Below are 55,727 nucleotides of genomic sequence, written 5' to 3' on the forward strand. Positions count from 1 at the left end.
GGCCTCCAGTCTCGAGCCAGACTGGCCACCGCAGGCTCATTGGTGTCAGGCATTGCCTTTGTGGCACTCGGCGTGCAAGTGGTTCCTTGGATGGCTGGGCTGGCACGCTTCATCTCCCAATTGCAGAAACAGGCAATGTTGCTGTTCAGGCCACTCCTCCAACGGTTGCCTGGCACCGGGAAATCGAAAGCTTCGCCTGAAGCCGCTGCCAAGGCAGCCAAAGCCAGAGCCGAGTCTGCGCGACGCATCCATGCCAAGCGCGCGGCAGCGGCGAGCAATCAACGCCGCTGGCAAAAGGCCTGGGCTCAACTTCAATCCAACCTGGCCAAGCTCCGTCCCGGTGGCGGCACGAAGCGATCACCGAAGTCTTCTCGCCGCCGCCGTTCGTGAACGAACGCCTGACCAAGATCTTCCGGCGCTGGCGCAACCAACCGCCGCCCTTTCGCTTCGACTGGGTCTTACAACAAGAGCTCGCCGTCGGTCCTGCACCACGCACGATCGACGACTGGGCCGCACTCCAGCGTGCTGGATTTCGCTCAAGGTTCAGCTGCTGTTACCCAGAGGAGGAACGGCGATGCGCCAAGCCACCTCCCGGCATGTGCCATCGAGGGCATTCCCTGCCCGATCACAGGGAGCAAGAACCCTTGCGGCAAGAGCAACTGAGCAAAGCGATCAGCGAAGCGCAGCACCTACTGGAGGCCAGTCCTCCCCTGTATTTGCATTGCTGGGCGGGCCAGGAAAGATCCTCCTTGCTCGCTGTCGCGCTGGTGAGCAAGCGGCGGCACCTCTCGCTGCTCGATGCCCTGCTATGGGTGCGCCGCACCCATCCCAACGCCGCCCCCCTCTACCCACACCTTGAGGCGCTGGAAAGTCTGTTGTCTTCAGAGCAAGGCATAGAGATCAACTGATTGGTTGGCGCTCTGAACCAGTGGCCTTCCGCACCATTCTTACGCAGAGGAGTATTGCTCAAAGAAGATATTGATGAGAGTAGATTTGCACTGGTCATCAACGGCCGCTCCGGTCAAACGGATTCATGCGAGCTGTAGCGGATCGCAACCAGCTGCCGTTTGAAGTTTGCCTGTTTGAATCATCGCTAGCATCCCCACCATCTCCAGATGCGGTTTGTGAACCACTGGCCTGATCGGGAGCAGATGCGGAATCCGATGGCGAAGACGCTCTTGCCTTGCCATAGGTGTCCCTGTAACCAGATGAATAGGCGTAGTTATAATGGTAGCCGTATTGGTAGCCATAATCATTGAGCCGGGTTGGATACGCCACTTGGTTACAAATAAGCCCAAGGATGTCCACCCCTGTGGCGCGAATCCGTTGCAGGGCTTGCGGCACAATTTCTCGATCCACCTTGCCAAGGCCGATGAGATAGAGGATGCCATCCACCTTTTCACCAAGCAGCACTGGATCCGAAAGGAGCAAGCTGGGAGGTGTATCAAAGAGAATGATGTCGTAGTCGGGCAGGTTTCGAATCTGGCCAATCAACTCCACCATCCGCTGAGAGTTCAGCAACTTGCCGGGGTCAGGAGGCCTTGGGCCAGCTGTAAGAATCGAAAGATTCGAGGCTGGATCAACAGTTCTGATCATGTCAGCCAATTGCAAGGAGCTGTCGCTGAGCAGGTTTGAGAGACCCGCAGGATTGTCAATGCCAAAGTGTTCATGCTGCTTTGGAATGCGCAAGTCAGCGTCAATCAGCAGGATTTTCTGGCCAAGATCAGCAAGGGTGCTGGCAAAGATGGTTGCCGCAGTGGATTTCCCCTCTCCTTGGGTGGCGGAAGAAAGCACGATCAGGCGAATCTCACGATCCGCACGTAACAGACGGAAGGTGGTGAACAAGCTGCGGAGCGACTCCTTAACCGCAAACCGCTCAGAACTGGAGAGATCGCGCAGGTTTTGCAGAACAGGTCGGCTGGGATCAAGCGGGAGGTATGGAATCAGGCCAAGAACGGGCAGATTGAGATCCTGTTCCACTTCCTTGGGCGTATGAAACACGTTATCGGTGCGCTCCCTCAGCAGCACCACACCCACGCCCACACCGGCTCCAATCAACAGCGCCCGCATAAATTCATTGAATAGATTTGGGCGTACGGGGATATCGCCAAAGGCTGGAGGCGTAAGGATCTTCCATGGAACAGTTTCCTTGGCAACTTCCAGCCTGAATGTTTCACGGGCTTCGATATAAGACAGAAAGTTTTGGCGAGCAACATTTAGGCGTTGCTCAAGGTCGTCAAACTGTCGAATCTTGTCTGGATTTCGCCTGAAGTTTTCATTCAAAAGCAGGATCTGTCTGCTGATTTCATCCTGCTGCGCTCGATTGACAAACAATTGACTGGTCAAGGCGTCGCTGGCTTGTTGCTGAACCAGCGGCCGGAGCCTGTCGCGCTGAGCTTCCAACGCCTGAACTTGAGGAGAATCGGCGCGGAACGTGGACTTGGCCGATGCAATGGAGAGCTCCAGCTGATTCAACCGGTCTTGGGGGGTTTCCGTGGTTCCCGAAGCGGGCATCTGCTGCTCGGCCCGAGGCGCCGTGGAGAGGCCAAGATTGTTGGGCGCTTGGCCCTGGGACAACGGGCCGCGCTGAAGCCCTGAACCAGCGCCGGCAGATTGGGCAGAGGACCCACTCAGACCACTGTTCGCCGGGGTGGTGCGGATGGGAACGGAGATCGAGGCCACACCGAGATCCACCAAGCGTCCGGATCGAACCGAAGCCAGCTGGGTTTCAAGGGTGGACTGCTGAACCTGAAGAGAGCGCAGTGAACTGAGCAGGCCGTCGCGTTCACCGATGATTGCGGCCCCCTGCACGCTGGGTTCAAGAAAGCCGTTGGATTCACGAAATCTTTTGAGGGAATCCTGCAATGTGGCGACCCGCTGCTGCAGGGCGGGAGCCTGCTGGTCCAAGAAGGCCAAACCCTGGCCCAGCTTTTCTTGGCGCTGCTCCAGTGCGTAATTAGGGTAGTTTTCAGCAAGGGCCGTTAGGATCCGTCTGCCCTCTACGGGGTCGTTCCAGAACAGGCTGACGTTGAGCACACCGGTGCTCGATTGCGGCCCGCCGGAGGCCGTGATGCTGAGGCCGCCGATCAGAGAAGAGAGTGGGACTTTCTGCTGTTTGGCAATCGGCTCAAGCAACAGGGGGCTACCAAGAAGTTCAATAAGGCTGGGAATATTGGCGTTGATTGTGCTACGCGCCACGCTCTCCACGGTGCTCGGCAACCCCCCCGGACTGTTTCCACTGGGATTCAGCGGATCGGTAACCAGCAAACGGAATCCGCCGACATAAACAGGATTGAGGATCCGCTGACGAAGCGTGTTCGCTGCCAGCACAACGGTGGTGACCCCGAAGACAAAAAGGAAAAGGCTCTGGCGACGCCTGAGCGTACGCAGCAATTTCTGGAGCCCGGAGGGTTCCTGATTGCCCCCGTTGCCGGGTGTGTTAAACTGACTGGAAATGGGGGTGCCATTGGCGGAGGAAGGGGGCCCTGCGGATGTGGGTGGAATCGCAGGGTCCGAAAGCATTGTGATCGTGAATGGGGGAGAGTTCTGGAGGCTACCGAACGGGTCAAGGGCCAAGGGTGAGCAGCCACACCTCGGGACCGCAGAGGACTAAGTATCCTTTGGGCCAAAGGTTAGTCTGCACCATGCCTTCCTGGGATAGAGGTTCCTTGCAGCGTCCTTTTCTGGTGGGTGTTGCCGCCTCTCTGCTGCTGGCTCACCCAGGGGCTGTCGCAGCTTCAGCCGCAGCCGCAGCTGCCCCACCCACACAGATCCAGCAGCGGCCCTCCGCTGAGCCACTGCAGCTGGATGCCTACATCCTCGGCCCCGGGGATGTGCTGGAGCTGCAGCTGCTCGATCCCTCCGCCCAGGCGCTCGGCGGCAGCCTGGAGATCCTCAACGACGGCACCGCCTCCCTCGCCCTGATCGGCTCGGCCCAGCTCAGTGGCCTCACCCTCAGCCAGGCCACCCAGTGGCTCACCCTCCTCTACCGGCGGGTGTTGCTGCGGCCGGAGCTCACGCTGCGTGTGGCACGGCTGCGGCCGATGCAGGTGTCGGTGCTGGGCGAGGTACAGAACCCAGGGCTTTACAGCCTCTCTCCGAGCGGCGAAGGATCCGCAGTGCAAGGAGCACCAACCACATCTCCCGGTCTGCCCACGGTTGTGTCAGCGATTCAGAAAGCCGGTGGCATCACCCTCAACGCAGATCTTCGCCAGGTGGTGTTGCGTCGACGCCTGCCTGGCAATGAAGCAGAGCAGAAGCAACTCGACCTCAACTTGGTGGAGCTGGTGCGCAACGGCAATCAGCGCCAGAACCCGTTTCTGTTCGACGGAGACACCATCTTGATCGCGCGGGCCGCCACGCCCCCGCCCGATGAGGTTCTCGAACTCGGCGCTGGCAACCTTTCGCCCCAGACGATCACCGTGAATGTGATCGGTGAGGTGCGCTCCCCGGGCCGCATTCCTTTGCGCGCCAACACCCCTTTGATGGACGCCCTCCTCACCGCTGGCGGGCCTGACGACTGGCGTGCCGATGAGCGTGGCATTCAGTTGATCCGCGTCAACCGCAACGGCACCGTTGAGCGACGCACCTTTGCTGTCGACTACAGCCAGGGCGTGTCCACGGAGAAAAACCCACCGTTACGGGAGGGCGACACTGTGCTGGTGAGCCGGAGCCTTTACGGAAAGTCGGTGGACATCCTCAACCAGGTGATCCTGCCGATCGGGCAGCTGCTCAATATCTATGTTCTTTATGACAACATCAACAACAGGTTCTGAGCATCAAGTTCTGAACGGCACTTGCCAAGCAGCCGGTGCCGGTGCCTAAGGTTGAACGCCAGCATGAGGTCGTGATGGAAAACGATACAAAAGCTGTCTTGCGGGTGATCGGGGTCACGGCTCTCCTGCAGCTGGTCTGGGTGCCAGTGGCCGTCATCGATCGAATGGAGCGCCACCGCGTCAGTCAACTGGTGGTTCCATCCGTCAACCAACCATTCGCCTCGGGGCGCAACCCACCCCCATCGCCACAAGCAGCATTTGACAATCCGGTGCTGTCAGCACTGCTGCTGGATTCCTCAGCGTCCCAATCGGCCACGTCCGATCGCCTAAAGCGCATGGACGCTGCCGCGGCCGCGGCTCTCTCCTCGCCGGAACAGGCAGGTTCTGCCGCGCAGCAGTTCAGTGCTCTTGGCAGCACCCCTTTGCTCGGCAGCGGCACCCCGTCCACCCACTCTCCCTTGGGAAGCGTGGAGGTCTTCCGTGACGCGCTGGGAATTCTTCGGCCGGGCACACCCGCCGGCTTCAGCAAGGCTGATCTGCTGGGCGGGCCGCTCACCCTCGCCTCATCCGGGGAAGCGGCCATGCCGGTTCTCGCCAGGGCTGAGCGGGCCCGCTGGGCCAGCAGCGGCGATCAGCTGGCACCGCTCCCCGCCCATTGGCGCCAGCCCATGCGCCAAGCGGTGCAGCAACTGGTGTCGCCTGGTCACGAAACGCCTGCCGAGCTCTCCGCGCGGGTAATTCACATTCCTTCAAGTCGCCTCCGGGCCATGGAGCAGGTCCCCGTTGCGATCCGCGACGACGGGACCGCCACCGTGCTGCGCGCTCCCATCGACAACGCGGCGCTCCAGGAGATTGAGGGCTGGGCCGCGCGTCAGCCGCTGCCGAAACAAGGGGTCGTGGACACGGCGCTCCTCACCCTGCATCCGATGCCGCACGAACCAGGACCGAGCCCCACCCATCCTGCGCACGCCGTGCCCTTGCCCTTGGCCTCAACCCCAGCCCCGGCCCCAGGGCCAAGCGCACCTGCTCCGAGATCGGCAGGGGGATCGGCTGGCCTGCCTGCCCGCCTGGACAACCCCAGCCCCCCAAGCGATCACCAAGCCGGTCCCCTGCAATGAGGCAACAGGGAGGCAACAGGCAGCCCCACATGAGGCACCCCTTCAGGTGGGGGCCAGCTCATGTTGACAACACCCCCTTGATGCACTAATTTGGACAGATACGGATTTTTTAAGGCCTGATGGCAATCCAATCTCAGCGCGCAGCTCTCGCTGCCGTCGTCGCCATCGCAGCTGGCGCCATTTTCACAGGAGGGGCAAAGGCCGCTCCTGTGTCTGTGACCTTCACAACCACCACCTTTCCTGAAAAAGCATCATCTGGCTTGCCTGCAACCCAGGATCTCCCCATCGACCTTGATGCGGTATCGTCCCCGGCTTTTTCTGGATATATTTCACGCCTGAATCCCAACAACCTTCCTGGGGGATTCACCAATACCGGTTTTGCTCCGATGTCAGCTTTTGACGGAGCTACTGGACAAATCTTCAGGCAAGTAAACGGCCAAAACACATTCCGCTTTCAGTATTCTCAAGTCGGCATCGCCGAAAACGTTACCCCTATTTCTTTCAACAAGACTCTCTCCTCATTCTTCGACAGTTTCTACCTCACGGGTACCTGCACAGTTTGCGGACCAGGAGCACTGATCCAATCTCAAACCACGACCGCTTTCGGTTCTGCCACTGTGGATAGCAGTACATCTCCCGCTGAAGGCAGCTACAGCTTCTCTTCCATCACCATTCCAATCACCTATGGAGACACCGGTTTTATCGGAACTCTTCAATATACAGGTATCAATTCCTTTGAAACAGTGGACAACGAGAGCGAACAATCCGTGATCGCTCCCATTTCCGCCACGGGTACTTTCACCTTGACGGCTGAGCCCATTCCTGCTCCCCTGCCCCTTGCAGGCGCAGCACTAGCTTTTGGTTGGAGCCGCAAGCTTCGTCGTCGGATCGCCGATCAAACGCTCGCTTGAGCCAATCTGTTTCTACTGATGGGCTCCCAAGGGAGCCCTTTTTTTATGTTTGATGTGAGGAACAACCTCTAGGCATGTGCTCTATGCACCTTCCCAATCCACTGCTTGCACGAACACCTTGAATCTTGAGCCCTTGATGCTGCTGCTTCAAGGCAGGCGGCTTGTCTTGCACACAGGCACCACGAAAACAGGCAGCACCAGCCTGCAGCAATATCTATTCACCAATCATGCTGCGCTCAAAGCGCAAGGTATTTTATATCCCACAAGCATTTCGACGTCCGATCAACCTAAGCACCAGTGGCTGATCGAATGCCTAGCACGTAGAAACCAGGCGGCACTCACATCCGCATGCGAGGAACTCGGCACGGAGCTGGATGAGCAAGTCCACACCGTAGTCCTATCAACTGAAGGACTTTACAATCACTTCTACGACTATATTCATACTGCCAAAGAAGGATTGGCTCAACTATGCGCCAGCATAGATGTTGAAGTTGTCGTTGTATTTCGCAATCCCTTTGACTTCTCCCTTTCTTCTTTCAAGCAGGGTCTGATCAATCCTCCAAACAGCTGGTCACCCTACTACGGGCATACACGCAGTTTGGAACAGCTCTGCAGTGATCCAAAGTGGTTGCAACGGCTTAATTTCCAAGACTTCGTAGAAACCTGGCGCCAACTTGTCGGCAAAGAGGGCATGCGTTGCTTCCCATATTCCAAAGCAATTCTGAAAACACTATGCAAGCATATTCTTGATTTCGATGTGTCTTCAGAGCATCAATTGCCCAACGCCAACAGGTCGGTTGGCTTGCTGGGCGTGGATCTTCTGCATGTGCTGAATCGCCATCAGCTACCAAGCGATCCACGTGCCCTGGCCATTGAGCACGTTCGTTCAATTGATGCTCTAAAAAAAACGCCATTCACTCACAGCAAGATCTCCCATGCAATTGTCGACAGGCACTGCACGGCAAGTCTGCTGAAGCTCTGTGCCACGACGCCCGAGCTCACCAGCATGGTGGGGAGCCATCTGCAAGCACTGTCAGCATGGGCAGGTGGCATGCCGATTGGATTCAAGCGAGATAGAACGGACACAGCATTTCTTCTTTGCCTCGAAGCAGGCTTCATTGAGGAGCAGACGATCCTGCTGGTTCAGAGCCTACGTCTGTTCGGAGGTTGTTATTCAGCCTGCCCAATCTATCTTGTCTGTCCTCGGCCGCACAGAGCCCCATCGAAAAGAACGATCCAAACACTTGAGTTGATGGGTACCAATGTGATCATTGAAAACCTAAACCACTCATTAGATCACTTTCCATATGCCAACAAAGCCTATGCGCTGGCCCACCTTGAGGAGCACAGCAATGAGCAACAGATCGTATTTCTAGACTCCGACACTTTGGTGCTGGATGAACCTCGGTCTTTGGCAATCTCTCATCAGCATGATTTCGCCGCCAGGCCTGTTGATGTGCGGGGAATCTGCAGCAGCCCACTCGACAACCACTATCACAGCTATTGGGAACAGCTGTGTGCACTCGCTGGTGTTTCGATCGAGGCGTTACCTTGCATCCTCACCGGCGTGAGCAAGGAAGCCATTCATGCCAACTACAACGGGGGACTGCTGGTGGTGCGCCGGTCATTGGGGTTCGGCAGCCGCTGGCAGAATCTGATCGAGCAGGCGTGGGAAAAAGAGATCACTCCAAAGCCTGGCAATTTCTGGGGCTCAGGGCAATCCACGTTCGCGGTGGCGGCCCATTCAATCAGTTCACGGGTTCATCTACTCCCAGAGGGTTACAACATCCCTCTCCATTCCCCAGCACCCGGCCTGGATCTGCCACCACCAGAACATCCAAAGCACGCTCACTATCACTGGTTACTGGAAACAGAGCATTTCTCACAAGGTCTCCAACAACTCCTGCGCCTGGAACTTTCCAGCCACTGCCGAACCTTCCTCCAGGCCATGAAACCATTCCAGCATCGCCGTGGCGGTTCGCACACCGGCTTTCCCGAGAGCCCACAATCGGCGGCTTGACCAACACAGGGCGGGGACGCGGCCTGTAGCACCATCCCCGTCGGAGCACTGGAATCGGCGCTCTGTCCAGGCCGCTGGCGATCGCGCCCGATGGCCAATGGCCACTGCCCTAAGGCCAGAAGGTTTCCGTCCCCAGGAAAGCTGGTAAGATCCGTCAAGAAAATGGCTTGTTGTGAAAGGATCCTGCTTGTTGCGGAATGTTCCTTTCACCGATGGGCTACGTAGCACTTTTTTTTCGAGGGATGCTCGGTTGAGAGATCGCCTGCTCAACATCTCTCTGTTGCACAGTCGACGGGCCCGGGCCCAGGCGTTAGCTCTCGCTATTGCTCCGGCCATTGTTCTGCCCGGTGTTGCCCACGCTTCAGCGCAGCCTTCCTGGAGCGGGGGTGCCGCACCAGGCCTCTCCACCCCCCAATGGCGCCCGGTCGCCGTGGAAAGCGCCCCAGCAGCTTGGAAGGTAGTCAACACCGACGGCCCGGCAAACGCCGCGTCCAAGCCATGGACCAACAGCGGCGACGTTGGGAGCGCAGAGTCAACCCCCGCCACTCCCGCGCCTGGCTGGCAGACCACGGCGGAGTCGGAGCCGCTCCCCACCGGCAGCAGCGCGCCCACGTTGTTCACCCCGGCAGAAACGGCGGCCGCCGCCATTCCCCAGCCCGTGCAGGTGATGGCCCTCTCGCGGGGAATCACAGTGAACCGGGAGCTCTATCCCGATGTTGCGCTCACGATCCCGAGTGGGTTCAAACGGGATCCACAGCGCTTCCTCACGGTGTCCATTGATGGCGCTGAGCGGGTCAGAAAGGAGTTTTTCCCTGCCGATTGTGACCGCAACGATTGCGCCGATATTGAGCTCAATTTTGAGCTCGCCCTGTTGCAGTCTGGTCCGGTAAGCCTAGAACTGCTTTACAACATCGGTGATGTCACCAGCCGCAACGGCTCCGGTTTATCCGCGCAAAGCCTAGGGTTTCGATTGGCTGGAAATCTCTCAAAAACCGTTGGCATCGCAGTTGGCGGCGAATCACTGGTGAACCTGAATCCAAGCAGCCCCTGCCTGGACATCAACCAAGCCTGCGGTCAACTCAAAGGCCGCACCTTGTTCGCCGTGGCCTCTGCAGCCTTCCCCCTCTCCAGCCGCCCAAATCCCCCGGTGATCACAGTCACTGCTGGGGCGGGCAACGGCTACTACGGCTACAACGGCAGCGCCAGCGATAACCAGTGGGGGCCGATCGGCAGCGTGTCCTATGCATTTAACAACCGCGTGTCTGTCGGGGTTGAATACAGCGGCTATGCAATCAGCGCGGGTGTATCAGTACGCCCGCTGGAATCCTTCCCACTCACCGCATCACTGTTTGCCACTGACTTCCTCGGCAATCTGCCCAACAACATTGAAGGGTCCTGCGGCAATCAGTCGTGCTCGCTGCGCGTCCTAGGACGCGTGACCTATTCGTTCTGAGGGCCTCAGGCGGGCTCTGCCACCTGCTCGATCGCCGCCGCGATTGCGACGCGCTGCTCGGTGTCGTAGCCCCAACGATCCAGGAAGGCCACGTCGTCACCGCGGCCGGCCGTGGCCTCCAACAGGGTTTCCAGCCGTTCCTTCACCGCCTGGGGCTCCAGCAGGCGCAGCAGCTCCAGGCAGCGCTGGTGCACCCGTTCGGAACTGGCCTGCATGGCCCCATCCTCCTGGCGCTGATGGTGCAACGCCATCGCCGTGCTCATCGCCAGGTTGCAGGCCGTGAGATCGACAACCCCGGCTCCCGCCTGGCGCAACTGCCACACCAGGCCATCGGGCAGGCGGTCCATCAGGGGGGAATCGCCGGCCAGTGCCACCACGAAGAACCCGCGGGCGCCGTCGCGGCTCTGCACCAGCTCCCCCACCCGATCAGCCAGCACTTCGTCGCTCAGCTCGCCGTTCTCCCACAACCCCAGCCACTGGGCCGTGATCTCCATGGCCTGCGGAAAACTGGGAACAGCGGCGGGGCTTCCGGCCCCTGCAACGAATGAAGCCGGGGTGGAGGCAGACATCGACGGCCCGTGGGGTGACACTGTTGAAGTTATGCATTCTCCGCTCCTACCGGCGACCCATCCGCCCGACTTCCGCTCCGGGTTCGTGGCCCTGGTGGGGCGGCCCAACGTCGGCAAATCAACGCTGCTCAACCAGCTGGTGGGGGAGAAGGTGGCGATCACCTCCCCCGTGGCCCAGACCACCCGCAACCGTCTGCGGGCGATCCTCACCACCCCTGCCGCCCAGCTGGTGCTGCTCGACACCCCCGGCATTCACAAGCCCCATCACCTGCTGGGGGAGCGGCTGGTGCGCAGCGCCCGCTCCGCCATCGGCGACGTGGACGTGGTGCTGCTGCTGGTGGATGGCAGCGAGCTGGCCGGACGCGGCGATGGCTTCATTGTGGAGCTGCTGCGCCAGAGCCGCAGGCCGGTGCTGGTGGCCTTGAACAAATGGGACCTGGTGGACCCAGCCGACGCCACCGCCCTGCAGCGCAGCTATGACGCCTTGCTGAACGACCGTGGAACCACCGGCTTCCGCGGCGACGAGCCCGGCGGCGCCCCTGCTGATGCCGCCAACGGCGCAGGTGCCATGGCAGCCCTGGCCCCCTTCGCCGAACTGTTCCCTTGCAGCGCCACCACCGGCGAGGGCTGCGAGGCGTTGGTGGCGGCCCTCACGGCACGGCTGCCGGTGGGTCCGGCGCTCTACCCGGCCGACACCATCAGCGACCAGCCGGAGCAGCTGCTGATCGCCGAACTGATCCGCGAGCAGGTGCTCACCCTCACCCGCGAGGAGATGCCCCACTCGGTGGCGGTGCAGGTGGAGCGGATCGTGGAAGACGGCAAACGCACGGCCGTGCTCGCCACGGTGGTGGTGGAGCGCTCCAGCCAGAAGGGCATCCTGATCGGCAAGGGCGGCTCCATGCTGCGCGACATCGGCAGCGGCGCCCGCGCCCAGATGCAGAAGGTGTTCGAGGGGCCCGTGTACCTCGAACTGTTCGTGAAAGTGGTGCCGAACTGGCGCCGCAACCCGGCGCGGCTGGCGGAGCTGGGCTACCGGGAGGAGTGAAGCCAGCCGACGGGCCACGCATGCTGCGCAGTGGCGTGCTCGGCCTTGCCGCATGGCGGCCCTGAGCCGTGCTTCGGCCGCGCCTCCCTGAGCCGTGCTTCAGGATGGGCGCACCGCCCGCCCGCCGCCATGACCGGCTCCAGCCCCGCTTTTCCGCCGGCGGACCTGCCCGCCTTTCTGCAGCTCTGCGCCGGCCGCTGGATGGGTCTGCGCAGCACATTGGCGGGCAGCGCCAGCAGCGACCCTGACGACGGCGCCGCTCCCTTGAGCGAGCGGGGGGAGGTGGAGGTGACGCTGCTGGCGGCAGGCGCGGCAGGCGACCTGGGCGGCCTGCAGGTGAACGCCCCCGAGGGCATCCACAGCACACTTGGTTTTGACGGCGACGGTGGCCTGCGCGGCGCAGCCGGGCCGATCGGCCGCTGGCAGCTCTGGCCCGACGGCAGCCTGGAACTGGAGCTGCAGCGCCATGAAGGGCTTGTGCGGGAACGCATCTGGTTCACCAAGCCGAACCTGCGGCTGCGCAGCAGCGTGGAGCACCGCGCCGATGGCAGCGCCGCTGTGGCCAGCTTCTGCAGCGAGATCCGCCGCGTGAGCGCCTCCTGAGCACCGTGAACGGCCTGCGGATCGATGTGGTGACGCTGGTGCCGGAGGCCTTCGAGCCCCTGCGCGGGCTCGGGGTGATCGGCCGCTCGTTCGCCGCCGGACGGGCCAGCCTGCACACCCACAACCCCCGCGATTTCGCCACCGACCGCTACCGCAAGGTGGACGATGTGCCCTACGGCGGAGGTGCGGGCATGGTGCTCAAACCCGAGCCCGTGTTCGCCGCCTTCGAGGCCATCCCGCAACTGGAGCGGCGCACGGTCTTGCTGATGAGCCCGCAGGGCCAGCCTCTGCAGCAGGCCCACCTGCGCCACTGGGCCACCAGCTGCGACCAGCTAGTGCTGCTCTGCGGCCACTACGAGGGCTTCGACGAACGCATCCGCAGCCTGGCCGATGCGGAGGTGTCGATTGGCGACTTCGTGCTCACCGGCGGAGAGCTGCCGGCGATGACCGTGATCAACGGGGTGGTGCGGCTGCTGCCCGGCACGGTGGGCACCGCCGCCTCGCTCGACGACGAAAGCCACAGCGCCCTGCTGCTGGAGCATCCCCAATACACCCGCCCGGCCAGCTTTCGCGGCCTGGAGGTGCCCCAGGTGCTGCGCAACGGCAACCACGCCGTGATCGCCCGCTGGCGCCACGATCAGCAGCTGGAACGCACCCGCGAGCGCCGCCCCGATCTCTACCAGCGCTGGCTGGAGCAGGGGGAGGCCACGGGCGACGCGTCCGGGCGGGGAGAATGCCCATGATGGCTCCGCTTCGCCCCACGGCTTCGGCATGCAGCTGCGCATCGGCAACGGCTACGACATCCACCGGCTGGTGAGCGGGCGCCCCCTGATCCTCGGGGGCATCCGGCTCGACCATCCGCTCGGCCTCGACGGCCACAGCGACGCCGACGTGCTGGTGCATGCGCTGATGGATGCCCTCCTGGGCGCCCTCAGCCTCGGCGACATCGGCCGCCATTTTCCGCCGGAGGACCCGCGCTGGAAAGGCGCCGACAGCCTGCAACTGCTGGAGCGGGTGATGGAGCTGGTGCGCGCGCGGGGCTGGCAGGTGGTGAACGTGGATGCGGTGGTGGTGGCGGAGCAGCCCAAGCTCAAGCCCCACATCGAGGCCATGCGTGCCGCCATCGCCGCCCGGCTGGCGGTGGAGCCCGACCAGGTGGGGGTGAAAGCCACCACCAACGAAGGTCTGGGGCCCACCGGCCGGCAGGAGGGCATCGCCTGCCACGCCGTCGCCCTGCTGCAAAAACCATGAAGGCCTGGTGGCTGGCGCTCTGCCTGGGGCTGGCCCTGCTGGTGGCCCCTGGGCTGCAACCGTCCATGGCTTTCGCCGCGCCGAGCATTGCCGGCGCAGGCGAAGGCGTGGGAGCAGGCGCAGACGTGGCCACCCCGGCTGGAGCTGCAGCCATTGAGCTGTTGCGGCTGCGGGTGCCGGCGGCGCAGCGCAGCTGCTGGTTGCAGGCGGAAGCGGCGGGTTGGGGGCCCTGGTTGCAGCGGCAGCAGGGTTTCGCGGGCCGGGAGCTGTTCTGGAATGCCCGCGACGCCGAAGGGGTGCTGCTGATTCGCTGGCGGCGCCCGGGCGATTGGCATGGCATTGCGGCAGCCAGCCTGGCGGAGCCCCAGCAACGCTTTGAGGCGGAGGCACGCCGCTGCCTGGCGCTCGCCGCCACCGCAGACAACCCCTTTGTGCTGCTGGGCAGCGCCGAACTGCTGCCGCAACCATGAACGACTCCGGCACCGGGCCGATCCCCCCCCAGAACGCCCCCCAGAACACCCCCGAGAACACTCCCCCGCACGCCCCGGTGGATGGCCTGATCGATGGGGTGGCCGAGCTTGATCTGGAGCGTCCGCTGCGGCTGGGGATGGCGGAAGCGATCTGGGGCCAGGACAAGAACGCCGCGCAGATCGCCGCCATCCTGCAGCGAGTGGCCCAGACCGCCCAGACCGCCCTGGTGACGCGGGTGAGCGAAGAAAAGGCCGCCGCCGTGGCTGGCCTTTGCCGTGTGTCGCTGCCGCGGTTACCGGCAGGGCGGGCTCTGGCCTATCACCCGATCGCCCGCTGCCTCACCCTGGGCCTGCAGGAGGGCAGCAGCGAAACGCCCTTGGGGGCCACGGCGGCGGCGGCGGTGGCGGTGGTGTGCGCCGGCAGCAGCGATCTGGCGGTGGCCCAGGAGGCAGGGCTGGCCCTGCGCTGCCATGGCATCGCCCACGACCTGGTGGTGGATGTGGGCGTGGCGGGTCTGCAGCGGCTGCTCGGCAAGCTGGAGCGGCTGCGGCGGGCCCGCGTGTTGATCGTGTGCGCCGGCATGGAGGGGGCCCTGCCCACCGTGGTGGCCGGGCTGTTGCCCCAGCCGGTGATCGCGGTGCCGGTGTCGGTGGGCTATGGGGTGAGTGCCGGCGGCATGGCGGCGCTGCACGGCATGCTCGCCAGCTGCGCGCCGGGGCTGGCCGTGGTGAACATCGACAACGGCTACGGCGCCGCCATGGCCGCTCTGCGCATCCTCAACGCTCAGAGGTGCTGAAGCTGCGGGTAGGCGGTGAGCAGTTCCTCGGTGCTGAGCACCTCGCCCTCGCCTTCGGGCTGCCAGATCACTTCCAGCGCCAGCAGATCGCTGGAGCTCACCGCGCCCAGCACGCTGAGGGCGTTGCGCAGGTCGTCGGCGCTGCTGGCGGATTTGATCGGGATGCGGCCGCGGCTGGCCACCAGCAGGGTGATGGCGATGAAGTCGCTGGTGGCATCGGCGTTGCCCACCGGCGCGGCGGCATCTTGAAAGCGCTTGCCGCCCACATTGGAGGTGACCTCTCGGCGCAGCTTGCTGCGCTCGGTCATCGAGAGGCGGTTGAAGGTTGTTTCAGCGCTGGGGAACGGCACCTGGCCCACTTCCACGTTGGCGTACACCCATAGATCGGGGTTGCGCAGCAACGAAAGGGTGGTTTCCTGCAGCACCCGCTGCAGGCCGGCGCTGTTGCCGGTGTCTGCTGAGGCCGCCAAACGGCGCAGGTCGGTCTGCAGATCGCGGGCCGTGGCGAGCAGGCCCATCTGCAGCTGGGCAACCGCCACGGGGCCATCGGCGCGGGGAGCGGCCATCGCCCCGCCGCCATTGCCGCCGGGGAGCCCACCGCCACCCCGCAGGGAGTTGGCGATCACGCCCACGATCGACATCAGCACCAGGAAGCCGAACAGGCCGCCGCCGCCGAAGCCGAAGATCGGAATCAGGAAGGGAAAGCCGATGCCGCCGCCAAAGCCGCCGCCCCCCCGGTAGCCACCACCGCCGAAACCACCACCACCCCCGCCGCTGAAGTTGCGCGGCATGGAGGGGGCGGAGCGGAAACTGCCGCCGCCGATGCGGCCACCGCTGGCGGCCTGGCTGGGCTGCGGCGCAGCGAACATCACCAGGGCGCTGAGCAGGAACGGCAGCACCAGCCAGGCCGAGAGGCGCCGGCGACCTGCGCTGGCACGGCCAGTGGCTTGGGAAGAGAACACGTCAGTTGCCGCTGCGAATGCAACGAATCTAGGAACCACCCCCCACGATGGTGACAACTTCCAGCACGTCGCCCTCGCCGAGAGGCTGCTCCGGCCACTGCCGCCGGGCGAGCACCTCGTCGTTGAACTCGACCACCACCAGGCGGGGTTCATAGCCGAAATGCAGAAGCGCCTCCTGCAGGCTGAGGCCTGCGGGGCACTGGCGGGCTTCACCGTTGAGTTGCAGGGAGAGGGTCACGGCAGCGGAAGGGCGAAGAGGTGGTGGAGCCGACGGCTGGGGGGCAGGGGTGAAGGGGGACAGGCCGAGGGTGTCAGAGGTGACGGCAGGGGCGTGAAGGGAGCGGTGGTCAGGAAAGTGGTGGCAGGGCGGCCAGCAGCTCCCGGCTGGCCGCCGCCGGATCGGGGGCCTCCATGATCGCGCGCACCACCGCCACCCCATGCGCGCCGGCCGCCAGCACCGGAGCGAGCGTGCCGGCCTCGATGCCGCCGATCGCGAAGAAGGGAAGCGGGCTCTCCGCCGCGGCCTCGCTGAGATAGCTGAACCCCACCGGCGCGCGGCCGGGCTTGGTGGGCGTGGCATGCACCGGCCCCACGCCCACGTAGTCACAGCCGTCGGTCACGGCCTGGCGCAGCTGCTCGATGCAGTGGGTGCTGCGGCCGATCAGCCGCTCCGGGCCGAGCAGGCGGCGGGCGATTGCCGGCGGCAGATCCCCCTGGCCCAGGTGCACGCCATCGGCCTCCACCGCCAGGGCCAGATCCACCCGGTCGTTCACCAGGAACAGGGCGCCATGGCGAGCGCAGAGCCGGCGCAGGGCGGTGGCTTCGGCGAAGCGCTGGCCGTCATCGGCCTGCTTGGCCCGGTACTGCACCAGGCGGACCCCCGCCTCAAGAGCCGCCGTCACCGTGGTTTCGAGAGCTTCGAGGGTCTGACAGGGGCTGGTGATCAGATACAGCCGGCAGGAGGCCAGCTGCTGACGCCGGTGGCCCAGGCCCGCCGTGGCCTGCAGCACGGCCACTTCCAGGTCGTAGGCGAGGTAGCGCAGCGCCGAGGCCTCCGCCGCCAGCTCGGGATCGCTGCTGCGGCCGAATTCTTCGAGCACCCTCAGGGCTTCCTGCACCCGGGCGGCATTGGCCCCCAGCACCGCAGCGGAGCCAAGCCGCTGCTGCTGGGCCGGATGGGCCATGCCCGCCGCCGGATCGGTGGCGCTGTGGCGCGCCTGTTTATAGATGTTCTGATGGCGCCGGCCGAGCCGCTGGCGCATGTCCTTGCAGCGGGCCACCAGGTCGTCGCGGCCGAGGCCGAAGCGGCACCAGTCTTCGATCACGCGCAGGCCCTCCCGGGCGCGGTCGAGATTGGCATCCAGCAGGCGCAGCACCGCCGGCTCCGCAAGCGGTTCCACGGGTTCTGGAGCAGGGGCAGAGGAAGGGTCGTCCATCGGAGCAGGGGAAGGGTTGAGGCGGGCAACGCCGCGACGGCGCGGCGGGAATGTTGGGACGCGGCGGGACACCCTCGTTAGGGTGAGGGGCCATTCCCAGAGCCCATGAATTCCGGCGGCGGCGACAGTCCGATGTGGGTGCTGGTTTCAGGGATTCTGCTGCTGGGTGGCATCGCCGCCTTCATCAGCTGGGGCCTCACGAACGCCTATCCCGCCAGCTGAGCTGGCCAGCGCCGCCGCCAGCACGCTGTCGGTGATCAGGGTGCGGGCCTGTTCGGCATCTTGGCCGATCTGGGCCTTGAGCGCATCGAGGCTCTCGAAGCGCTGCTGGGACCGGAGCAGCGCCAACGGTTGCACCTCCAGCTCGCGTCCTTCCAGCTCAATCTGGCGATCCAGCAGGTGCACCTCCACCGCCGAGGGCGCCAGGGGGTCCACCGTGGGTTGTGGCCCCAGGTTCATCACCGCCGCCATCGGGCCACTGCCGTGGCTCCAGGCCAGGGCGGCATAGACCCCCTCCTGCGGCAGGAATTTGCGCCCGTCCACCTCCAGGTTGGCGGTGGGCCAGCCGAGCGTGCGCCCCAGCCGGCGCCCGCGCACCACGGTGCCGCTGAACCGGTAGGGCCGCTCCAACAGGCGGCCGGCCTCAGCGATGCGGCCAGCGGCCAGGGCCCGGCGGATGCGGCTGCTGCTCACCCGTTCGCTGCCATCCCACAGCATCGGCAGCACCGACACCTTGAGGCCATGCAAAGCGCCGATCGCGGCCAGGGCCGTGGCATCGCCGCAGCGGTTCACGCCGAAGCGGAAGTTCTCGCCCACCGCCACCTCGCGGCACTGCAGGGCCCCCACCAGCACCCGTTCGACGAACTCCTGCGGTGTGAGGCAGGACAGCTCCCGGGTGAAGGGCACCAGCACCAACTGGCGGATGCCGAAAGGTTCCAGGAGGGAGAGTTTCTCATTGGGCAGATCGAGCCGCAGGCGGGGTTCGCCGTGCAGCAGTTCGCGGGGATGGGGCCAGAAGCTCACCACCGTGGGCACCAGGCCCGGCGTGGGGGCGGCAGCGATTGAGGCGATCACCCGTTGGTGCCCCTGGTGCAGGCCGTCGAAACTCCCGAGAGCGACGGCGGTGGGGGTCAGGGCATCCTGGGGAGATCGCAGCGGTATCAACTGTCCAGACGGTTTCCGCAGGGGTCCATCCTTCCACGCGGCGCCAGGTGCTGGGGATTGGTGGTCAGGGCCTCGCAGCACGGGTGGCCGGCCATGCCAAGTTTGTTGCCATTCGCCCTTCCACCGCAAGCGCCGCCGATGGCCGATCGCCTCGATCTCCAGCAGGTTTCCGCGGCGGTGCGTCGCCTGGCCTGGATCCGTTTCTGGACCCAGGTGGTGCTGGCCGTGGTGGTGGTGGGGGTGCTGATCTTCAACAACATCGGCTCCCGCTTGATGGCCAACACCCAGCGAGCCCTGGGGTTGGGTCCCGGGTTGTCGCTCACGACGCTGTCATTTTTCGTGCTGCTCTGGAGCCTCTGGCAGGGCTGGTTGATGGTGCGCTGCGGCCGCGCCCTGGCCAGCCCGGTGCGGCCCAGCCGCGGCGAAACGGGGCGGCTGATCAAACGCAGCGTGATCGGCGATCTGCTGGGCCTCACCCTGGCGGCGGTGGGCTATCAAGCCCTGGCCGGCAGCCTGTTCGTGCAGGCCTCCATGCAGGTGCCCGGTTTCTTCGGCGCCCAGATCACCACGCCCGGCGGCACCGGCAGCAGGGTGATGGGCCTGCCGATCACCTCGATCGAGATGCTCTCGGTGTTGAGCAACACCCAGGTGCTGTTCGCCCACCTGGTGGGCCTGCTGCTCAGCCTGTGGCTGCTGCAGCGGGTGTACCGGCCGCTGCCGTCAGAGCGGCCCGGCTGAGCGAGGCCCTGCTCAGCCGGACCCTGTCGCCGGCAGCGCCAGCAGCGGATCGAGCCCCGCCAGCTGCGTGAGCGCCCCGCGCCAGAACAGCTCCGGCTGCAGCGGTGTGAGCGCCGCGCCGCCGCTGTGCACCTGCTCCACATCCGTGGGCCAGTCGCGCGGACCGGCTGTGGCCGCCTCCAGATCGTTGACCACCTCACCGGCCAGCCAGTAATAGGTGCGGCCGCGGGGATCGGTGCGGCAATCGAACTGATCCACATAGCGGCGCACCGCCGGGCGGCACCAGCGCACCGGGCCGATCGCGGCAGCGGGCTGGGCGGGCACATTGAGGTTCAACAGCAGGCCTTCGGGCCAGCCACCGGCGAGCATCTGCTCCGCCACCTCCAGCGCCAGGCTGGCCGCCGGGGCGAATTCGCGCCAGTCGAAGCAGGCGCTGCTCACCGCCAGCGCCTTGAGCCCCTCCAGGGTGCCCTCCATCGCCGCCGACACCGTGCCGGAATAAAAGACATCACTGCCCAGGTTCGGGCCGTGGTTGATGCCAGAGAGCACCAGATCGGGCGGTTCCGCCAGCAGCCGGCCCAGGGCCAGCTTCACGCAATCGGAAGGGGTGCCGCTGCAGGCCCAGGCCATCACCCCTTCGTCGAACAGGGCATCGGCCCGTTCCGCCCGCAGCGGGGTCTGCAGGGTGAGGCCATGGCCGGTGGCGGAGCGTTCCTGGTCGGGGCACACCACCGTGACCCGATGGCCCCGGGCGGCGGCGGCATTGGCCAGGGTGCGGATGCCCTCGGCGAAGACCCCATCGTCGTTGCTGATCAGGATGCGGAGGCGATGCATCGGTGCGAGCACAGCGGCGGCAAAGGTGGAGGAATCCAGCCTGGCGGCAACCTAGGCGGCCCGGATCCGTACAGTCGAGCCGCTACGCCACCCCTCCGTGAGCGCCACGATCAGCCTCCAGCAGCTCACCGATCAGCTCGATGCCCTTGAGGCCGAAGCGGCCGCCGAGCTGCGCGCGGCTCCAGCCGCCGCCGACCTGGAGCAACTGCGGGTGGCGCTGCTGGGCAAGAAGGGGCGGCTGTCGGTGGTGCTCGGCGCCATGGGCAAGCTCTCGGCCGAGGAGCGGCCGCTGGTGGGGCAACGGGCCAACCGGCTCAAGGAGCAGCTGCAGGCGCTGCTGAACGAACGGCTGGAGGCCCTGCGCGAGGCCGCCATGGCCGAGAAGCTGCGGGGCGAAAGCCTCGACGTGACCGCGCCGAGCCGCTATGTGCCCGCCGGCCACCGCCATCCGCTGATCACCACCACCGAGGAGATCGTCGACATCTTCGCCGGCCTCGGCTACCGGGTGGAGGAAGGCCCGGAGGTGGAGACCGATCACTACAACTTCACCGCCCTCAACATCCCGCCCCACCACCCGGCGCGGGACATGCAGGACACCTTTTATCTGACGGCCAACACCCTGCTGCGCACCCACACCTCGCCGGTGCAGATCCGCCATCTGGAGCAGAACCCTCCGCCGGTGCGGATCGTGGCACCGGGGCGCGTGTACCGGCGCGATGCGGTGGATGCCACCCATTCGCCGGTGTTCCACCAGGTGGAGGTGCTGGCGATCGACGAAGGGCTGGATTTCAGCCACCTGCGCGGCACGGTCACCACCTTTCTGCAGGCCTTCTTCGGCGACCTGCCGGTGCGGTTCCGGGCCAGCTACTTCCCCTTCACCGAACCCTCCGCCGAGGTGGACGTGCAGTGGCGCGGCCGCTGGCTGGAGGTGATGGGCTGCGGCATGGTGGATCCGGCGGTGCTCGAAGGGCTGGGGCTGGATCCCGAGCGCTGGAGCGGCTTCGCCGCCGGGCTGGGGGTGGAGCGCTTCTGCATGGTGCGCCACGGCATCGACGACATCCGCCGCCTGTACACCAGCGATCTGCGCTTCCTCGAACAGTTCTGAGCCTGCGGCACGCCCGCCAGGATCCCCTCACCGCCAGCACCCCCTGAGACCCCGAGCCCCCTCATAAACTCTCGAAATCTCTGCGCGCGATCGGTGCCCTGCGTCGGACTGATCGTCAACGACGGCAAGGCTGTGGCCGTCCGCACCGCCGATGCGATCGAGGCGCGCTTCACCGCCGCCGGTTCCACGGTGGTGCGGGTGAGCAGTTCCGGCGGCATGGTGGGCTTCGCCAACCCGGACACCCACCTGCGCAGCCTCGGCTACACCGCCTGCGTGCCGGCCAGCTTTCACCCCCAGATGCAGCTGGCGGTGGTGCTTGGCGGGGATGGCACCGTGCTTTCGGCCGCCCGCCAGACCGCCCCGATCGGGGTGCCGATCCTGACGATCAACACCGGCCACATGGGCTTCCTCGCCGAGGCCTACCTCAACGAGCTCGATGGAGCCCTCGACCAGTTGCTGGAGGGCAAGTGGACGGTGGAGGAGCGCACCATGCTGGTGGTGAGCGTGATGCGGGGGGAGCACCGCCGCTGGGAGGTGCTCTGCCTCAACGAGATGGCCCTGCACCGGGAACCACTCACCAGCATGTGTCACTTCGAGATCGCCATCGGCCGCCACGTGCCGGTGGACATCTCCGCCGACGGGGTGATCCTCTCGACGCCCACGGGCTCCACCGCCTACGCCCTCTCCGCCGGTGGGCCGGTGATCACCCCCGACTGCCCGGTGCTGCAGCTCACGCCGATCGCGCCCCATTCGCTGGCCTCCCGCGCCCTGGTCTTCAGCGACCGGGAGCCGGTGACCGTGTTCCCCGCCACGCCCGAGCGGCTGATGATGGTGGTGGATGGCAGCGCCGGCTGCTACGTGTGGCCGGAAGACCGGGTGCTGATCCGCCGCAGTGAACACACGGCCCGCTTCGTGCGGCTTCAAGACCACGAGTTCTTCCAGGTGCTGCGCAACAAGCTGGGCTGGGGCCTGCCGCACGTGGCCAAACCCGACAGCCATGAGCACGGCGGCGGCCCGCGCCCGGAGACCGGGACTGAGCGGGCGTGAGCCAGCCGTTGATCCTGCTGATCGGCCCGGAGGCCGAAGCGATGGCGCCGCGGCTGGAAGCCTCCGGTTACCGCACTGCCCTGGCAGGCTCCCTGCCCGAGCCCGCCGCCGTGGTGCTGCTGTCGGGGGAGATCGGCACCCTCAGCATTCCCGCCCTGCGGCTCACGATGGAGCGCGTGCCCCTGCTGCTCGACATCGTGGACGACAGCGTGGAGGGCCGCTCCGAGTGCCTCAGCGCCGGCGCCAATGATTTCTGGCTGTCATCGGCCGGCGCCAGCGATCTGCTGATGCGGCTGAGGCTGATCCTGCAGCGGCGCGCGCAGCCCCTACCAATCAAAGGCGTGCTGGAGGTGGCCGATCTGCGGCTTGACCCCACCCTCAAACGCGCCCAGCGCGGCAACCGCGTGCTCACGCTCACGGGCCGCGAATACCGGCTGCTGGTGCTGCTGGTGCGCCAGGCGGGCGAGGTGCTTAGCCGCGAGCAGATCCTGCGCGAGGCCTGGGACGACCCGAGCGAAGCCGCCAGCAACGTGGTGGAGGTGTATGTGCGCTACCTGCGCCAGAAGCTGGAGGAAGGGGGTGAGCGCCGCTTGATCCACACGGTGCGGGGCCGGGGCTACTGCCTCTGTGATCGCCAGCTCCCCAACGGCAAGCCGGCGCCATGACAGCCATGGCCATGCGCCCCAGCGCGCAGCTGCCCGCAGTCCTGGCGGCCATCTGGAGGCTGATGGGGCTGGGTGGGCTGATGGGGCTGGCGGGGGTTGTGCTTCAAGCCGGGCCGGCCGGGGCCATTGGAGCCGGTCCGGCGCGCACTGCGCAGGGCCCTCCGCAGTTTCTGCCGTTGGAGGCCGAGTGGTGCCTGGAGCAGCCCGCGCTGGCCCCCCGCCCACCGGCCGGCTGCATTCAGCTGGAGGTGCCGCGCAGCGCGCGCCAGATGGCCCTGGGGTTGATGGAGCGCCCCCCGCTCGGTCCATTGCGGGGCATGTGGTTTCGCTTTGATCCGCCCACCCCGGTGAGCTTCTGGATGCACCGTGTTCGCCAGCCGCTCGACCTGATCTACCTGCGCCAGGGGCGGGTGATCGCGATCGATGCCGCCGTGCCGCCCTGTTCGCGCCTGCCGTGCCCCAGCTACGGGCCAGCGGAACCCGCCGATGGGGTGGTGGAGCTGCAGGCCCACGAAGCCCAGCGGCTCGGGATCGTGGTGGGCAGCCCGGCGCCCTTGCGCTGGCTGCAGGGCCGGGGCGCGGGAAGCTGAGCGCAGATCGACGCCACACAGGGAAGCTGAGGCAAACTGCGCAGCGGATGCGCAAGATTGGATGGGGGGCGTGGGGACGGCACAGGGGGGCGCGGCCGATGGGGCGCCGCGCACCGGCCAAGGCCCCGAACGGCGCCCCCGCCTGTGGCGCTGGGCTCTGCCACTGCTGCTCGGAGCCCTGCCGCTGCTGGAGGCGGGCGCCAGCCGCGCGCTCACCTTCACGTTCAGCTGCGGCGCCATGGATCTGAACTGCGCCAGCTTTCAGAGCACCAACGGGGCCGCCTACAGCGGCTTTCTCACCGCCGCCGCCACCTGGAGCAATCTGTTCAGCGATCCCTTCAATGTGACGCTCTCGATCAGCCAGGCACCGCTCGGCAACGGCATTCTCGGCGGGGCCCGCCCCACCATCCTCACCGGCACTTACTTCGAGATTGGCAATGGCCTGATCCGCGATGCCAGCTCAGACTTCGATCGCCTCGCCATCGCCCATCTGCCGGGGGCACGCACAACGGGGCCGTTGGTCAACGGCGTGAACACCTTCGCGGCGGGCGCAGGCGTGGGCATGATCACCAACCGCACCACCCAGGCCCAAATGGCCAACCCTTCAAACCCCGACATCCCTTACTTCGACAACGACTTCACAGCCGAAGCCTTTCCGGTCAATGGAGGGGAGATCATGCGCATCAACAACACACTTCTCAGCCTGACCTCCGCCAACGCCAAAGCGCTGGGCTTTGACATCTCCAGCTTGAACATCACCACCGACGCGCAGATTGATTTCACCGACTTCAGTGATTTTAATCCAGATCAGTTTGGCAGCCTCGATTGGGACTACGACCGGAGCGATGGCATCGCCGCCAACAGCATTGATTTCATCGGCGTGGCCATCCACGAGATCGGCCACGCCCTGGGCTTTCTGAGCGCGGTGGACGTGCTCGATGAAGCCTCCACCACCAGTGCAGGGGCGCTGTTTGCCCGTAGCGAAAACGTCTACAACCCTTATCTGCTGGATCTCTACCGCTACTCCACCTTGAGCCGAAGCCAGGGCCAGGGGGTGATCGATTTCAGCGTCGACGACCGCGAGAAGTTCTTTTCCCTTGATGGCGGCAACAGTGCCGTAGCCCTGGCCAATGGGGTGGTGACGGCCGCCACCTTCGCCAACGGCCGCCTCAACGGCGATGGACGCCAGGCCAGCCACTGGAAAGACGACCGCGGGCTCGGGATCATGGATCCCACCTTCGCGCGCGGCGAACTCGGCCAAATCACCGCTCTCGATCTGTTGACGTTCGATGTGATCGGCTACAACCTGATCACCCCCATTCCCGTGCCGGGCCCGTTGCCGTTGGCCGTGCTGCCGGCCGTCTTCGCCTGGGGCCGCCGCCTGCGCCAGCGCCTGCAGGCCGCACCACCGCGCTCAGGCCCCAGCCGCTGAACGCCGCCCTTTCAGCACCAGCACCGGGTTGAGCGGCGCCAGGCGGGTGCCATCGGCCAGGGGCGCACCGCGCCAGGCCTGGTGCTGGCTCACGCTCACCTCCAGCTGGCCCCGCTCCAGCTCCGGCCGCAGCTCCGCCAGCGCCTCCACGGTGGCCAGGGGGATCACCACCACGCCGCCGGGCCGGAGGCGCTGCAGCACGGCCGCCAGCAGCGCGGCGCGGCCACGGCCGCCGCCGCCGATCAGCACCCGGTCGGGGTCGGGCAAGGGGGACGGGCGCTCCTCCCCAGCGGCGCAGGCCTCCAGCGCCTCCTGCTCCAGCACGCCGGCGGGCCGCACCCCCAGCCGCTCGGCATTGGCCTCGATCAGGGCCGCCGAGCCGCCGCGCCGCTCCACCGCCCACAGCTGGAGCTGGGGCCGCAGGCGCAGGGCCTCCAGGCCGATCGAGCCCACCCCGGCCCCCAGATCCCAGAGCACGCCGGCGACAGGCAGCTCCAGGTCGGCCAGCAGCTGGATCCGCACCTCCCGTTTGGTCATCAGGCCGGGCCGATCGGGATGCTGCAGCCAGAGGCCGTCGTCGAGGCCGAACAGGGGCAGGCCGGCCGGATCGGGAGCGGCCGGGGGCTCGGCGATCAGCAGCACCAGGTGCAGGGGATCGAGATCGCTGGGCAGGGGTGCGGTGGGGGCCAGCCGCAACAACCGCTCCTGCGGATGCCCCAGCCGCTCGGCCAGCCACAGGCCGTAGGCCGCCTCCAGGCCGCTGGCCCGCAGGAGGCGGCGCACCTCCTCGGCACCGCCACGGGAGGGATCGGTGAGCACCGCCAGCGCCGCCGGGCGCTGCTGCAGCCGCTGGGCCAGGGGCTCCGTGTCGCGGCCATGCAGGCTCACCCAGCCGGCGTCCTGCCAGGGGCGGCCGAGGCGCGCAAAGGCCAGCTGCAGGCTGGTGGGAGCCGAATGGAAGTGCAGGCGCTCCGGCGGGATGTGCTGCAACAGCAGCCGGCCGATGCCGAACCAGAGCGGATCGCCACTGGCCAGCAGCACCACCGACTCGCCAGCGACGAGGGCCTGCTGAAGGGCCGCGAGCAGCGGCTCGGGCTTGTCGCTGGCCAGCAGGCGCGGTGGCTTCCAGGCGGGGGCGGGGGGGTTGGTGGCCTCAGCGGCCTGAGTGGCCCAGGCGGCCAGCTGGGCTTCGAGGCCAGGCTGCAGCCGGGACGGGGCCGCCAGCAGGGACGCCCCCCGTACCAGCTCCAGCGCCGCCGCGGACAGGGAGGCGAGGCCGCCCGCGTCGGTGCCGATCACTTGCACCGGGGGGCCTAGCTGCCGCCGGCCGGCCTGCGGGTCGCTGCTCATGCCGGCAGGGCGGCGAGGGAATCCGGCCATGATGGCCGCCCCCCCGTTCCGCCATGGCCGAGCAGCCCGACGCCTCGATCCGCAGCCGCCGCCAGCGGATCCATGAGCTGGTGCTGGCCCTGCTGGCGCAGCAGGGGGATCTGGAGCTGCTCGACGGCGATGGGGCCGCCCTCAGCGGCAACCCGGGCGAAGCCGGCCAGTGGCTGGAGCGCAACCGGCGGGTGGTGGCCCGCTACCAGGCCCTGGTGCGCTCGGCCGTCACCCTCGACGCCCTGATCGACCAGGACAGCAACGGCCAGCTCTGACAAGCTGGCCCCACCTTGTGCAGCACCATGGCGCGCTTCGGCTTCTCCGCTCTCCAGAGGCTGCTGGGACGCGGGGGCGGCAAGGGGGGGTGGCAGGCGCCGCCGGCCAGCTGGCAGCGGCCCTTCGGCCTGGGCTGGGACACGCCCTATACGGTGCGCTACGCCAGCAACCTGGACGATGGCCCCTGGCATGGCATGCCGCTGGGCGGCTTCGGCGCCGGCTGCATCGGCCGCAGCTCCGCCGGCCATGTGAATCTCTGGCACCTCGATGGTGGTGAGCACTGGTTCGGCACCCTGCCCGACTGCCAGTTCGCCCTGTTCGAAAGCGACGGCACCACCCCGCTGGCCATGGCGCTGGCCACGGCGCCGGAGCAGGACGACTCCCGGCCGGGCTCCGGAGAAAACCCCCTGCCGGCCTGGCAGTGGTACCCGGCCAGCAGTGCCGAGGAGCAGACCGGCACCTACGCCGCCCGCTACCCGCTCAGCTGGTTCCAGCACAGCGGCATGTTCCGCGCCGGCATCTGCTGCGAAGCCTTCAGCCCGATCCTGCCGGGCGACTACCAGCGCAGCAGCTACCCGGTGGCCGTGTTTCGCTGGCAGCTCAGCAATCCCACCGAAGCGGCGCTGGACCTCTCGCTGCTGGTGAGCTGGCGCAACACCACCGGCTGGTTCACCAACACCGATCCCAGCGCCGCCGTCACCTTCCGTGATGACGGCAGCCCCGAGCACAGCTACGTGCCGGCGATCGGCCATGGCGCCGGCCAGCGCAACCGCCAGGTCAACCCGCCCGGCCTCAAGGGCGTGCTGCTGGAGGGGCCGATCAGCGCGCCGATCGCCGAAGGGGAAGGCCAGTGGTGCGTGGCGGTGCCCGACGACCTGCCCGGCGTGGAGGTGCTGCGCTGCAGCCGCTGGGATCCCACCGGCAGCGGCGCCGAGCTCTGGGCCCCCTTCGCCCGCGACGGCTCCATTCCCGCCAGTGACAACGACCGCCGCAGCAGCGCCGGTGAGCAGACCAGTGCCGCGATCGCCCTGCGGCTGCGGCTGGAGCCCGGGGCCACGATCGAGCTGCCGGTGGTGATCAGCTGGGACCTGCCAGTGACCGCCTTCGCCAGCGGCCAGCAGGCGCTGCGGCGCTACACCGATGTGTTCGGCGCGAGTGGCACCAACGCCACAGCGATCGCCGCCGAGGCCCTGCGCGACTGGCGCCAGTGGCGCGAGGCGATCGACGCCTGGCAGCAGCCGGTGCTGGAGCGCAGCGACCTGCCCGAGCCGATCCGCATGGCGCTGTTCAACGAGCTCTACGACCTCGCCAGCGGCGGCAGCCTCTGGACCGCCGCCACCCCCGCCGACCCTGTGGGCCGCTTCGGGGTGCTCGAGTGCCTGGATTACGCCTGGTACGAAAGCCTCGATGTGCGCCTCTACGGCTCCCTCGCCCTGTTGCAGCTCTGGCCCGAGCTCGACAAGGCGGTGCTGCGCAGCTTCGCGAGGGCCATCCCCGCCGCCGACGCCACGCCACGGCCGATCGGCTGGTATTTCACCCAGGGCAAGGGGCGGGTGGAGGCGGCCCGCAAGCTGGCAGGGGCCACGCCCCACGATCTGGGCGCTCCGAACGAGCGGCCCTTTGATGCCACCAACTACACCGCTTACCAGGACTGCAACCTCTGGAAAGACCTGGCCAGTGATTTCGTGCTGCAGGTGTGGCGCACCTTCCAGCTGGCCCCCACCGGCAGCGACCTGCGCTTCCTGGCCGACTGCTGGCCCGCCGCGGTGCAGGCCCTGCAGTACCTCAAGACCTTCGACATCAACGACGACGGCCTGCCCGACAACGGCGGCGCCCCCGACCAGACCTTCGACGACTGGGCCCTGCAGGGGGTGAGCACCTATTGCGGCGCTCTCTGGATCGCGGCCCTCGAGGCGGCCCTGGCAATGGGGCAGCGGCTGCAGCTGGATCTGGGCCTCGATACCAGCGCGGAGCAGCGGCAGTTCAGCGACTGGCTGGAGCAGTCGCGGGCGAATTTCGACCGGCTGCTCTGGAACGGCGAGTACTACCGCATCGATGCGGGCAGCGGCACGCCGGTGGTGATGGCCGATCAGCTCTGCGGCGACTTCTACGCCCGCCTGCTGAACCTGCCGCCGGTGGTGAGCGAGGCCAACGCGCGCTCCTCGCTCAAGGCAATCCGTGAAGCCTGCTTCGAGCGCTTCGAGGGCGGCACGCTCGGGGTGGCCAACGGCCTGCGCCGCGACGGCACACCGCTCGACCCCAACGGCACCCACCCGCTGGAGGTGTGGACCGGCATCAACTTCGGCCTGGCCGCTTACTACCGGCTGATGGGCCAGACCGGCACCGCCCTGGCGATCACCGGCGCCGTGGTGCAACAGGTCTACGACGGGGGCCTGCAGTTCCGCACCCCCGAGGCCCTCACCGCCGCAGGCACCTTCCGCGCCTGCCACTATCTACGGGCGATGGCGATCTGGGCTCTGTGGGCCACACACACCCAGTGGCAACCGATTCCGGGCAGTGCCCGTCAGCCATGAGGGCTCGCCTGCAAGCCGAGGCGCTCTCCTTGGCGCTCACCCTGCTGTTGGCGGTCAGCACCCTGGGCGGCCTGATCGGCCTGGCCCCACCGGCCTTCGCCCAGCTGCACAGCCACCCCGACGAAAACGGCGCGCCGGTGGTGCGCAGCCTCGAGAGCCTGCGGGATCTCGACGACCAGAGCTGGCAGCTGGTGGGCTACCGGCAGGGTCCACCCGGCGGCCCGCTGCGCCTGCGCATCGTGGGCTATCCGGGCAGATTGCGCCTGGATCACCCCACTCCGCTGGCGGTGCGCTCCGGGGTGTTCCAGTGGGAACTCGCCGATCTCACCCTCACCAATCCCCAGCTCACGGCCGATGCCCGGGCGGCGGCGGCCGAATTCGATCTGGCGCCGCTGCTGGCCGATCTCGACCGCGACCGGCCGCTGCGGTTGCGGTTGCGCGGCGCGTTCTCCGATCTGTTGGTGCCGCCTTATGTGGTGGCTCAATGGCGGCAACTGCCGGATGCACCCCTTTGAGCCCTGCGGCGGCGCCCGCTGACCACCGGCCCTGGCTGGCCTGGATGGACCGGGCGCTTCAGCTGGCCGCCCTCGGCCGGGGCCGCACCAGCCCGAATCCGCTGGTGGGCGCGGTGGCGCTCAGCGCCGACGGCACGTTGGTGGGGGAGGGCTTCCATGCCGCCGCCGGGCAGCCGCACGCGGAAGTGGGGGCGCTGGCCCAGGCCGGTGCGCGCGCCCGCGGGGGCACCTTGCTGGTGACCCTGGAGCCGTGCTGCCACCACGGCCGCACGCCGCCCTGCAGCGAGGCCGTGATCGCCGCCGGCATCCGCCGGGTGGTGGTGGCGATGGAGGATCCCGATCCGCGCGTGGCCGGCGGTGGCCTCACGCAGCTGCGGCAGGCGGGGGTGGAGGTGATCGGCGGGGTGCGTCAGACGCAGGCGCTGGAGCTCAATCGCGCCTTCGTGCACAGGGTGCTCAGCGGCCGGCCGCTGGGCCTGCTGAAGTGGGGCATGAGCCTCGATGGGCGCACCGCCCTGCCCAGCGGGCAGAGCCAGTGGATCACCGGCCCCGCCTCGCGCCACTGGGTGCACCGCCTGCGGGCCGGCTGCGATGCCGTGATCGTGGGTGGCGGCACCGTGCGGGCCGATGATCCCCTGCTCACCAGCCGTGGCCGGCGCCAGCCCGAACCGCTGCGGGTGGTGCTCAGCCGCCAGCTGGAGCTGCCCGGCCTGCTCGCACCGGTTGGTGCCACGGGGGGGCCAGGCCACCTGCAGCCCGCGCAGCTCTGGGATCAGCAGCAGGCCCGCACCCTGGTGGCCCATGGCCCGGAGGCGCCGCCACAGCGCCGTGAGGCCTTGGCGGCACTCGGCGTGGAAACGCTGGAGCTGGGCGCCTGCGAGCCCCGGCCGCTGCTGGAGGCCCTGGCCCGCCGCGGCTGCAACCAGGTGCTGTGGGAATGCGGGCCCAGCCTGGCGGCGGCGGCGCTGCGGCAGGGCTGCGTGCAGCGGCTGGCCGCCGTGGTCGCACCGCGGCTGCTCGGTGGTGTGGCCGCCCGCACGCCGCTGGGTGATCTGGAGCTGGCGGATCTGGCCGAGGCCCGGCTGTGGGCCAGCCAGCAGCTGAGCCGCTGCGGTCCCGATCTGCTGTGGGAGCTGGTGGCGCCGGAGCCTGATTTCCAGAGCGCCGGAGCCCGACTGGAGCCTGATCCGTAGGGTGTCGCTCAGCGACCATGGCCGCCATGCCGGAGACTCCCCTGCTGCTGGTGCTGCCCCCCCGCTTTCCGGTGCCGATCGCCGGCCTGCTGCTGGCGGTGGCGGTGTGGGTGGCCTTGCAGCTGATCGGCACACGCCTGCAGCGGGATTCCCTGGCCCGGGCCCTGCTGATGCGCAGCCGGCTCAGCCTTTGCCTCACGATCCTGCTGGCCAGCGTGGGCTGGTGGGTGGCCAGCCTGATCGATCCCGCGCTGCTGCCGCTGTCACGCGGTGGGCTGGAGGTGCGCGACGGGCTGATCGTGATCGGCCTGGTCTGGACGGTGCTGCGCTGCAAGCGGGAACTGCAACGCCAGGTGGACACCTACTCCCAGCAGGTGTTTCCAAACCTGCCGCAGCGGGAGCGCCTGTTCCTGTTCGATCTGGCCGACAAGCTGATCGCGGTGCTGGTGGCGGTGCTGATCGCCCTGGAGCTGCTGCGCCTGCTCGGCACGCCCACGGCGCTGCTGGCCACCGCCGGCGGCTTCGGCGCCGCGGCCCTGGGCTTCGGCGCCAAGACGATCGTGGAGAACGCCCTCAGCGGCATCAGCCTTTACGTGAACCGCCCCTTCGTGGTGGGGGATTTCATCCGCATCCCCTCCGAAGACCTGGCCGGCACGGTGGTTCAGATCGGCTGGTTTTACACCCAGCTGCGCGATCCCGAGCGGCAACCGGTGTTCATTCCCAATGGCCTGTTCACCACCCAGCCGGTGATCAACATCGCCCGCATCGATAACCGCAGGATCTGGATCGATTTCGGCGTGCGTTACGACGACCGCGAGCTGATCGAGCCGATCATCGCCGCCCTGCAGCAGCAACTGGGCGATGATCCCGCGATCGACCACGAAAAGATGGTGGCGGTGCACTTCGTGGGCTATGGCGAATCCAGCCTGAACCTGCGTCTGCTGTGCCATGGCTGCGATGGCGACATCGCCACGGCCTGGGATCTGCAGCAGCGTCTGTTGCTGCAGATCGGCCGGGTGGTGGAAGAGCAGGGCGCCGAGATGCCCTTCCCCACCCGCTTGCTGGTGCAGCCATGAACCGGCAGCTCCTTTCGCCATGCCGCTGACCTTCGAGCAACTTCAAGGGCAGCTGCGTCCCGCCTGGGGGGCACTCGATGTGGGCGCCAGCGAGGGCCTCGATCCCGACGGCTGCGATCTGCTGGTGGTGCCCTCACTGAGCCTGGACCAGAACCAGATCGATCTGGTGGCCGGGGCCCACCACTACGAGGAGCGGCAGCTGTTCTCGCTGATCAGCCTGCGGCATCCCGGTGTCCAGGCCGTCTATCTCACCAGCAAGCTGCTGCCCGATCTGGTGGTGGATGCGGTGCTGGAGCTGCTGCCGGGGATGCCCGCCTCCCATGCCCGGCGCCGGCTGCAGCTGTTCGACACCGACGACGCCTCGCCGCGGCCACTCACGCAGAAGCTGCTGGAGCGGCCCGCCCTGCTGGAGCGCATCCGCGAGCGGCTGCGGCCGGGCCGCAGCTTCATGACCTGCTTCAACGTGACGCCGTTGGAGAAGGAACTCTCGGTCCGGCTGCAGGTGCCGCTGCTGGGCACCGATCCCGGCCTGGGGCGCTGGGGCAGCAAGGCGGGCAGCCGCGAACTGTTCCACCGCTGTGGGGTGCCCCATCCGGCCGGCAGCGCCCTGGTGCATGATCTCGACGCCCTCAGCGAGGCCACCGCCGCCCTGTGGGAGGCCCATCCGGAGCTGGAGCGGGTGGTGGTGAAGCTGAACGAAGGCTTCAGCGGCGAAGGCAACGCGGCGCTGGAACTGGGGCCCCTGCAGCTGGCAGATCGCAGTGGTGACGAACGGCGCCGGCGGCTGCGCCAGGCGCTTGAGCGGCTGCCGATGCCACCGCCCCAGTGGCAGCAGTTGCTGGTGGAGCAGGGGGCGCTGGTGGAGGCCTGGTTGCAGGGGGGAGAGGCGCTCCATTCACCCAGCGTGCAGGGCATGATCCATCCGGGCGGGCAGGTGGAGATGCTCTCCACCCATGAGCAGATCCTGGGCGGTCCGAACGGGCAGACCTACCAGGGCTGCCGCTTTCCCGCCGACGTCGCCTACCGGGAGGCGCTGCTGCGCCACGGGCGGGCGGTGGGGGAAGCCCTGGCCCAGGAGGGGGCGCTGGAGCGCTTCGCGGTGGATTTCATCGCCCGCCGCTTTGGGGAGCAGTGGGACCTGCAGGCGATCGAGGTGAACCTGCGCAAAGGGGGCACCACCCATCCGTTCATGGCCCTGCGCTACGCCACCAATGGCCGGATCGATCCAATCAGCGGCGTGTTCCAGGCGCCCTCCGGCCAGGAGCTCTGCTACGTGGCCACCGACAACCTCTGCGATGCCCGCCTGCGCGGGCTGCTGCCGATCGACCTGATCGACATCGTGGCTGTGGCGGGGCTTCACTTCGATCCGGCGGAGCTGCGCGGCAGCCTGTTCCACCTGCTGGGTTGCCTGTCCCAGTACGGCAAGCTCGGCATGACCTGCATCGGCCACGACGCCGCCGAAGCCAGCCGCCTCTACGAGGCCACCGCCGCGCGCTTGTTGCAGGGGGCGCAGGCCTTGCAGCGGGGGGCCGCCTGAGCGGGCGAGCCCCCGGCCCGACAAGCCTGCCCGAAAGGACCGAAAATGGAGAGCCCTTGTTCCTAATCCATGGAAGCCAGCTGGAACGACTGCGTGATCGCCTCCAGTGACGACATCGTCAAGCTCGAAGGCAATGCCTACTTCCCGCCGCAGGCCCTGCGCCCGGAATGCTTCCGCCCCTCCACGCACCGCAGTGTGTGCGGCTGGAAAGGCGAAGCCCACTACTACGACGTGGTGGTGGGGGACAAGGTGAACGCCAACGCCGCCTGGTTCTACCCATCGCCCAAGCCCGCGGCCGAGGAGATCGCCGGACGGGTGGCCTTCTGGAAAGGCGTCAGCGTGGCCTGAACGCTCAGGCCACATCGGCCAGCTGCGGCAGTGGCACCCCGTGGGGTGCAGAGGCCCGCTACGAGCGGTCGCTTCGTTCTGCAGCGGGGCTGCCTACGATCAGACCATCAATGTGATTCCGAGGCCTGCGCCTGAGCGTTCAACTGCCGCTGCCCTGCAGCCCCCATCTCCGTCCACCCACGGCTTCGGCGGCAGCCGCTCCCCAACGATGACCCCACCCGTCACCGCCGCCGCTCAACCTGGCGCCAATTCCCCGGCCACGGGTTCAGCCACAGGCTTCGACCAAGCGTCCCAGGCAACGGCGGACCCGGCCCAGCCTTCGCGCCGTGTGCGCCGCTCCGATTTCATCCTCACGCCCTATTGCCGCAGCGACGACAGCATCGCCGCCTGGCAGTTGGTCAACACCGTGGTGCCCTATCTGCTGCTGTGGGCCCTGGTGATGCGGCTGCTGGCCGCCGGGCAGCCCTGGCTGTGCGCGCCACTGCTGGTGGTGATGGTGTTGTTCTCCGGGCGCTGCTTTTCGTTGATGCACGATTGCGGCCACCGCTCGCTTTTTCGCTCCGCCTGGATGAACCGGGGCGCGGGCTTCCTGCTGGGTGTGATCAACGCGATTCCGCAGCATCCCTGGTCGGAAGGCCACGCCTATCACCACCGCCACAACGGCAACTGGGAGCTCTACCGCGGCCCTTCGGCGCTGATTTCGGTAGACGAATTCATCAGCCTTCCTCCCGGCAAGCAGCGTTTTTATCAGTTTCTGCGGCACCCGCTGATGCTGTTTCCAGGCGGCTTTTTCTACCTGGTGATCAAGCCCCGCGTGGCCCTGCTGCTGGGCAGTGTGGATGCCGTGCGGCATGCCGCACGCACCTGGCGCCAGAACCCACGCACTCCGCTCAACAAACTGCTCAGCACCCACACCTCTAAGCACTGGTATTCCTCCTGGCAGTTTGTTGATCTGCTGCTCAACAACATCTGCGTGATCAGCGGCTGGGTGCTGCTCTCCCATTGGCTGGGCGCCGGCCGGTTCTGGAGCGTGTATTCGATCGTGATGGCCTGCTCGGCGGCGCTGTTCATCTGCATCTTCTTCGTGCAGCACAACTTCGAAACCTCCTACGCCCATCGCACCGAGGGTTGGAGTGGCCTCACCGGAGCCCTCGATGGCACGAGCCTGCTGTTACTGCCACCGATCCTGAACTGGTTCACCGCCGACATCGGCTTTCACAACATCCACCACCTGTGTGAAACGATCCCTAATTACCGGTTGAAGGCCTGCCACGAGCGCAATGCGGAGCTGCTGGAAAACGCCCAGGCGCTCTACATCCGCGACATCCCTGATTGTTTCAAATACATCCTCTGGGATCGCAACCGCGACCGCCTGCAATCGGTGGCTGCAGCCCTGGCAGAAGCGGTGGCTGGCACCGGGCCGAAGGCTCAGGGGAACGAAGCGCGGGTCTGAGGACGGAATCTGGCCTTAGGGCGCAGCTGCGCCTCAGCGCTCGCCGAGCAGCTCAGCCCAGCTGAGTGGCTGATGGGCCTGTTCCTTGCTGCGGCGAGCTTTCGAGGCCTTGGAGGCCTTGGCAGCGAAGTGGCTGGCGCGGTCAATGCAGCAGAACAGCTGGCTGGTGGCGGCCATGGCGGGCAGAGCCTGGCGGCGGGCCGGGCGGCTGGAACGTGCCGCCGGGCTGGTGGCGGTGGTCGTCATGGCAAAGGTGGACAGGGGCAAGGTGGACATGGAAACGATGGGCATGGAAAAACGGGTCGCAGAAATGCGGAACAAAAAACGTGGACAGAGAAAGCCCTGGCTTGACGCTTGAACACCGGATCCGGCCACGAGGCGCCGTTGGATCCAGACGCTGAACAAGCCGCCTCACGCGCTGCGTGAGAGAGACCATCAAGAGGGGAAAGCCGGACGCCGGACAATCCCAGAGAAGCGGGAGCCCGGTGTTACGGGAGGCCCTCAGCTCTTGCCTGGCGCTGAAGCGCTGCAGCCAGGCGGTGAAACAGTTGGATGGAACCGTTGGTTGAATCGGCCCCTCGCGGAGCTTCGGCCGACGCTTCAACGTACACCCTTTCGAGGAAGCCTGGGCTTTCCAGGCCAAAACTGATGCCGTTGGGATCAGACCAGATCAGATCAGATCAGACCAGATCAGATCAGCTCCGGGTGCAGCGGATCTCCCTTGAACGGACCGCACACCCGCGAGGTGATCCAGCCGCCGTAGAAGCCACCCGGTTGGGGCGTCACCCGCTCACCATCAATGGAGCAGGCGTCCATCAGCGCCGGGTAGAAGCTGAACCAGCCGGCCAGGGGACGGAATGCCGGCGTGGGATCGGAGTAGGTCCAGCCGGCACGGCGCAGGCGCCGCTCGCCCAGCACCACATCCACATAGGTGGCCACCCCCTTCCATTCGCAGAAGCTGCGGCCCGGCACCGCCTCCAGCAGCTCCAGCTGCAACGCCTCGGGCGGCAGGTAGACCGTAGGGGGATGGAAGGTTTCCAGCACCAGCAAGGAGCGCTGGCTGTCGGCGAGCCGCCGGCCGAGGGCCTCCACCACCACATGGCCGGGGCTGGCCACGAGCGCCGGCGGGCGGGGATAGAGAGCGACGCGCTCCATGGCCTTGGCAGTGCTGCCGCCAGTGTGATGGCTCAGAACTTGCTGCGCAGCAGCAGCAGCGCGCCGAGAAACAGCGGCACATTGATCACCGCCGCGATCACCAGCACGGCACTGGCCCAGCCCGGGTGATGAATGGCGGACGCGGCCAGTAGGAAGCTGCCGTCCACCACCACCAGCGCGCCCATCCAGGCGAGCGGAAAGCGAATCGATCCCACCGTCGGGGATTGGGTGTCCACCGGCGACGGGGGAGGCGACGGTGGAGGCGACGGGGACAGGGGAGGCGGTGGATCCTCGATCAAGGGGCCGGTGGAGGAAGCAGGCACGGCCATGGCGATCAAATGAAACTTGCCAAGGTAAGGATTACAACGTTGCTCAAGCTGGAGACGGCCGCCCAGCCAGGCAGCGAACGGACCCAGGGCTCGCAAGCAGCCCGCCCACCCTCGGTGCCCCGTTCCCGATAACGTCAGGTGCGCCAAGGAGCGTTCGCTAATGATGCCGCTTCCCCTCCTGCCCGGGACATGCCCGGCGCCCTGCCACTACTTGGCGCGCGTCTTGGCTGGCCGATTTGTTTGCGCCTGCCGCTGATGGCGAACGGCTCCGGCGTGATGGTCAAACTGCAACAGACCTTCTGGCTGCCCCTGCTGGTGGTGGCGGTGCCCTGGGGCCAGGAGCTGATCGACCAGCTGTTCTTCGGCGGCCAGTGGAACCTGCCGATGCAGCCTGGCGGCTCGTTCCTCGGCGTGCTCACCGCGCCCTTCAGCCACGGTGGCTTCGGCCACCTGATCGGCAACACCCTGTGGTTCTTGCCCCTGTCGTGGCTGGTGCTGCTCAAGAGCTGGCGCGATTACCTGGCGGTGTGGCTGGGCGTTTACGCCACCGCCATCCCCGTATGGCTGCTGTGGCCCCATGGCAGCCATGGCCTGTCTGGGGTGGTGTACGGCCTGCTGGGCTATCTGCTGGTGATCGGCTTCCTGGAGAAGCGCCCGCTGGTGCTGGCCCTGTCGCTGTTCAGCCTGGTGAGCTACGGCGGCCTGCTGCCCAGCCTGCTGCCGCTCTTCTCGCCCCCAGGAGTGAGCTGGATCGGCCATGCCTCCGGATTTGCAGGCGGCATACTGGCCGCTGGGGCGATCTACCGCGAGCCCACACCAGGGCCGAGGCTCTAGGGATGTTCGTCGCTTTGCTCTTTCCCCGTTGACGTTGCACGTGTTCTGATGTCCTGCCCCCGCTGCGGCAGCTGGAGTGTGCGAAGGGATCGCAGCCTGGCAGGACGCATGGTGTGTGCCAACTGCAGCCAGCCGTTGGGCCCGAACGCCAGCCGCGGCGGCGCCCCCCGCAGCGGCCGGCCCCGGCTGGGCGGCATCTCCCGGTGGCGGTCGTGGCGCTGGACGCTGCCGCTCGGCCTGCTGTTGGTGAGTGCCTGGTTGGCGCAGGTGAGCGCCGATCGCCCCCAGGAGTGGCCGCCCGCCACGCAGATCCGCTGACCCTTCATGAAACGGCTCGATCGACCCGCACCGGCGCCGCGATCGGCAGTTGGTCAGGGGACCGGCTCTGGCTGCAGCTGAGTGTCAAGGCTGTCCGGCCTGCTCCAAGGCCAGCAGCTCTGCCATCAACGCTGTCTGAAGGCCCGCCGCTCAACCGGGGATGAAACTGCGCAGGCGACGGGCGTCGGCGCCGGCCCGCTGTTGCAGCTCGGCGGCACTGCAGTGCGACTCATCCCGTTCGCGCGCCTCGAGCACATCGCGCTCCTCCACCCGATAGCCCTCCTGGGAGGCCAGGGCGAGGAACGCCTCCAGCTCCAGCGGTTCGGCCAACCGCGCCTGCAGGGCCGGAGTGTGGCGCGCGTGAGCCAGGAAGGCATCGAGTTGGGAGAGGCTCACGGGCTCCGGGCGGATCGGATCTGTCCTAGCGGATCGCAGGCGGGGAAACGGCAGCGGACCGCTGCAGGAAAAACCCTCAGGGCGATGGCGGGCGGCCGGCCTTGAGCTGCCTGAGAGCTTCCGCCACCTCCTGCGCCTCGGCGGTCGTGGAGCGGTTGATCAGCAAGCCCAGCACCAGGGCCATGTAGGTGGGGCCGATCACGCAGAAGCTGATGGTGAGCATCTGGGCCTGCGGGGTCTGGGGGGCGATGTCCCCGAAGCCCACGGTGGTGAGGCAGACGAAGGCGAAATAGTTGAGCCGCACGAAATCGAGCTGCCATATGCGCTGCTTCACCTCGGCCGAGATGATCGGTCCCAACAGCTCCGTCGAGGCATCCAGCGCCGTGAAGCTGCCGGACACGATCGTCTCGAGGATCGTCATCAGCAGGCCGGCGGTGAGGCCCAGCAGCAGGTAGCCGGCCACGGCACCCATCAGCACCCGCCGGTCCACCGTGGGCTCCAGTGCCAGCAGCGCCAGCAGCCGCAGCACGCTCCAGGTGATGAACACGGTGACCATCGCCAGCAGCGGCAGCCCGCTGCGCTGCGCGCCGGCGGGGGCAAACGACCACAGACCCTGCACCGCCAGGGCCGAGAGGCCCAGCAGGCGGTAAAGGAGATTGCTGAGGCAGGGCCGCCCCGCGAGCCGGATCGGTCCGCCCAGGGCCACCACGAGCAGCAGCAGGGTGAGGCCGTAGCCGAGGGCGCCGAACGGGCGCCATGCCATCGGCAGGGCGAAGCTCGCCATCACCAGCACGGTGAGCAGCAGCAGGGCGGGGTAGAAGCGCAGGCGACGTTCCAGGCGCAGCAGCGCGCTGGGGTCATGCCGGGAGGCCGGAGCGAACAAGGGCGCAACCGCAGCGGGCCAGGCCATTGTGTCGAGAGGAGCGGCCAAAGCAGCAGCAGCGCTCGCAGCTTCGCCCGCCGCACCGCAGCCCCGGCATCCGGCGCTCAGTCGAACAGATCCAGCTGCGCTGCCCCCCTGTCGGCCTCCGTGCACTCTGTGGCCACCGTGCACTCTGTGGCCACCGTGGCGCCTGTGCCCAATGGATCCGCCTGCCAGGCCTGCGGCTCCCAGCCGCGCAGCAACGGCTCCAGGGCCCGCAGCCCTGCACCATCGGTGGGCGCCAGCCACGCCTCCTCCAGCCCGTCAGGAAGGATCACCGGCATGCGGTCGTGGATCGGCGCCATCAGCGCATTGGGGGCGGTGGTGAGCACGCAGCAGCTCTCCACCTCGCTGCCGTCAGGGCCGATCCAGCGGTCCCACACCCCCGCCAACCAGAAGAGCTGCTGATCACGGCGGTGGATTCGCCAGGGCCGCCGCCGACCCTTCGGCCCGCTCCATTCGTAGAACGCATCGGCGGGCAACAGACAGCGGCGGTGGCGCCAGGCGCCGCGGAACGTGGCCTTCTCGGCCACCGTCTCGGCGCGGGCGTTGATCGGCCGCGGTGCCCCGAGCGGGTCCTTGGCCCATTCCGGCAGCAGGCCCCAGAGCAGCAGGGCGGCGCCGATCGCCCCGTGCTCCTGGCGCAGCGCCAGCACCGGCTCGCCCGGGCGCACCTCGGGCCGGGGGGCGTGATAGGCCGCCAGATCCGCCGGCAGACGGCCGCCGAGCCGCGGCAGCAGGCGGTCGAGATCGCTGGTGAGGGAGTAGCGGCCACACATGGCTTTACAGGTTCAGGCGGATCAAGTCACGTTCGGTTGTCACTCCCCGGGTCGGGGGGCGTTGCCTCAGGAGGGACGCTTAGCTTGTCTTCACTACATCTTCAGGCGATGGCCCTCCGTCAGGACGAGAACAAGCCGAACCGCCGTTTCAGCATCATCAATCTGGTGCTGATCGGCTTCGGCGTGTTGCTGCTGTTCAGCAACTTCCTGCCGAACCCGGCCAACCAGGTGCCGCGCGTTCCCTATTCGCTGTTCATCGACCAGGTCAACGATGGCAATGTCAAGCGCGCTTTCATCACCCAGGACCAGATCCGCTACGAGCTGAGCAACGCCCCTGAGGGGTCGCCGTCGGTGCTGGCCACCACACCGATCTTCGACATGGAACTGCCCCAGCGCCTGGAGCAGAAAGGGGTGGAATTCGCCGCCGCGCCGCCGAAGCGCCCCAGCTTCTTCACCACCTTGCTGAGCTGGGTGGTACCGCCACTGATCTTCATCGTGGTGCTGCAGTTCTTCGCCCGCCGTTCTATGGGCGGTGGCGGCGCCCAGGGCGCGCTCAGCTTCACCAAATCGAAGGCCCGCGTCTACGTGCCGGATGAGGAATCCCGCGTCACCTTCGCCGACGTGGCCGGTGTGGATGAAGCCAAGGCCGAGCTCTCCGAGATCGTCGACTTCCTCAAGACCCCCGAGCGTTACGTGGAGATCGGCGCCCGCATTCCCAAAGGCGTGCTGCTGGTGGGCCCTCCAGGCACCGGCAAAACCCTGCTGGCCAAGGCAGTGGCAGGCGAATCCGGCGTGCCGTTCTTCATCATCTCCGGCTCGGAATTCGTGGAGCTGTTCGTGGGCGCCGGTGCTGCCCGCGTGCGCGACCTGTTCGAGCAGGCCAAGCAGAAAGCACCCTGCATCATCTTCATCGACGAACTCGATGCCATCGGCAAGAGCCGCGGCGGTTCGATGGGCGTGGTGGGCGGCAACGACGAACGGGAGCAGACCCTCAACCAGCTGCTCACCGAAATGGATGGCTTCACCTCCAAGGACAAGCCGGTGATCGTGGTGGGAGCCACCAACCAACCGGAAACGCTGGATGCGGCGCTGCTGCGTCCCGGCCGCTTCGACCGCCAGGTGCTGGTCGACCGCCCCGACCTCTCCGGCCGCAAGACGATCCTGGAGATCTACGCCGACAAGGTGAAGCTGGCGCCTGGCGTCGATCTCGACAAGATCGCCCAGGCCACCAGCGGCTTCGCCGGCGCTGACCTGGCCAACCTGGTGAACGAAGCCGCCCTGCTGGCGGCGCGGGTGATGCGCACCTCGGTGGAACAGGGCGACCTCAACGAAGCGATCGAACGGGTGGTGGCGGGCCTCGAGAAGCGCAGCCGCGTGCTGCAGGACGACGAAAAGCGCGTGGTGGCCTACCACGAAGTGGGCCACGCGATCGTGGGGCACCTGATGCCCGGTGGCGCCAAGGTGGCCAAGATCTCGATCGTGCCGCGCGGCATGTCGGCGCTCGGATACACCCTGCAGCTGCCGCAGGAAGAGCGCTTCTTGAACTCCAAGGAAGACCTCGAAGGCCAGATCGCCACCCTGCTGGGCGGCCGCTCCGCCGAAGAGGTGGTGTTTGGTGAGATCACCACCGGCGCCGCCAACGACCTGCAGCGCGCCACCGACATCGCCGAGCAGATGGTGGGGACCTACGGCATGAGCGACACGCTCGGCCCGCTCGCCTACGACAAGCAAGGCGGCAGCCGTTTCCTCGGCAACGGCGGCAACCCGCGCCGGGTGGTGAGCGATGCCACCGCGGTGGCCATCGATCGCGAGGTGCGCAGCCTGGTCGACCGGGCCCACGAGCGGGCGCTGGCGATCCTCAAAGGAAACCGCGGCCTGCTGGAGGACATCGCCGCCAAGATCCTCGAGAAAGAGGTGATCGAAGGCGACGAGCTCAAGCATCTGCTCTCCTCCAGCGTGATGCCCGAGGACGCGGCCTTCACAGAGCCGGTGCCGGTTCCCGCCTGAGGAGCCCAGCCAGCACCACTTCCAGCCAGCACCACTGAGAGCACCAGAAGCAGCCCGCGTGCCGGCAGCCCGTGGGATCTCCTCCCTTGACGGCAGGGGGGTTGATCTCGCATAAGTGTTCTTTGCCGTGGGCCGATGGCGTTCTCCTTCGCCGCCCTGAACCCGCTCCAAGGCCGCGACCTGCTCTCATCGGCCGACCTGAGCGGGGACCAGACGCTGGAGCTGCTGCAGCTGGCGGCGGCACTCAAGCGCGGTGAGCAGCGCATCGACCTCGGCGGCAAGGTGCTGGGGCTGATCTTTCAGAAGGCCTCCACCCGCACGCGGGTGAGTTTTTCGGTGGCGATGGCCCGCCTGGGCGGCCAGACCCTTGACCTCAACCCGGCCGTCACCCAGGTGGGCCGCGGCGAACCGATCGCCGACACCTCCCGCGTGCTGAGCCGCTACGTGGACGCCCTGGCGATCCGCACCTTCGCCCAGAGCGAGCTGGAGGAGTACGCGCACTGGGCCTCGATTCCGGTGATCAATGCCCTGACCGATCTTGAGCACCCCTGCCAGGCCCTCGCCGACTTCCTGACGCTGCAAGAAGCCTTCAGCGGGAGCAGCGCGGCGGCTGGCCTGGCCGGTCTCACCCTGGCCTACGTGGGTGATGGCAACAACGTGGCCCATTCGCTGCTGCTCTGTGGCGCCCTGCTGGGGGTGAACGTGCGGATCGGCTGTCCGCCGGGCTTTGAGCCATCGCCGCAGGTGCTGGCCCGGGCCCGGGAGCTGGCCGGCCACCGCAGCAGCATCGAGGTGAGCCACGATCCGGTGGCGGCGGTGCGCGGCGCCCATGGTCTTTACACCGATGTATGGGCGTCGATGGGGCAGGAGCAGGAGCAGCGCCAGCGCGAAGCAGCCTTCACCGGCTTCTGCCTCGATGAAAACCTGCTGGCGGAAGCCGACCCGCGGGCGATCGTGCTCCACTGCCTGCCGGCCCACCGGGGTGAGGAGATCAGCGCCGGGGTGATTGAAGGCAGCGCCAGCCGCGTGTTCGACCAAGCCGAGAACCGCCTGCACGTGCAGCAGGCGCTGCTGGCAGCCCTGCTGGGGGGCGTGGCGGGCTGAACCCGGCCGTTGAAGCGCAGCCGGAAAACACGCCAGGGGCTGGACAAGCGCGCCAATCAATGGCACAAATGTACTGACCGACAACTGTGACCTTGCCCATGGTGCCCCGCTCTGCTCCCCTCCGATCAGCCCAGTCCCGATCTGCCCCAGCGCGCGCCCCCTTCGGCGCCCCACTGGCCCTGGCCCCGCTGCCGCTGGGCCCTCTCGGCGCTGGCTGCGACAATGGCGACCAGGGCGAGCTCACCAGCGCCCAGCAGGAGCTCTACGACTGGCTCGCCAGCTACATCGGTGAGCACCGCCACAGCCCCTCGATCCGCCAGATGATGGAGGCCATGGGGCTGCGCTCCCCGGCGCCGATCCAGAGCCGGTTGCGGCATCTGCAGCAGAAGGGCTGGATCACCTGGCAGGAGGGCCAGGCCCGTACCCTGCAGCTGCTGGGCGGCCAGCGTCCAGGGATCCCGGTGCTGGGCTCGGTGGCGGCGGGCGGGCTGGTAGAGCCCTACGACGACAGCCAGGAACGGCTCGACCTGCAGCCCGTGCTCGACACCCGCGGCCTGTTCGCCCTCACCGTGAACGGCGACAGCATGGTGGACGCCCACATCGACCACGGTGATGTGGTGCTGATGGAGCCGGTGGCCGACCCGGCCCGGCTCAAGCCCGGCACGATCGTGGCGGCGCTGGTGCCAGGCAGTGGCACCACCCTCAAACACTTCCAGCGGGTGGGGCGCCAGGTGCGCCTGGAAGCCGCCAACTCGGCCTACGCCCCGATCGTGCTGGACGCCGATGAGGTCACGGTGCAGGGCCGGCTGGTGGCCGTGTGGCGCCAGGTCTGAGGCCCCCGGCATGTAATGTGTCATTCGAAAGGGGCCATAGCTCAGCTGGTAGAGCACCTGCATGGCATGCAGGGGGTCAGCGGTTCGAATCCGCTTGGCTCCATTTCAAGAACCAGTCTTCAACTGGTGAATCTCATCTCTCACCCTCAGGGATAGCTGCAATTCAGCATCTCCAAGGGTGTTTTGTGCGCAGGGTTTGCTCCGTTTCATGAACGGTCAGCAGGGTTCGTCGGGATGAACAAAAGCGGTGAACGTAGGGGCGAACGGAAGGAAAGATGGCAGCTGGCAAGCCTCAACGCCGCCGCCGAAAGCCCCGCGGATTCTCCGGCAGCTGGCGGCCGAACAGCAAGTCCGGCGGCGGCGCTGACTGCCGGCTGCCCCCCTGCGGGGATGGCCTTCAGGCCGTCCTCCGCGCCTACCGGCGCCCGCGGAAGAAGACGAGTTGCTGCTGGTCCGGTGCCTGCAGTTCTTGCAGAACTGCAGGTGGGACATGGGGGAATGATGTGGGGCAGAAGCAATGGTGAGCTGGTGGATCTGCGCGGTTGCGGTGAAAGCTGACACGCACAACCCCCCATGAAACCTGCATCAAGATCTGCTCCACTTCCTCCTTTGGAGGGATCGAGCGAGATGGCGCTGCGGCTTTCCAAGAGAATGCACCAACTTCAGGCCAATCGTGTGAGCAAGTGCTTTCTCGCTCAACTGGTTCTGAATCATTTCAGAAGACCGAAGGCGTTCCGAAGCTCAGACTCACTTCAGAGCCCGTGGATGTTCTGAATCAAGGGACGCGGCATTGCATCTTCTGCTCATCAGCAAAGAGTGCCCCTATCGGCACTATCGGTAGTGCTTGCTACGCAGTGAGATCGTCAGCCCAGTTATATCATAAACGATTAAACTATGTCTTGTTTTGGCTCAGATGTCTGCCCAGAGTGCAAAGCCACCGCTGCCCCCGTTTACCAAAGAAACCGCCATCCAGAAAGCCAGGATGGCGGAGGATGCCTGGAATTCCAGAGACCCCCACAAAGTCTCACTGGCATACACGGAAGACAGCTATTGGCGGAATCGCTCAGAATTCATCCTAGGTCGCGATGAAATCAAAGCATTCCTGCAGCGCAAGTGGGCCAAGGAGAATGGCTATCGCCTGATCAAGGAAGTATGGGCCTGGCACGACAATCGTATTGCTGTCCGATTCCAATATGAGTGGCACGATGAAAGCGGTAAGTGGTATCGGGCCTATGGCAATGAAAACTGGGAATTTAGTGAACAGGGCCTGATGTGTCGGCGTGAGGCCAGCATCAACGATGTTGCGATTGATGATCAGGATCGCAAGTTCCTCTGGCCCCAAGGGCCGAGACCACAAGACCACCCGGGTCTTACAGAACTCGGCCTTTGATTGCCTGGGTTCTGTTTACCACTTCTTGTATGGCAAAAACTTTCCGCACATCGTAACTTTGACCCTGTTACCGCCTGGATCTTCCACCTTGTCCACCTCCATGGTGAAGTCGATGGCACTCATGATGCCATCACCAAATTTTTCCTGGATCACATCTTTGAGCGGAAGCCCATACACCTGCATGATTTCATAGAAGCGATAGATCAGTGGATCAGTCGGTACCTCCGGATCAAGGCAACCCTTCACGGGAGGAATTGTCAGCTCGCTGGCCAGGCTTGGATCCAGATCCAGGCAGGCCAGAAGGATCTGTGCCTCCTCTGGAGAGGCCGTAGCCTGCCCGTAAAGCAGGCTGGCAATCCATACCTCATCGCGTTGGAGAAGTGATTCAAGCTCGGCGAAGCTAACGCCTTTGCGGCGCTTGGCGCTGAGCAGAGTTTGGCTGAGAGGGGTCAGTGGGCTCATGGCGGAAAGGAGCTGGGTGGAATGGGGAGACAGAGAGGTGAAAGCCAGAACGTGGCCTCTGAAGGTTGCCAGAAGACTATGTTTCTTCGATGGCCCTGGTTTCTTTGAGCAAGTGCTCTTCCAGCCGCTGCTTCACGGCCAGGAAGTCGGGATGGGTTTCGATAATGCTCCTCTTCCTTGGGCGAATCCGGGGCAGATTGATCAAATCGCTGATCTTTGCATTCGGTCCCCTCGACATCAAGACGATCTGGTCGGAGAGGAGCAGCGCTTCGTCGATGCTGTGGGTCACCAGGACCACCGTGACGCGCTGCTTTTCCCACAACTGGAGAACTTCCTCCTGGAGATAGCTACGCGTCAGGGCGTCAAGGGCGCCGAAGGGCTCATCCATCAGCAGAATCTTGGGCTTGATCGATAGGGCTCTTGCGATGGCCACGCGTTGCTTCATACCTCCGCTCATTTCCCTGGGATAGCGACCCATCGCCTTGTCGAGATCCACCATTGAAAGATACTCGCGGGCTTGTTCCTTGGCGCTGCCCTTGCTGGTGCTGGGTTGGGCCGACTGAATGGCATAGATGACGTTTTCCAGGGCCGTGAGCCATGGCATCAACACGTAGTTCTGAAAAACAACTCCGCGATCGGGACCAGGGCCGCGGATGCGAATCCCGTCAAGCAGGATCTGGCCAGAGCTGGGTTCATCCAGTCCGGCCATCAGGTTGAGCAAGGTGGACTTGCCACAGCCCGATGGACCGATGATCGAGACAAAGGTGTTGTCTTCAATCCGCAGATTGACATCTTCAAGGGCAATGTAGCCAGCAGTTGAGCGGCGCCCACTCATCGACCTTAGTAGGCTGGGTTCGGGAGTGAAGACCTTGCTGACGTTCTCGATTCTGAGCTGGGCTTCGCGATAGTCTTTGCTGGATGTCATGACGTTCAACAGGGCTGTTTAGATAGGTCTCTGGACATCAGACCTGATAATCAAAGCGTTTCTGCAGTGCCCCGATCAGTTGATCCAAAACAATGCCGGTGAGGCCAATGACGATGATCGCAACGAAAATATTAGGAAGAGAGAGATTGTTCCACTCGTTCCATATGAAATAGCCAATTCCTGAGCCCAACAGCATTTCGGCAGCAACGATCACCAGCCATGCAATTCCCATTGAGATGCGCATTCCCGCCAGGATGTTGGGCATCACCGCAGGAAGCACCACCTTGGTGATTGTGCGCAGCTGGCTGGCACCGAGTGAGCGAGAGACCCGAATGTAGTCTGGATTGATGGTTTGCACGCCAAAGGCCGTGCTGATCAATGTTGGCCAGACACTGGAAATAAAGATCACAAAAATGCCTGTTAGTTCAGAGTCTCTGAAAACGAAAAGACCGATTGGTAGCCAGGCCAATGGCGAAACCGGCTTGAGCAGTTGGATGAAGGGATTGGCGGAACTGCTGGCCAGACGGGAGACCCCGATCAGCAGCCCTAAGGGAACAGCGACGAGAATGGACAAGCCGTAGCCGATCATCACCCTGCGCAAACTGATCAGCAGATTGGTGCCGATCCCCAGATCATTGGGACCGTTGTTGAAGAAGGGATCAGAAAGCCACCATTGCAGTTCCTTGAGGGTCTCGATGGAGCCCGGGAAATTCTTCCCCATCAGTCCCTGCTTGGCCAGGATCTGCCAGATGATCAAGGCGATGATGACGCTCACGATGGAGACGACCAAGCCCATGGGTTTGCTCAGTGAAGACTTGTTCATGGACGCCAGGTGGTCGGAATAGGTTGGGTGGAATCAGAATCCATCGCGCTTCTTCTGTTCTTCAACGTATTCCAACGGTTTTTCGGGATTGAATGTGTCAAAGGCGAGTGTTTCAGTGCGGGATGTTTCCGTCGGCGGATTCAGACCCATGCTTTTCTCAAGTTCCTGTGCTTCTGTGGTGAGGAAGATCGAGGCACTATTACGATCGAAATCACCGGCCTTGATCATGGCGGCGGCCTTGCCAAGATCCCATCGCACAAGCTGGCTTTGAATCCAGTTGGAAAAGCTTTGCCAAGGGAAGGGTTTGAAATCGATCCGGTCGGGCACATCAAAAGTTTGCCCTAATCCATTCTCGAACTTGCCTGTCAATACGGCCTCAACAACTTCAGGTGGCTGATTGAGAAAGGCCCGGCCAGAAATCGCCGCTGCGATTTCCTTGCGATTCTCGGCCTTGCTGGCGTAATTGGCGGCCTCGATAATTGATTTGTTGAGTGCACGGAATGTCTGCGGATGATCCTGAATCCAGGATTCACCTGTTGCGAAGGCGCAGCAGGGATGTCCATCCCACAGATCTTTGGTGAGCAAATGGATGAAACCGGCATCTTCGTACACGGCCCTTTGGTTAAAGGGGTCGGGCATCAACATCGCATCAAGATCACCCGCCACCAGCTGGGCGATGCTGTCCGGCGGCGGTACCGGACGGATCTGAACGTCGGTATCGGGGTTGATGCCGCCATTGGCTAGGTAGTAGCGCAATAGCAGGTTGTGCATCGAGAAGGGGAAGGGCACGCCGATGACGAATCCTTTGAAGTCCTTGGCTTCCTTGACCTTGCCGGCATGGCGTTTGGCGACGGTGATGGCCTGACCGTTGATATTCTGGATGCTTGCCAACTTGACACTGAATGGTGAGGATCCCAGGCCCAGTGTCATGGCGATCGGCATGGGGGCGAGCATGTGATAAGCGTCAAGCTCGCCGGCAATGGCCGAATCGCGCACGGCACCCCAGCTCGGCATCTTCACCACCTTTACACTCAGGCCTTGCTTGGTGTAGAAGCCCAAAGGTTCCGACATGATGATCGGCGTGGCGCAGGTGATGGGGATGAACCCCACCTTCAGCTCTTTCTTCTCAATGCTGGAAGGATCAATGGGTGCTCCTCCTTCGACTTCCTTGTCATCTCGTACACCACAGTTGGCCAGGGTGACCAAAGCTGCTCCTGCAGCCAGGCCTTTCATGAAGTTGCGGCGACCAAATGGGCTGCTAGCACTCACGCGGGAGAAAAAGCTTCCTGCCTGGGGGCCGAAAGCAGCCGCGAAGGCTTGATCAAGTCCGCCCGCTTCGCTGGCAAGGGCCCGCAACAGTTGTTCCTTTTCTGGGTTGCCCTGTGAGGCGTGCCGATAGAAAAGAACTTCGCGAAGTTCGGCTTGACTGATCACATCTGCGATTGGATAAGCCTCACGCCGGATTAATCCCATACGATGAAAGTCTTCCATCAGGATCGCCGGATCCTCAGGATAATCAGCCAGAAATGACTCATGGGAGACGAGCCCCTGTGCGCAGTCGCTGCAGTCACAAACGGCGGGGGTCTGTGTTCCGAGGAGCCGGGCCATGGACGCCTGGCCAGATAGCGTTGAAGGAAAAGATGACATGTCAGGGATGGTCGTGCGTGGAATCGAGGGCTGATTGAGTGTGGGGCGTACGTATGACTAGCACCAACAGAATAGTCCGTGTGGGATTAACTTCTCTTATCGTCTAATTCATTGGTTTGCTCAGTTATTCGCATTGTTCATGCCTCCCGAAAAACTATGTGTATCTGTTGTTACTCATGTCGTCGCCTGAGTGCTTATCTGCATTGGAGATGGCCGTAGGTCCTGCCATTGCCCGGTGTGATCATGGATCGTCCGGTGATGGGACGCTTGGCGTCGGCCACCAGGTCCAGGCGCATTTGCATGGCGATGATTGGGTAGGTGGTCGCCGGCTTGATTGACATCAGGCACAGCCCTTACATGGCGGGTCGAGCAGGCAGGATTCCGGCGCTGGCGGCTGAGACCATCACCGTCGCAACTGACCGACGGGCTGAAAAGGGCAGTGCCGCGCGGCGCCCGAAGCGCATGACGATGTCTGGGCGCCGCCCAGGCAGCCCAACCAAGCTCGCCAGATCGGCGCGCAACCCCGGCACCTCGACCGGCTGGTTGAGAAAGGAGCACTTCAGCCCCAGCGCGGTCGCCTGCAGGGCAAACCGCTGGCAGGCCCGCCCCACCTTCACCCAATGCTCTGGGTTCGCCTCGGCCCCCACGACTACGGCGATCCCGGCGGACGTGGCGATCTGCCGGGCATACCTGTCCGCTTCGGCCTTCACCGTGAAGACCCGATCAAACAGCCAGGGCCCCATCCACTCCGGCAGCGCCGGATTCCCGCTGGCGGCACTGAACAGTCCGTCGCCCGTGCGGAGGGCGACGTTCGGGCTGAACCGCAGCCAGTGCTTCAACTCAGCCACGAAGGCCGGATCGCCGATCTGAGCGGTGTTGCCCGCCAGGATCAGATCGCGGAGCCTCTCCATCTGCGGCCGCTCGGTGACCAGCACCAGATCGCCCCCCGGAACTGTTGTCGCCGAACTCAGCAGGCGCAGATCCGACCTGCTGAGCGTTGACCCGTCGTAATCGGCTCGCGTCGACTGCCGGTGAGGGATCGCCTCAAACAGCGCCCGATCGCCGCCGCTGCCAGTCCCGAAGCGGAAGCATCTGGCCTCCGCCGGCTGGATCGAAGTCGATGGCACCGGCCCGGCCCGCGGCGCCCGCCGCAAGGGCCAGGTTTTCGGCGGCACAGCCCAGCGACACAAACATATGGTGATCGTCGGTCTCCGGTGCTGTGGTGGGTCGCCGGCGCATCGCGGCAACGGCGTCCCCGTAGTCGCCCATCGACCCCATCCCAGCCCTGTTCGCCCAGGCCGCTCCGCCCACAGCCGCGACGGCAGAACCCGCCCCCAACAGAAGCGCCCTTCGCATCACCATTGCAGGTTCCGCTTGGTGAAGAACGGCGGCGCCTTGCGGTGCCACAGGCCTGGATCTTCAACGTACTGTCCGTTTCAACGCTCGACGCACTGACGTGGACCCCAGATCCAGCGCACCGTTACCGGCAGCCGTGGGAGCATCCGTTAGCGCCGCCGAAAGCCCCGTAGATGCTGCGGCAGCTGGCGGCTGAACAGCACGCCCGGCGGTGGGGCGGCGAGGCCGGCGTCGCTGAGCCGTTGCAATGTCCACCAGTTGCAATTGCGGGTCCAGAGGTAGGTGCCGTGGGCGGGGAGGAAACGGGCGGCGCGGCCTGCCGGCAGCGGCAGGGGATCCGGACGGCCGCCGGCGGGGCTGCGGGGCAGCGAACGCTCCAGGCTGGTGAGCAGGGCATGGAGGGTGGGGGCATCCACCTGGCGCTCGTGCACGTGCAGGGCACCCGTGAGCAGCGGCGGCGCGGGGTGGCCGGCGAGGAACAGCGCGGAATCGGTGGGCAGGAACAGGGCGGCCGCCACGGCCTTGGGGTGGCGGTCGCCAGCGGCGTAGTAGCGCCGGTCGCCCCAGGCGATCTCCACAAACGGAGCCGTTTCGGCGCCGGGTGGACCAAGGCGCCAGCCCGGCGGTTGCTCCACCACGATCGCGGAGTGCAACCCCCAGTCGGCCACCAGCACCGCGTAGCGGCCGGGCGGCGGCAGCGGCAGCGGCGCCACCAAGGGAGCACGGGATTCGGGCAGCACGGCCGCGTGCAGCAGCGGCCAGCCCACCAGCGCCAGCAGGATCAGGAGTTCGATTCCAGCCACACCGAGAGCGAACCCGGCGGACAGCGCAACGCGGCCCAGCCGTGCGCGTTGAACCGGAAACCTGGAGGCATGCGGCGCTCACGCCGGAGAGCTGCGGCCAAGCCTAGGCATCGTTTCAGGCGGGATCAGCTGCCAGCCGCCACGGCAACAGATCAAGATCTCTACGGCGCTGTGCCTTCCCTGCAGGCTGTCGCAGCAATTGCTTGTTCAGGGGTATTGACTGGCTTCCACCAACGTCCAATAGCGGACCTCTATTGCCACGTCTACCAATAGCGAGTCATTCAGCCAAGGGCCAGCCGCGTCGCGCCTGTCAGCAGGTACTGAAGCGGATCTCCTCCCCGGCGTGGCAACACGTCGGCGGCGCCGGCACTCACCAGTTGCTGCAACGTCTGGGACACCGAGGGCTGCTTGATCCCCCACAGCGTCACAAGGTCGGCCTGGGTCATCACCGCCTGCACGTCCCGTTCGCCCCAGGCTTCCAACCGTTGCCAGAGGGTGGCGCCGAGGTGGTCCTGCAGCTCCAGCTTGTAGCGCAGGCTCAGTACGAGGGTGAGATCGGCGAGGCCGATCGGCTCGGGGCTCTCACCGTCGCCGGTCAGGCCCAACAGGGCGGTGATGCCGTCTTCCAGCGCCTTGAGCAGGCCGCGAAGATCGCCTCGGAACAACTCGTGCAGCACATCGATCACCGCCGCATGCGCCGGCGCATGCACCGGCAGGTTCGGATCCAGTCGCAGCGATCGATAGCGCGCCCCCAGCAACTGGTGCACCTCGTTCGGCTCCAGGGGTTCGAGCACCACCGGATCGCTGAACACCGAACGCACCTGGGTATGGCTCTGCACCACGAGGCGAACGGCATCGGCGGTACCCACCACAATCAAGTGCAGGCCATCAAGCAGCAGGACCTGGTCACGGATGCTGCGCAACAGATCGGCAGCGCGGGCGGCATCGGCCTCACTGAGGTTTTCAAGATTATTGAGGTGCAGCACCAGACCGGATGCACCCTGCTCCAGCGCAAAGACCAGCAGATCGCGCAGCGCTCTGGGTCCATCCAGCAGCAGGGCGCCGGGGGGCGAGGAAACCGCCTGGGTGTTGGTGCCACCCGCCCCAAAGCCGGCGGCCGAAACCGTGAAGCCACCACCACGCAGACGGATGGTTCGCACCAACTGCTGAGCAGCCTCCACCGCGGGTCCGCTCGCATGGGCACAGGAGGCGAGCACGGCCTCAAAGGCGCCGGCGAGCAATTGGCCGATCAAGTTCTCGCTGGTCAGATCGGCCGTGATCGGGATGATGTCGGCCGAGGTCCAATAGCCGGCGGCCAGGGCGTCAGCCTTGACGGCCTGCACCAGAGTGGTCTTGCCGATGCCGGGCCGCCCCGCCACCGCCTGGCGTGAACTGCGGGAGCCACCGATCGCGCTGAGCAGCCGTTGCCGTTCGGTTTGGCGCCCCACGAACAGGCTGAGCGGTGTGGCCTCCGAGCCCTGGCGCAAGGTGGCCTGGAAGTAGGGGGAGGAGCGGAGGTTGTAGAGCCTCCAGAGATTCGGAAGTGCCATGCAGAGCGGTATCGGCAGCGCCCGGACGCGTACCAATACTGGCAATATATTGGCAATTCTGCCAATATTATCAATTCTTGGGGCTTTTCCGGAGGCCCCTGCCGCACCACAACCGCGAATTGGGACGTGCCAAAGTCACACGGCTTCGCAGAACTGGCCCCTGGATACTGTTTTCCAGCTGGGGTGGCCAGGTTCATCAAGGCGGCCAGATGCAGTGCTCCTCAGTGATTGCCAGCAACTCGGATCAGCGCATGAAGCCATTGTTCGCTCCTGCCCCTGAAGACGTCAGAGCGAGCCGTACCAACTCCTGTACCACTGCCTCATCTGCTCGATCTCCTGGCTCTGCGCCTTCACCATGCCCTGCTGAAGCGTGCGCAGCTGCTGGTGCTGGCCATTGGCCTGGGCCATCGAGGCCATCCTCACGCCCATCTGGTGGTGGGGAATCATCTGCTCGATGAAGGCACGATCAAAGTCCGGGGCCGCTCTCAAGGCGTTGAGATCCGTTCCGCCGCCCATGTGGCCCATCCCCGTGGGGCCGCCCATGTGGCCCATCCCCATCGCACCACCCATGCCCCCATGCCAGCCGAGGCTCGTGCCTTGGCCACGGTTGGGAACGGGTGTGCCGAACCACTGCTGGTAGAAGGCGCGCATTTCGGCATTTTCGCTGGTCTGACTGGCTTTGATGCGCTTGGCCAGTTCGTTGATTTCGGGACGGGTGGTGCGGGTGAGGGCAAGATCGGCCATGGCGATCGCGCCATCATGGTGAGGAATCATCATCACGATGAAGCGCTGATCCATCGACCGGGAGCCCATCATCCCCTGACCCATCATCCCGGCTCCCGGCCCGTACCCCGGTGCGATCGATGGTGTTGTGGACTGCGAAAGTGCTGGGACCCCCAACAACAGAACAATCGCTCCCAGTCCTGCTGTGGCTATGCATCGAAGCGGCGTTACAGGGGAATGGGAGAACGCGATTGTGTGCCTGTTCATCAGCTCTGCTCCTTGGCTTCTGTCTGTGCTCAGCATGGAGACGCCCAGTAAAGTTGGCCACGGCTGCGGGTCATTGCTTGGCGGGATCGGCACCCATGCGTTCAGCACTGGCCAGGTCGCCGGAATCGCGCAGGGCAGCCACAGGCCAGCCACGGCCACCCGCTCCTTCATATCGCAGGGGCCGCCCGGAAGCCACGCAGCAAGGAGGAACTGACAATCACAGACAACGAATTCAGGGCCATGGCCGCCCCGGCAATCATCGGATTGAGCCAGCCGAAGGCGGCGATTGGGATGCCGATGATGTTGTAAAAGAACGCCCAGAACAGGTTCTGACGAATCTTGCGCATCGTCGCCCGCGACAGTCCGATGGCGGTGGCTGGCTGGAGATCCAGCAACTTGCGCACGGCGGCTGAGGAGCGTTGCTTGATCATCTCCTCCATGAATTTGCCCATCAACACAAAGGCAATCACCACCGCCGACACGTCGAAATACACGTCCCGCTCATTGACACCGACCGGCAGCCAGGTGGGCACGAAGACCACCACCACGCTGTAGAAGTAGGCGACGGAGGTGCCGAGGGCAATCCGCACATCCATGTTGAGGGCGCGGCGCTTCAAGGCAGCCCAGGCGCCGGCATAGAACGACCAGCCACCGATGAATTGCACCGGGGTGGCGAGCACAAACAGCCACATCCCCCAGCTCATCCAGGGCAGTGCCGGCAGCGGCACCGACGACATCAAACTGACGCCCGCCGCCAGGGCGATGAACGCCCCAGCCCGCAACATCGCCAGGGCCAACACGCCACCGATCACAAAGCCGCCGCGGCGGCGCATGACGCGCAGTTCGCGGTCGGGATTCCGGAATGTCTGCAGGCAGCTCTGGCTGCAGAAGTAGTAGCTGCGTCCATTCCTTTCTAGCGAAAGTGCTGTGGCCTTCGGAACAACCATCTCGCAGATGGGATCTTTGGCCATTTCACTGGCCTTGCCACCGATCGAGGGCAGTTCGTGGTGGTTGTGGGTGTCTTGGTTGTCTTGGTTGTCGTGACGGTCCTGGCTGCTGCAAGTGCCGGGCTTGACGGATTTGTTGTGGTTGGTGTGGTTGTCGTGCGACCCGTGCGGATCGCTGGGTTTCTGGCTGAGCGCTGTCGGGTTCATCCTGGCCGCTTCAGATCAACGGGGCTTGCTATGGGTGGTCTCAGCAGGATCTCGCGCAACGACCCATCCAGACGCCGTGATTGCGGTGCGCAAACCACGCAGACGCTGGACATCAACCTGCAGCGGATGGGCGGCAGCAGGATCAGGCAATTCCGTCGTCAATCAGCTGGAGGCCCTGAGGCCGCGCGGGTGTGGCTGCTCTGGAGCTGGCAGGTCTGCAGGCGTCGCGCCGCTTTCCGCTGGCTGCCAGCCTGGACACCGCTGTGGATCCGGTCACTTGCCCCTCGATTCCAACGCCCTGCGGCCCATGCCGCGCACCCCGGCCATGGGCGGCGTGCTCGAAACCCTCGCCTTCTTCCGCGACCCTGATTTCTCCCGCTCGCGCTTTGAGCGCTACGGCGATGTGTATGAAACCAGCCTGCTGGGGCAGCGCACCGTGTTCATCCGGGGCGGCCAGGCGATCAGCGACCTGTTCGCCCAGGGGGAGGCGGTCGAGGGCTGGTGGCCCGACAGTGTGCGGGAGCTGCTGGGGCCGTTGTCGCTGGCCAACCGCAACGGAGCCGATCACAAGGCCCGCCGCCGGGTGGTGGGACAGCTGTTCGCCTCCGCCGCCTTGAAGCGCTACAGCCCGGCGATCGTGGCGCTGGTGGAGA

58 protein-coding genes and 1 tRNA gene (2 of these 59 cut by a window edge) are annotated in these 55,727 nt (G+C 65.7%); 35 read left to right on the forward strand and 24 right to left on the reverse strand.

All coding sequences use genetic code 11. The features are described 5' to 3' along the window. Both KBY97_RS03535 and KBY97_RS03540 read left to right on the forward strand, forming a co-directional pair. Window positions 1-390 carry the final stretch of a hypothetical protein gene (locus KBY97_RS03535; protein ID WP_255145319.1) on the forward strand. The gene continues 738 nt to the left of window position 1, outside the view, so 390 of the gene's 1,128 nt are visible here — the last part of the coding sequence; its start codon lies off the left edge, out of view; the stop codon is at window positions 388-390. Window positions 391-749: 359 nt separating this feature from the next. Next, window positions 750-908 carry a hypothetical protein gene (locus KBY97_RS03540; protein WP_255145320.1) on the forward strand — a complete coding sequence of 53 codons (159 nt, stop codon included), beginning with the start codon at window positions 750-752 and terminating at the stop codon, window positions 906-908. 97 nt (window positions 909-1,005) lie between these two features. Here KBY97_RS03540 and KBY97_RS03545 read toward each other — a convergent pair whose 3' ends face one another. Further along, window positions 1,006-3,393, reverse strand: coding sequence for a polysaccharide biosynthesis tyrosine autokinase (locus KBY97_RS03545; protein ID WP_255145321.1), 2,388 nt, complete (start codon window positions 3,391-3,393; stop codon window positions 1,006-1,008). A gap of 275 nt (window positions 3,394-3,668) precedes the next feature. Between KBY97_RS03545 and KBY97_RS03550 the strand changes: the two genes are divergently transcribed. From KBY97_RS03550 to KBY97_RS03570, 5 genes are all read left to right on the forward strand, one after another. Continuing rightward, the gene (locus KBY97_RS03550; RefSeq protein WP_255145322.1) at window positions 3,669-4,775 is read left to right on the forward strand and encodes an SLBB domain-containing protein; all 1,107 of its coding nucleotides are present in this window, start codon (window positions 3,669-3,671) and stop codon (window positions 4,773-4,775) included. A gap of 335 nt (window positions 4,776-5,110) precedes the next feature. Then, window positions 5,111-5,893, forward strand: coding sequence for a hypothetical protein (locus KBY97_RS03555; protein WP_255145323.1), 783 nt, complete (start codon window positions 5,111-5,113; stop codon window positions 5,891-5,893). Window positions 5,894-6,108: 215 nt separating this feature from the next. Further along, window positions 6,109-6,804 carry a hypothetical protein gene (locus KBY97_RS03560; RefSeq protein ID WP_255145324.1) on the forward strand — a complete coding sequence of 232 codons (696 nt, stop codon included), beginning with the start codon at window positions 6,109-6,111 and terminating at the stop codon, window positions 6,802-6,804. A gap of 118 nt (window positions 6,805-6,922) precedes the next feature. Continuing rightward, entirely contained in the window at window positions 6,923-8,824 is a 1,902-nt protein-coding gene (locus KBY97_RS03565) for a hypothetical protein (RefSeq protein WP_255145325.1), read from the forward strand. Between the two features lie 613 nt (window positions 8,825-9,437). After that, window positions 9,438-10,277, forward strand: coding sequence for a hypothetical protein (locus KBY97_RS03570; RefSeq protein WP_255145326.1), 840 nt, complete (start codon window positions 9,438-9,440; stop codon window positions 10,275-10,277). 5 nt (window positions 10,278-10,282) lie between these two features. Here KBY97_RS03570 and KBY97_RS03575 read toward each other — a convergent pair whose 3' ends face one another. Continuing rightward, complete coding sequence (locus KBY97_RS03575; RefSeq protein WP_255145327.1) at window positions 10,283-10,846, reverse strand: hypothetical protein; 564 nt, start codon at window positions 10,844-10,846, stop codon at window positions 10,283-10,285. Between the two features lie 31 nt (window positions 10,847-10,877). Here KBY97_RS03575 and era point away from each other — a divergent pair, with 31 nt between their 5' ends. The 6 genes from era (at window position 10,878) to larB (ending at window position 15,012) form a co-directional block, all read left to right on the forward strand. After that, window positions 10,878-11,891, forward strand: coding sequence for a GTPase Era (gene era / locus KBY97_RS03580; RefSeq protein ID WP_255145328.1), 1,014 nt, complete (start codon window positions 10,878-10,880; stop codon window positions 11,889-11,891). 129 nt (window positions 11,892-12,020) lie between these two features. Further along, a complete protein-coding gene (locus KBY97_RS03585) occupies window positions 12,021-12,494 on the forward strand; it encodes a phycobiliprotein lyase (RefSeq protein ID WP_255145329.1) in 474 nt (157 codons plus the stop codon). Between the two features lie 14 nt (window positions 12,495-12,508). Continuing rightward, window positions 12,509-13,237, forward strand: coding sequence for a tRNA (guanosine(37)-N1)-methyltransferase TrmD (gene trmD, locus KBY97_RS03590; RefSeq protein WP_261356284.1), 729 nt, complete (start codon window positions 12,509-12,511; stop codon window positions 13,235-13,237). 28 nt (window positions 13,238-13,265) lie between these two features. After that, window positions 13,266-13,745, forward strand: coding sequence for a 2-C-methyl-D-erythritol 2,4-cyclodiphosphate synthase (gene ispF / locus KBY97_RS03595; protein WP_255145331.1), 480 nt, complete (start codon window positions 13,266-13,268; stop codon window positions 13,743-13,745). Continuing rightward, on the forward strand, window positions 13,742-14,215 hold the full coding sequence (locus KBY97_RS03600; RefSeq protein WP_255145332.1) for a TIGR03792 family protein: 474 nt from the start codon (window positions 13,742-13,744) through the stop codon (window positions 14,213-14,215). Before ispF ends, KBY97_RS03600 begins: the two co-directional genes overlap by 4 nt. Window positions 14,216-14,301: 86 nt before the next feature. After that, on the forward strand, window positions 14,302-15,012 hold the full coding sequence (gene larB, locus KBY97_RS03605) for a nickel pincer cofactor biosynthesis protein LarB (protein WP_399217262.1): 711 nt from the start codon (window positions 14,302-14,304) through the stop codon (window positions 15,010-15,012). Here the strand turns inward: larB and KBY97_RS03610 are convergent. The 4 genes from KBY97_RS03610 to KBY97_RS03625 all read right to left on the reverse strand — a co-directional run bounded on the left by KBY97_RS03610 (window position 15,000) and on the right by KBY97_RS03625 (window position 18,574). Next, on the reverse strand, window positions 15,000-15,974 hold the full coding sequence (locus KBY97_RS03610) for a DUF1517 domain-containing protein (protein ID WP_399217204.1): 975 nt from the start codon (window positions 15,972-15,974) through the stop codon (window positions 15,000-15,002). The genes larB and KBY97_RS03610 overlap by 13 nt on opposite strands. A 28-nt stretch (window positions 15,975-16,002) precedes the next feature. Beyond that, window positions 16,003-16,212, reverse strand: coding sequence for a sulfur carrier protein ThiS (gene thiS / locus KBY97_RS03615; RefSeq protein WP_255145333.1), 210 nt, complete (start codon window positions 16,210-16,212; stop codon window positions 16,003-16,005). Between the two features lie 109 nt (window positions 16,213-16,321). Continuing rightward, window positions 16,322-17,410, reverse strand: a complete 1,089-nt coding sequence (locus tag KBY97_RS03620; RefSeq protein WP_255145334.1) for a thiamine phosphate synthase — start codon at window positions 17,408-17,410, stop codon at window positions 16,322-16,324. A gap of 147 nt (window positions 17,411-17,557) precedes the next feature. Then, window positions 17,558-18,574, reverse strand: coding sequence for a bifunctional riboflavin kinase/FAD synthetase (locus KBY97_RS03625; protein WP_255145335.1), 1,017 nt, complete (start codon window positions 18,572-18,574; stop codon window positions 17,558-17,560). A gap of 138 nt (window positions 18,575-18,712) precedes the next feature. On the opposite strand from KBY97_RS03625, the gene KBY97_RS03630 reads away from it, so the two are divergent. Continuing rightward, entirely contained in the window at window positions 18,713-19,312 is a 600-nt protein-coding gene (locus tag KBY97_RS03630) for a DUF3611 family protein (protein WP_255145336.1), read from the forward strand. 12 nt (window positions 19,313-19,324) lie between these two features. Here KBY97_RS03630 and surE read toward each other — a convergent pair whose 3' ends face one another. Then, entirely contained in the window at window positions 19,325-20,146 is an 822-nt protein-coding gene (gene surE, locus KBY97_RS03635) for a 5'/3'-nucleotidase SurE (protein ID WP_255145337.1), read from the reverse strand. Window positions 20,147-20,243: 97 nt separating this feature from the next. Between surE and pheS the strand changes: the two genes are divergently transcribed. From pheS to KBY97_RS03660, 5 genes are all read left to right on the forward strand, one after another. Further along, complete coding sequence (gene pheS / locus KBY97_RS03640) at window positions 20,244-21,251, forward strand: phenylalanine--tRNA ligase subunit alpha (RefSeq protein ID WP_255145338.1); 1,008 nt, start codon at window positions 20,244-20,246, stop codon at window positions 21,249-21,251. Window positions 21,252-21,344: 93 nt separating this feature from the next. Further along, window positions 21,345-22,298 (forward strand): NAD(+) kinase, encoded by a 954-nt coding sequence (locus KBY97_RS03645; RefSeq protein ID WP_255145339.1) that lies wholly within the window; start codon window positions 21,345-21,347, stop codon window positions 22,296-22,298. Continuing rightward, window positions 22,295-22,963: a response regulator transcription factor gene (locus tag KBY97_RS03650; RefSeq protein ID WP_255145340.1), complete on the forward strand. Its 669-nt coding sequence runs from the start codon at window positions 22,295-22,297 to the stop codon at window positions 22,961-22,963. The genes KBY97_RS03645 and KBY97_RS03650 overlap by 4 nt, the downstream gene beginning before the upstream one ends. Continuing rightward, the gene (locus KBY97_RS03655) at window positions 22,960-23,553 is read left to right on the forward strand and encodes a DUF192 domain-containing protein (protein WP_255145341.1); all 594 of its coding nucleotides are present in this window, start codon (window positions 22,960-22,962) and stop codon (window positions 23,551-23,553) included. The genes KBY97_RS03650 and KBY97_RS03655 overlap by 4 nt, the downstream gene beginning before the upstream one ends. Before the next feature lie 70 nt (window positions 23,554-23,623). Next, entirely contained in the window at window positions 23,624-24,985 is a 1,362-nt protein-coding gene (locus tag KBY97_RS03660; protein WP_255145342.1) for an NF038122 family metalloprotease, read from the forward strand. Here KBY97_RS03660 and cbiE read toward each other — a convergent pair. Further along, a complete protein-coding gene (gene cbiE / locus KBY97_RS03665; protein WP_255145343.1) occupies window positions 24,968-26,335 on the reverse strand; it encodes a precorrin-6y C5,15-methyltransferase (decarboxylating) subunit CbiE in 1,368 nt (455 codons plus the stop codon). The two genes, KBY97_RS03660 and cbiE, sit on opposite strands and share 18 nt — an antisense overlap. Window positions 26,336-26,388: 53 nt before the next feature. Between cbiE and KBY97_RS03670 the strand changes: the two genes are divergently transcribed. The 8 genes from KBY97_RS03670 to KBY97_RS03705 all read left to right on the forward strand — a co-directional run bounded on the left by KBY97_RS03670 (window position 26,389) and on the right by KBY97_RS03705 (window position 35,297). Then, window positions 26,389-26,640, forward strand: coding sequence for a hypothetical protein (locus KBY97_RS03670; protein ID WP_255145344.1), 252 nt, complete (start codon window positions 26,389-26,391; stop codon window positions 26,638-26,640). Window positions 26,641-26,667: 27 nt separating this feature from the next. Further along, window positions 26,668-29,175 (forward strand): GH116 family glycosyl hydrolase, encoded by a 2,508-nt coding sequence (locus KBY97_RS03675; protein WP_255145345.1) that lies wholly within the window; start codon window positions 26,668-26,670, stop codon window positions 29,173-29,175. Beyond that, a complete protein-coding gene (locus tag KBY97_RS03680) occupies window positions 29,172-29,690 on the forward strand; it encodes a DUF3122 domain-containing protein (RefSeq protein ID WP_255145346.1) in 519 nt (172 codons plus the stop codon). The genes KBY97_RS03675 and KBY97_RS03680 overlap by 4 nt, the downstream gene beginning before the upstream one ends. A 44-nt stretch (window positions 29,691-29,734) precedes the next feature. After that, window positions 29,735-30,883: a bifunctional diaminohydroxyphosphoribosylaminopyrimidine deaminase/5-amino-6-(5-phosphoribosylamino)uracil reductase RibD gene (gene ribD, locus KBY97_RS03685; protein ID WP_255145486.1), complete on the forward strand. Its 1,149-nt coding sequence runs from the start codon at window positions 29,735-29,737 to the stop codon at window positions 30,881-30,883. A gap of 26 nt (window positions 30,884-30,909) precedes the next feature. After that, window positions 30,910-31,959, forward strand: a complete 1,050-nt coding sequence (locus KBY97_RS03690) for a mechanosensitive ion channel family protein (RefSeq protein WP_255145347.1) — start codon at window positions 30,910-30,912, stop codon at window positions 31,957-31,959. A gap of 19 nt (window positions 31,960-31,978) precedes the next feature. Further along, window positions 31,979-33,496 (forward strand): peptide ligase PGM1-related protein, encoded by a 1,518-nt coding sequence (locus KBY97_RS03695; RefSeq protein ID WP_255145348.1) that lies wholly within the window; start codon window positions 31,979-31,981, stop codon window positions 33,494-33,496. A 69-nt stretch (window positions 33,497-33,565) separates the two neighbouring features. Further along, on the forward strand, window positions 33,566-33,844 hold the full coding sequence (locus KBY97_RS03700; RefSeq protein WP_255145349.1) for a DUF427 domain-containing protein: 279 nt from the start codon (window positions 33,566-33,568) through the stop codon (window positions 33,842-33,844). Between the two features lie 208 nt (window positions 33,845-34,052). Then, window positions 34,053-35,297 carry a fatty acid desaturase gene (locus KBY97_RS03705; protein WP_255145350.1) on the forward strand — a complete coding sequence of 415 codons (1,245 nt, stop codon included), beginning with the start codon at window positions 34,053-34,055 and terminating at the stop codon, window positions 35,295-35,297. A 33-nt stretch (window positions 35,298-35,330) separates the two neighbouring features. On the opposite strand, the gene KBY97_RS03710 is transcribed toward KBY97_RS03705, so the two are convergent. The 3 genes from KBY97_RS03710 to KBY97_RS03720 form a co-directional block, all read right to left on the reverse strand. Then, a complete protein-coding gene (locus tag KBY97_RS03710; RefSeq protein WP_255145351.1) occupies window positions 35,331-35,588 on the reverse strand; it encodes a hypothetical protein in 258 nt (85 codons plus the stop codon). 399 nt (window positions 35,589-35,987) lie between these two features. Then, window positions 35,988-36,452 (reverse strand): DUF427 domain-containing protein, encoded by a 465-nt coding sequence (locus KBY97_RS03715; RefSeq protein ID WP_255145352.1) that lies wholly within the window; start codon window positions 36,450-36,452, stop codon window positions 35,988-35,990. A gap of 32 nt (window positions 36,453-36,484) precedes the next feature. Further along, the gene (locus KBY97_RS03720; RefSeq protein ID WP_255145354.1) at window positions 36,485-36,781 is read right to left on the reverse strand and encodes a hypothetical protein; all 297 of its coding nucleotides are present in this window, start codon (window positions 36,779-36,781) and stop codon (window positions 36,485-36,487) included. A gap of 255 nt (window positions 36,782-37,036) precedes the next feature. On the opposite strand from KBY97_RS03720, the gene KBY97_RS03725 reads away from it, so the two are divergent. Both KBY97_RS03725 and KBY97_RS03730 read left to right on the forward strand, forming a co-directional pair. Further along, complete coding sequence (locus tag KBY97_RS03725) at window positions 37,037-37,615, forward strand: rhomboid family intramembrane serine protease (RefSeq protein WP_255145355.1); 579 nt, start codon at window positions 37,037-37,039, stop codon at window positions 37,613-37,615. A 48-nt stretch (window positions 37,616-37,663) separates the two neighbouring features. Beyond that, window positions 37,664-37,933, forward strand: a complete 270-nt coding sequence (locus KBY97_RS03730) for a hypothetical protein (protein ID WP_255145356.1) — start codon at window positions 37,664-37,666, stop codon at window positions 37,931-37,933. Between the two features lie 150 nt (window positions 37,934-38,083). On the opposite strand, the gene KBY97_RS03735 is transcribed toward KBY97_RS03730, so the two are convergent. From KBY97_RS03735 to KBY97_RS03745, 3 genes are all read right to left on the reverse strand, one after another. Continuing rightward, window positions 38,084-38,329: a Nif11-like leader peptide family natural product precursor gene (locus KBY97_RS03735; protein ID WP_255145357.1), complete on the reverse strand. Its 246-nt coding sequence runs from the start codon at window positions 38,327-38,329 to the stop codon at window positions 38,084-38,086. 76 nt (window positions 38,330-38,405) lie between these two features. Further along, window positions 38,406-39,212, reverse strand: coding sequence for a potassium channel family protein (locus tag KBY97_RS03740; protein WP_255145358.1), 807 nt, complete (start codon window positions 39,210-39,212; stop codon window positions 38,406-38,408). A 104-nt stretch (window positions 39,213-39,316) separates the two neighbouring features. Continuing rightward, window positions 39,317-40,030: an SOS response-associated peptidase gene (locus KBY97_RS03745; RefSeq protein WP_255145359.1), complete on the reverse strand. Its 714-nt coding sequence runs from the start codon at window positions 40,028-40,030 to the stop codon at window positions 39,317-39,319. 108 nt (window positions 40,031-40,138) lie between these two features. Here KBY97_RS03745 and ftsH point away from each other — a divergent pair, with 108 nt between their 5' ends. From ftsH to KBY97_RS03770, 5 genes are all read left to right on the forward strand, one after another. Then, window positions 40,139-42,037 carry an ATP-dependent zinc metalloprotease FtsH gene (gene ftsH / locus KBY97_RS03750; RefSeq protein ID WP_255145360.1) on the forward strand — a complete coding sequence of 633 codons (1,899 nt, stop codon included), beginning with the start codon at window positions 40,139-40,141 and terminating at the stop codon, window positions 42,035-42,037. A gap of 135 nt (window positions 42,038-42,172) precedes the next feature. Then, on the forward strand, window positions 42,173-43,141 hold the full coding sequence (gene argF / locus KBY97_RS03755) for an ornithine carbamoyltransferase (RefSeq protein ID WP_255145361.1): 969 nt from the start codon (window positions 42,173-42,175) through the stop codon (window positions 43,139-43,141). A gap of 98 nt (window positions 43,142-43,239) precedes the next feature. Next, window positions 43,240-43,974, forward strand: coding sequence for a transcriptional repressor LexA (gene lexA / locus KBY97_RS03760; protein ID WP_255145362.1), 735 nt, complete (start codon window positions 43,240-43,242; stop codon window positions 43,972-43,974). 30 nt (window positions 43,975-44,004) lie between these two features. Next, window positions 44,005-44,077: transfer RNA gene (locus tag KBY97_RS03765), tRNA-Ala, on the forward strand. An 810-nt stretch (window positions 44,078-44,887) separates the two neighbouring features. Next, a complete protein-coding gene (locus KBY97_RS03770; protein ID WP_255145363.1) occupies window positions 44,888-45,364 on the forward strand; it encodes a nuclear transport factor 2 family protein in 477 nt (158 codons plus the stop codon). Between the two features lie 15 nt (window positions 45,365-45,379). Here the strand turns inward: KBY97_RS03770 and cynS are convergent, their stop codons facing one another. The 10 genes from cynS to KBY97_RS03820 all read right to left on the reverse strand — a co-directional run bounded on the left by cynS (window position 45,380) and on the right by KBY97_RS03820 (window position 55,074). Next, on the reverse strand, window positions 45,380-45,826 hold the full coding sequence (cynS, locus tag KBY97_RS03775) for a cyanase (protein ID WP_255145364.1): 447 nt from the start codon (window positions 45,824-45,826) through the stop codon (window positions 45,380-45,382). A gap of 76 nt (window positions 45,827-45,902) precedes the next feature. Further along, window positions 45,903-46,751 (reverse strand): ABC transporter ATP-binding protein, encoded by an 849-nt coding sequence (locus tag KBY97_RS03780; RefSeq protein ID WP_255145365.1) that lies wholly within the window; start codon window positions 46,749-46,751, stop codon window positions 45,903-45,905. 37 nt (window positions 46,752-46,788) lie between these two features. Then, the gene (locus KBY97_RS03785) at window positions 46,789-47,574 is read right to left on the reverse strand and encodes an ABC transporter permease (protein WP_255145366.1); all 786 of its coding nucleotides are present in this window, start codon (window positions 47,572-47,574) and stop codon (window positions 46,789-46,791) included. 33 nt (window positions 47,575-47,607) lie between these two features. Beyond that, window positions 47,608-49,182 (reverse strand): ABC transporter substrate-binding protein, encoded by a 1,575-nt coding sequence (locus tag KBY97_RS03790; protein ID WP_399217215.1) that lies wholly within the window; start codon window positions 49,180-49,182, stop codon window positions 47,608-47,610. 392 nt (window positions 49,183-49,574) lie between these two features. Further along, window positions 49,575-50,156 carry a hypothetical protein gene (locus KBY97_RS03795; RefSeq protein WP_255145367.1) on the reverse strand — a complete coding sequence of 194 codons (582 nt, stop codon included), beginning with the start codon at window positions 50,154-50,156 and terminating at the stop codon, window positions 49,575-49,577. Window positions 50,157-50,265: 109 nt separating this feature from the next. Continuing rightward, window positions 50,266-50,559 carry a hypothetical protein gene (locus KBY97_RS03800; RefSeq protein ID WP_255145368.1) on the reverse strand — a complete coding sequence of 98 codons (294 nt, stop codon included), beginning with the start codon at window positions 50,557-50,559 and terminating at the stop codon, window positions 50,266-50,268. 167 nt (window positions 50,560-50,726) lie between these two features. Further along, a complete protein-coding gene (locus KBY97_RS03805; protein WP_255145369.1) occupies window positions 50,727-51,380 on the reverse strand; it encodes a DUF2459 domain-containing protein in 654 nt (217 codons plus the stop codon). A 281-nt stretch (window positions 51,381-51,661) separates the two neighbouring features. Continuing rightward, window positions 51,662-52,930: an AAA family ATPase gene (locus KBY97_RS03810; RefSeq protein ID WP_255145370.1), complete on the reverse strand. Its 1,269-nt coding sequence runs from the start codon at window positions 52,928-52,930 to the stop codon at window positions 51,662-51,664. Window positions 52,931-53,215: 285 nt separating this feature from the next. After that, on the reverse strand, window positions 53,216-54,091 hold the full coding sequence (locus tag KBY97_RS03815) for a DUF305 domain-containing protein (RefSeq protein WP_255145371.1): 876 nt from the start codon (window positions 54,089-54,091) through the stop codon (window positions 53,216-53,218). Further along, window positions 54,088-55,074: a YHS domain-containing protein gene (locus KBY97_RS03820; RefSeq protein WP_255145372.1), complete on the reverse strand. Its 987-nt coding sequence runs from the start codon at window positions 55,072-55,074 to the stop codon at window positions 54,088-54,090. The genes KBY97_RS03815 and KBY97_RS03820 overlap by 4 nt, the downstream gene beginning before the upstream one ends. Window positions 55,075-55,399: 325 nt before the next feature. Here KBY97_RS03820 and KBY97_RS03825 point away from each other — a divergent pair, with 325 nt between their 5' ends. Continuing rightward, window positions 55,400-55,727, forward strand: partial view of a cytochrome P450 gene (locus KBY97_RS03825; RefSeq protein WP_255145488.1) — the 5' end (the start) only. Its footprint extends 1,010 nt past the window's final position; the window shows 328 of its 1,338 coding nt (coding positions 1-328); the start codon lies at window positions 55,400-55,402; its stop codon lies off the right edge, out of view.

The organism is Synechococcus sp. ATX 2A4, assembly GCF_024346375.1.
Classification (GTDB): Bacteria; Cyanobacteriota; Cyanobacteriia; order PCC-6307; family Cyanobiaceae; genus MW101C3.

What these genes read in the sequence shown, in the direction of transcription:
- KBY97_RS03555 (WP_255145323.1), top strand. Translation starts at nt 5,111, where the DNA reads ATGGACGCTGCCGCGGCCGCGGCTCTCTCCTCGCCGGAACAGGCAGGT.
- KBY97_RS03575 (WP_255145327.1), bottom strand. Translation starts at nt 10,846, where the DNA reads ATGTCTGCCTCCACCCCGGCTTCATTCGTTGCAGGGGCCGGAAGCCCC.
- era (WP_255145328.1), top strand. Translation starts at nt 10,878, where the DNA reads ATGCATTCTCCGCTCCTACCGGCGACCCATCCGCCCGACTTCCGCTCC.
- KBY97_RS03585 (WP_255145329.1), top strand. Translation starts at nt 12,021, where the DNA reads ATGACCGGCTCCAGCCCCGCTTTTCCGCCGGCGGACCTGCCCGCCTTT.
- ispF (WP_255145331.1), top strand. Translation starts at nt 13,266, where the DNA reads ATGCAGCTGCGCATCGGCAACGGCTACGACATCCACCGGCTGGTGAGC.
- KBY97_RS03600 (WP_255145332.1), top strand. Translation starts at nt 13,742, where the DNA reads ATGAAGGCCTGGTGGCTGGCGCTCTGCCTGGGGCTGGCCCTGCTGGTG.
- KBY97_RS03620 (WP_255145334.1), bottom strand. Translation starts at nt 17,410, where the DNA reads ATGGACGACCCTTCCTCTGCCCCTGCTCCAGAACCCGTGGAACCGCTT.
- KBY97_RS03630 (WP_255145336.1), top strand. Translation starts at nt 18,713, where the DNA reads ATGGCCGATCGCCTCGATCTCCAGCAGGTTTCCGCGGCGGTGCGTCGC.
- surE (WP_255145337.1), bottom strand. Translation starts at nt 20,146, where the DNA reads ATGCATCGCCTCCGCATCCTGATCAGCAACGACGATGGGGTCTTCGCC.
- KBY97_RS03655 (WP_255145341.1), top strand. Translation starts at nt 22,960, where the DNA reads ATGACAGCCATGGCCATGCGCCCCAGCGCGCAGCTGCCCGCAGTCCTG.
- cbiE (WP_255145343.1), bottom strand. Translation starts at nt 26,335, where the DNA reads ATGAGCAGCGACCCGCAGGCCGGCCGGCGGCAGCTAGGCCCCCCGGTG.
- KBY97_RS03670 (WP_255145344.1), top strand. Translation starts at nt 26,389, where the DNA reads ATGGCCGAGCAGCCCGACGCCTCGATCCGCAGCCGCCGCCAGCGGATC.
- KBY97_RS03675 (WP_255145345.1), top strand. Translation starts at nt 26,668, where the DNA reads ATGGCGCGCTTCGGCTTCTCCGCTCTCCAGAGGCTGCTGGGACGCGGG.
- KBY97_RS03680 (WP_255145346.1), top strand. Translation starts at nt 29,172, where the DNA reads ATGAGGGCTCGCCTGCAAGCCGAGGCGCTCTCCTTGGCGCTCACCCTG.
- ribD (WP_255145486.1), top strand. Translation starts at nt 29,735, where the DNA reads ATGGACCGGGCGCTTCAGCTGGCCGCCCTCGGCCGGGGCCGCACCAGC.
- KBY97_RS03690 (WP_255145347.1), top strand. Translation starts at nt 30,910, where the DNA reads ATGCCGGAGACTCCCCTGCTGCTGGTGCTGCCCCCCCGCTTTCCGGTG.
- KBY97_RS03695 (WP_255145348.1), top strand. Translation starts at nt 31,979, where the DNA reads ATGCCGCTGACCTTCGAGCAACTTCAAGGGCAGCTGCGTCCCGCCTGG.
- KBY97_RS03700 (WP_255145349.1), top strand. Translation starts at nt 33,566, where the DNA reads ATGGAAGCCAGCTGGAACGACTGCGTGATCGCCTCCAGTGACGACATC.
- KBY97_RS03705 (WP_255145350.1), top strand. Translation starts at nt 34,053, where the DNA reads ATGACCCCACCCGTCACCGCCGCCGCTCAACCTGGCGCCAATTCCCCG.
- KBY97_RS03710 (WP_255145351.1), bottom strand. Translation starts at nt 35,588, where the DNA reads ATGCCCATCGTTTCCATGTCCACCTTGCCCCTGTCCACCTTTGCCATG.
- KBY97_RS03715 (WP_255145352.1), bottom strand. Translation starts at nt 36,452, where the DNA reads ATGGAGCGCGTCGCTCTCTATCCCCGCCCGCCGGCGCTCGTGGCCAGC.
- KBY97_RS03720 (WP_255145354.1), bottom strand. Translation starts at nt 36,781, where the DNA reads ATGGCCGTGCCTGCTTCCTCCACCGGCCCCTTGATCGAGGATCCACCG.
- KBY97_RS03725 (WP_255145355.1), top strand. Translation starts at nt 37,037, where the DNA reads ATGGCGAACGGCTCCGGCGTGATGGTCAAACTGCAACAGACCTTCTGG.
- KBY97_RS03730 (WP_255145356.1), top strand. Translation starts at nt 37,664, where the DNA reads ATGTCCTGCCCCCGCTGCGGCAGCTGGAGTGTGCGAAGGGATCGCAGC.
- KBY97_RS03745 (WP_255145359.1), bottom strand. Translation starts at nt 40,030, where the DNA reads ATGTGTGGCCGCTACTCCCTCACCAGCGATCTCGACCGCCTGCTGCCG.
- ftsH (WP_255145360.1), top strand. Translation starts at nt 40,139, where the DNA reads ATGGCCCTCCGTCAGGACGAGAACAAGCCGAACCGCCGTTTCAGCATC.
- argF (WP_255145361.1), top strand. Translation starts at nt 42,173, where the DNA reads ATGGCGTTCTCCTTCGCCGCCCTGAACCCGCTCCAAGGCCGCGACCTG.
- lexA (WP_255145362.1), top strand. Translation starts at nt 43,240, where the DNA reads ATGGTGCCCCGCTCTGCTCCCCTCCGATCAGCCCAGTCCCGATCTGCC.
- KBY97_RS03770 (WP_255145363.1), top strand. Translation starts at nt 44,888, where the DNA reads ATGTCTGCCCAGAGTGCAAAGCCACCGCTGCCCCCGTTTACCAAAGAA.
- cynS (WP_255145364.1), bottom strand. Translation starts at nt 45,826, where the DNA reads ATGAGCCCACTGACCCCTCTCAGCCAAACTCTGCTCAGCGCCAAGCGC.
- KBY97_RS03780 (WP_255145365.1), bottom strand. Translation starts at nt 46,751, where the DNA reads ATGACATCCAGCAAAGACTATCGCGAAGCCCAGCTCAGAATCGAGAAC.
- KBY97_RS03785 (WP_255145366.1), bottom strand. Translation starts at nt 47,574, where the DNA reads ATGAACAAGTCTTCACTGAGCAAACCCATGGGCTTGGTCGTCTCCATC.
- KBY97_RS03790 (WP_399217215.1), bottom strand. Translation starts at nt 49,182, where the DNA reads ATGGCCCGGCTCCTCGGAACACAGACCCCCGCCGTTTGTGACTGCAGC.
- KBY97_RS03810 (WP_255145370.1), bottom strand. Translation starts at nt 52,930, where the DNA reads ATGGCACTTCCGAATCTCTGGAGGCTCTACAACCTCCGCTCCTCCCCC.
- KBY97_RS03815 (WP_255145371.1), bottom strand. Translation starts at nt 54,091, where the DNA reads ATGAAGGAGCGGGTGGCCGTGGCTGGCCTGTGGCTGCCCTGCGCGATT.
- KBY97_RS03820 (WP_255145372.1), bottom strand. Translation starts at nt 55,074, where the DNA reads ATGAACCCGACAGCGCTCAGCCAGAAACCCAGCGATCCGCACGGGTCG.